At 64.5% G+C, this 57,671-nt stretch carries 45 protein-coding genes (1 of these 45 only partly in view); 19 read left to right on the top strand and 26 right to left on the bottom strand.

The features are described 5' to 3' along the window. Positions 1–99: 99 nt before the first annotated feature. The 3 genes from ACVOLO_RS02860 to mscL all read left to right on the top strand — a co-directional run bounded on the left by ACVOLO_RS02860 (position 100) and on the right by mscL (position 1,736). On the top strand, positions 100–381 hold the full coding sequence (locus ACVOLO_RS02860) for a hypothetical protein (RefSeq protein ID WP_481568766.1): 282 nt from the start codon (positions 100–102) through the stop codon (positions 379–381). A 175-nt stretch (positions 382–556) separates the two neighbouring features. Then, complete coding sequence (locus tag ACVOLO_RS02855) at positions 557–1,261, top strand: fumarylacetoacetate hydrolase family protein (protein ID WP_481568765.1); 705 nt, start codon at positions 557–559, stop codon at positions 1,259–1,261. Positions 1,262–1,319: 58 nt separating this feature from the next. Then, positions 1,320–1,736, top strand: coding sequence for a large-conductance mechanosensitive channel protein MscL (gene mscL / locus ACVOLO_RS02850; protein WP_481568764.1), 417 nt, complete (start codon positions 1,320–1,322; stop codon positions 1,734–1,736). A 66-nt stretch (positions 1,737–1,802) separates the two neighbouring features. Here mscL and ACVOLO_RS02845 read toward each other — a convergent pair whose 3' ends face one another. Further along, on the bottom strand, positions 1,803–2,756 hold the full coding sequence (locus ACVOLO_RS02845; protein WP_481568763.1) for a hypothetical protein: 954 nt from the start codon (positions 2,754–2,756) through the stop codon (positions 1,803–1,805). 313 nt (positions 2,757–3,069) lie between these two features. On the opposite strand from ACVOLO_RS02845, the gene ACVOLO_RS02840 reads away from it, so the two are divergent. Both ACVOLO_RS02840 and ACVOLO_RS02835 read left to right on the top strand, forming a co-directional pair. After that, positions 3,070–4,485 carry a M28 family peptidase gene (locus ACVOLO_RS02840; RefSeq protein WP_481568762.1) on the top strand — a complete coding sequence of 472 codons (1,416 nt, stop codon included), beginning with the start codon at positions 3,070–3,072 and terminating at the stop codon, positions 4,483–4,485. A gap of 434 nt (positions 4,486–4,919) precedes the next feature. After that, positions 4,920–5,756: a DNA-methyltransferase gene (locus ACVOLO_RS02835; protein WP_481568761.1), complete on the top strand. Its 837-nt coding sequence runs from the start codon at positions 4,920–4,922 to the stop codon at positions 5,754–5,756. Here ACVOLO_RS02835 and ACVOLO_RS02830 read toward each other — a convergent pair. The 8 genes from ACVOLO_RS02830 to cysD form a co-directional block, all read right to left on the bottom strand. Further along, positions 5,734–6,909, bottom strand: a complete 1,176-nt coding sequence (locus ACVOLO_RS02830) for a helix-turn-helix domain-containing protein (protein WP_481568760.1) — start codon at positions 6,907–6,909, stop codon at positions 5,734–5,736. The two genes, ACVOLO_RS02835 and ACVOLO_RS02830, sit on opposite strands and share 23 nt — an antisense overlap. Next, positions 6,893–7,126 carry a helix-turn-helix domain-containing protein gene (locus ACVOLO_RS02825; RefSeq protein WP_481568759.1) on the bottom strand — a complete coding sequence of 78 codons (234 nt, stop codon included), beginning with the start codon at positions 7,124–7,126 and terminating at the stop codon, positions 6,893–6,895. Before ACVOLO_RS02825 ends, ACVOLO_RS02830 begins: the two co-directional genes overlap by 17 nt. A gap of 470 nt (positions 7,127–7,596) precedes the next feature. Continuing rightward, on the bottom strand, positions 7,597–8,436 hold the full coding sequence (locus ACVOLO_RS02820; RefSeq protein WP_481568758.1) for a TrmH family RNA methyltransferase: 840 nt from the start codon (positions 8,434–8,436) through the stop codon (positions 7,597–7,599). Between the two features lie 15 nt (positions 8,437–8,451). After that, positions 8,452–9,984, bottom strand: coding sequence for an alanine/glycine:cation symporter family protein (locus ACVOLO_RS02815; RefSeq protein WP_481568757.1), 1,533 nt, complete (start codon positions 9,982–9,984; stop codon positions 8,452–8,454). Between the two features lie 247 nt (positions 9,985–10,231). Then, positions 10,232–13,357 carry an efflux RND transporter permease subunit gene (locus tag ACVOLO_RS02810; protein WP_481568756.1) on the bottom strand — a complete coding sequence of 1,042 codons (3,126 nt, stop codon included), beginning with the start codon at positions 13,355–13,357 and terminating at the stop codon, positions 10,232–10,234. Further along, entirely contained in the window at positions 13,354–14,439 is a 1,086-nt protein-coding gene (locus ACVOLO_RS02805) for an efflux RND transporter periplasmic adaptor subunit (RefSeq protein WP_481568755.1), read from the bottom strand. Before ACVOLO_RS02805 ends, ACVOLO_RS02810 begins: the two co-directional genes overlap by 4 nt. Before the next feature lie 370 nt (positions 14,440–14,809). Next, on the bottom strand, positions 14,810–16,714 hold the full coding sequence (cysN, locus tag ACVOLO_RS02800; RefSeq protein ID WP_481568754.1) for a sulfate adenylyltransferase subunit CysN: 1,905 nt from the start codon (positions 16,712–16,714) through the stop codon (positions 14,810–14,812). A 122-nt stretch (positions 16,715–16,836) separates the two neighbouring features. Beyond that, positions 16,837–17,805, bottom strand: a complete 969-nt coding sequence (gene cysD, locus ACVOLO_RS02795; protein WP_481568843.1) for a sulfate adenylyltransferase subunit CysD — start codon at positions 17,803–17,805, stop codon at positions 16,837–16,839. A 140-nt stretch (positions 17,806–17,945) separates the two neighbouring features. Between cysD and ACVOLO_RS02790 the strand changes: the two genes are divergently transcribed. The 3 genes from ACVOLO_RS02790 to ACVOLO_RS02780 all read left to right on the top strand — a co-directional run bounded on the left by ACVOLO_RS02790 (position 17,946) and on the right by ACVOLO_RS02780 (position 22,296). Beyond that, positions 17,946–19,781: an assimilatory sulfite reductase (NADPH) flavoprotein subunit gene (locus tag ACVOLO_RS02790; protein WP_481568753.1), complete on the top strand. Its 1,836-nt coding sequence runs from the start codon at positions 17,946–17,948 to the stop codon at positions 19,779–19,781. A gap of 80 nt (positions 19,782–19,861) precedes the next feature. Beyond that, positions 19,862–21,568 carry an assimilatory sulfite reductase (NADPH) hemoprotein subunit gene (cysI, locus tag ACVOLO_RS02785; RefSeq protein ID WP_481568752.1) on the top strand — a complete coding sequence of 569 codons (1,707 nt, stop codon included), beginning with the start codon at positions 19,862–19,864 and terminating at the stop codon, positions 21,566–21,568. Continuing rightward, positions 21,565–22,296 (top strand): phosphoadenylyl-sulfate reductase, encoded by a 732-nt coding sequence (locus tag ACVOLO_RS02780; RefSeq protein WP_481568751.1) that lies wholly within the window; start codon positions 21,565–21,567, stop codon positions 22,294–22,296. The genes cysI and ACVOLO_RS02780 overlap by 4 nt, the downstream gene beginning before the upstream one ends. Positions 22,297–22,444: 148 nt before the next feature. Here the strand turns inward: ACVOLO_RS02780 and ACVOLO_RS02775 are convergent, their stop codons facing one another. The 4 genes from ACVOLO_RS02775 to ACVOLO_RS02760 form a co-directional block, all read right to left on the bottom strand. Then, entirely contained in the window at positions 22,445–22,876 is a 432-nt protein-coding gene (locus ACVOLO_RS02775; protein WP_481568750.1) for a BLUF domain-containing protein, read from the bottom strand. An 86-nt stretch (positions 22,877–22,962) separates the two neighbouring features. Next, the gene (locus tag ACVOLO_RS02770; RefSeq protein ID WP_481568749.1) at positions 22,963–25,023 is read right to left on the bottom strand and encodes a TonB-dependent copper receptor; all 2,061 of its coding nucleotides are present in this window, start codon (positions 25,021–25,023) and stop codon (positions 22,963–22,965) included. Positions 25,024–25,095: 72 nt separating this feature from the next. Then, positions 25,096–25,539, bottom strand: coding sequence for a DUF2946 family protein (locus tag ACVOLO_RS02765; RefSeq protein ID WP_481568748.1), 444 nt, complete (start codon positions 25,537–25,539; stop codon positions 25,096–25,098). A gap of 113 nt (positions 25,540–25,652) precedes the next feature. After that, the gene (locus ACVOLO_RS02760) at positions 25,653–26,636 is read right to left on the bottom strand and encodes a LysR family transcriptional regulator (RefSeq protein WP_481568747.1); all 984 of its coding nucleotides are present in this window, start codon (positions 26,634–26,636) and stop codon (positions 25,653–25,655) included. An 88-nt stretch (positions 26,637–26,724) separates the two neighbouring features. On the opposite strand from ACVOLO_RS02760, the gene cysG reads away from it, so the two are divergent. From cysG to ACVOLO_RS02745, 3 genes are all read left to right on the top strand, one after another. Then, on the top strand, positions 26,725–28,266 hold the full coding sequence (gene cysG, locus ACVOLO_RS02755; RefSeq protein WP_481568746.1) for a siroheme synthase CysG: 1,542 nt from the start codon (positions 26,725–26,727) through the stop codon (positions 28,264–28,266). A gap of 21 nt (positions 28,267–28,287) precedes the next feature. Continuing rightward, on the top strand, positions 28,288–29,247 hold the full coding sequence (gene cysK / locus ACVOLO_RS02750) for a cysteine synthase A (protein WP_481568745.1): 960 nt from the start codon (positions 28,288–28,290) through the stop codon (positions 29,245–29,247). Positions 29,248–29,418: 171 nt separating this feature from the next. Further along, positions 29,419–29,994: an O-acetyl-ADP-ribose deacetylase gene (locus tag ACVOLO_RS02745; RefSeq protein WP_481568744.1), complete on the top strand. Its 576-nt coding sequence runs from the start codon at positions 29,419–29,421 to the stop codon at positions 29,992–29,994. Between the two features lie 237 nt (positions 29,995–30,231). Here ACVOLO_RS02745 and ACVOLO_RS02740 read toward each other — a convergent pair whose 3' ends face one another. From ACVOLO_RS02740 to ACVOLO_RS02720, 5 genes are all read right to left on the bottom strand, one after another. Beyond that, positions 30,232–31,560: a M1 family metallopeptidase gene (locus ACVOLO_RS02740; RefSeq protein ID WP_481568743.1), complete on the bottom strand. Its 1,329-nt coding sequence runs from the start codon at positions 31,558–31,560 to the stop codon at positions 30,232–30,234. A gap of 258 nt (positions 31,561–31,818) precedes the next feature. Next, on the bottom strand, positions 31,819–32,823 hold the full coding sequence (locus ACVOLO_RS02735; RefSeq protein ID WP_481568742.1) for a class I fructose-bisphosphate aldolase: 1,005 nt from the start codon (positions 32,821–32,823) through the stop codon (positions 31,819–31,821). A 440-nt stretch (positions 32,824–33,263) separates the two neighbouring features. Then, positions 33,264–34,730 carry a pyruvate kinase gene (gene pyk / locus ACVOLO_RS02730; RefSeq protein ID WP_481568741.1) on the bottom strand — a complete coding sequence of 489 codons (1,467 nt, stop codon included), beginning with the start codon at positions 34,728–34,730 and terminating at the stop codon, positions 33,264–33,266. 360 nt (positions 34,731–35,090) lie between these two features. After that, positions 35,091–35,735: an HAD hydrolase-like protein gene (locus ACVOLO_RS02725; RefSeq protein WP_481568740.1), complete on the bottom strand. Its 645-nt coding sequence runs from the start codon at positions 35,733–35,735 to the stop codon at positions 35,091–35,093. A 142-nt stretch (positions 35,736–35,877) separates the two neighbouring features. Then, on the bottom strand, positions 35,878–37,056 hold the full coding sequence (locus tag ACVOLO_RS02720; RefSeq protein ID WP_481568739.1) for a phosphoglycerate kinase: 1,179 nt from the start codon (positions 37,054–37,056) through the stop codon (positions 35,878–35,880). A gap of 83 nt (positions 37,057–37,139) precedes the next feature. Between ACVOLO_RS02720 and ACVOLO_RS02715 the strand changes: the two genes are divergently transcribed. Beyond that, complete coding sequence (locus tag ACVOLO_RS02715) at positions 37,140–37,697, top strand: GNAT family N-acetyltransferase (protein WP_481568738.1); 558 nt, start codon at positions 37,140–37,142, stop codon at positions 37,695–37,697. Positions 37,698–37,736: 39 nt separating this feature from the next. Here the strand turns inward: ACVOLO_RS02715 and ACVOLO_RS02710 are convergent, their stop codons facing one another. From ACVOLO_RS02710 to gap, 4 genes are all read right to left on the bottom strand, one after another. Next, complete coding sequence (locus tag ACVOLO_RS02710; protein WP_481568737.1) at positions 37,737–38,180, bottom strand: hypothetical protein; 444 nt, start codon at positions 38,178–38,180, stop codon at positions 37,737–37,739. Between the two features lie 136 nt (positions 38,181–38,316). Continuing rightward, on the bottom strand, positions 38,317–39,702 hold the full coding sequence (locus ACVOLO_RS02705; RefSeq protein WP_481568736.1) for a DUF3999 domain-containing protein: 1,386 nt from the start codon (positions 39,700–39,702) through the stop codon (positions 38,317–38,319). Further along, complete coding sequence (locus ACVOLO_RS02700) at positions 39,699–42,419, bottom strand: DUF2339 domain-containing protein (protein WP_481568735.1); 2,721 nt, start codon at positions 42,417–42,419, stop codon at positions 39,699–39,701. The genes ACVOLO_RS02705 and ACVOLO_RS02700 overlap by 4 nt, the downstream gene beginning before the upstream one ends. Positions 42,420–42,715: 296 nt before the next feature. Then, the gene (gene gap, locus ACVOLO_RS02695; RefSeq protein WP_481568734.1) at positions 42,716–43,717 is read right to left on the bottom strand and encodes a type I glyceraldehyde-3-phosphate dehydrogenase; all 1,002 of its coding nucleotides are present in this window, start codon (positions 43,715–43,717) and stop codon (positions 42,716–42,718) included. Positions 43,718–43,924: 207 nt separating this feature from the next. Here gap and ACVOLO_RS02690 point away from each other — a divergent pair, with 207 nt between their 5' ends. Continuing rightward, a complete protein-coding gene (locus ACVOLO_RS02690; protein WP_481568733.1) occupies positions 43,925–44,569 on the top strand; it encodes an OmpW/AlkL family protein in 645 nt (214 codons plus the stop codon). A 114-nt stretch (positions 44,570–44,683) separates the two neighbouring features. Next, positions 44,684–45,511 (top strand): S1/P1 nuclease, encoded by an 828-nt coding sequence (locus ACVOLO_RS02685; protein WP_481568732.1) that lies wholly within the window; start codon positions 44,684–44,686, stop codon positions 45,509–45,511. A 57-nt stretch (positions 45,512–45,568) separates the two neighbouring features. Here ACVOLO_RS02685 and ACVOLO_RS02680 read toward each other — a convergent pair whose 3' ends face one another. The 3 genes from ACVOLO_RS02680 to ACVOLO_RS02670 form a co-directional block, all read right to left on the bottom strand. Further along, a complete protein-coding gene (locus ACVOLO_RS02680; RefSeq protein ID WP_481568731.1) occupies positions 45,569–46,105 on the bottom strand; it encodes an energy transducer TonB in 537 nt (178 codons plus the stop codon). A gap of 80 nt (positions 46,106–46,185) precedes the next feature. Beyond that, positions 46,186–47,763, bottom strand: coding sequence for a TonB family protein (locus tag ACVOLO_RS02675; RefSeq protein WP_481568730.1), 1,578 nt, complete (start codon positions 47,761–47,763; stop codon positions 46,186–46,188). Next, the gene (locus ACVOLO_RS02670; RefSeq protein WP_481568842.1) at positions 47,747–48,118 is read right to left on the bottom strand and encodes a BlaI/MecI/CopY family transcriptional regulator; all 372 of its coding nucleotides are present in this window, start codon (positions 48,116–48,118) and stop codon (positions 47,747–47,749) included. Before ACVOLO_RS02670 ends, ACVOLO_RS02675 begins: the two co-directional genes overlap by 17 nt. A 122-nt stretch (positions 48,119–48,240) precedes the next feature. Between ACVOLO_RS02670 and ACVOLO_RS02665 the strand changes: the two genes are divergently transcribed. The 5 genes from ACVOLO_RS02665 to ACVOLO_RS02645 all read left to right on the top strand — a co-directional run bounded on the left by ACVOLO_RS02665 (position 48,241) and on the right by ACVOLO_RS02645 (position 56,310). After that, the gene (locus ACVOLO_RS02665; RefSeq protein WP_481568841.1) at positions 48,241–50,196 is read left to right on the top strand and encodes an acetyl-CoA hydrolase/transferase C-terminal domain-containing protein; all 1,956 of its coding nucleotides are present in this window, start codon (positions 48,241–48,243) and stop codon (positions 50,194–50,196) included. 24 nt (positions 50,197–50,220) lie between these two features. Then, positions 50,221–50,478: a hypothetical protein gene (locus ACVOLO_RS02660; protein ID WP_481568729.1), complete on the top strand. Its 258-nt coding sequence runs from the start codon at positions 50,221–50,223 to the stop codon at positions 50,476–50,478. Between the two features lie 205 nt (positions 50,479–50,683). Then, on the top strand, positions 50,684–52,414 hold the full coding sequence (locus ACVOLO_RS02655; protein ID WP_481568728.1) for a M10 family metallopeptidase C-terminal domain-containing protein: 1,731 nt from the start codon (positions 50,684–50,686) through the stop codon (positions 52,412–52,414). Between the two features lie 307 nt (positions 52,415–52,721). Then, on the top strand, positions 52,722–54,872 hold the full coding sequence (locus ACVOLO_RS02650) for a type I secretion system permease/ATPase (RefSeq protein WP_481568727.1): 2,151 nt from the start codon (positions 52,722–52,724) through the stop codon (positions 54,870–54,872). A gap of 10 nt (positions 54,873–54,882) precedes the next feature. Beyond that, positions 54,883–56,310 (top strand): HlyD family type I secretion periplasmic adaptor subunit, encoded by a 1,428-nt coding sequence (locus ACVOLO_RS02645; RefSeq protein WP_481568726.1) that lies wholly within the window; start codon positions 54,883–54,885, stop codon positions 56,308–56,310. Positions 56,311–56,450: 140 nt separating this feature from the next. Here ACVOLO_RS02645 and tkt read toward each other — a convergent pair whose 3' ends face one another. After that, positions 56,451–57,671, bottom strand: the 3' portion of a protein-coding gene (gene tkt, locus ACVOLO_RS02640; protein ID WP_481568725.1) for a transketolase. 786 nt of this gene lie beyond the right edge of the window; only the last 1,221 of its 2,007 coding nucleotides appear in the window; its start codon lies beyond the right edge, outside the window; the stop codon is at positions 56,451–56,453.

The following is a 57,671-nucleotide window of genomic DNA, read 5'->3' as shown; positions in this document are numbered from 1 at the left end:
CGCGCTGACCGCTAAGTGGACAAAATTTAACGACAACTTCACGCATGGGACCGCACCGCCACCGATACTCCTTCGCAGACACACTGTCACCCGATCTTCATGCATATCCACTACGCCCAGTTTTCCAAACTCCGCAACCTGTTCGCGCCGCGCAAGCCGCGCAATCCGCTGGTTCGTATTGCCCTTGGCCTGCTCGGCCTGGCGATCCTGGCGGTACTGATCGTGGCAGGCGTGTTTGTCGGCGCGGCCATGATTCTTGTCGGCCTGGGCTGGAAGCTGCTGGCCTCGCGCAAGGCCCGCGCCGTCCGCAAGGCAGATCCGAACATCGTCGATGCCGAATACCGCGTGGTCCGCAAGGCAGCATTGCCGCAGGCGCAGTAAGCACGGCTGTCGAAGCCTCCATCGCCCTGCAGCAGGTGGGGCAACATCCAGATCCCGCCATGTGCGGGATCTTTCGTTTGGGCGCTGCCGTGGCCGCTCGCGTTTCCGTCCGTGTGTCACGGGGCGGATGCACTGATCCGCTAGACTCTTCCGTCGTTTCACTGCGGACACCAACATGACCGATCTGATCCCAGCGTTGCCCCAGCCCCGCGTCCCGGTGGCCGGCGGCGGCACCTTCCCGGTACACCGCATCTACTGCGTGGGCCGCAATTTTGCCGATCATGCCCGCGAGATGGGCGCCTCCGCACCGGCGTCCGCTGCCGAGCGCGGCCAGCCAATGTTCTTCTTGAAGCCCGCCGATGCCGTGGTCATTGGTGATGCAGCCGTACCGTATCCATCCGGGACAGCCGATCTGCACCACGAAGTCGAACTGGTGGTCGCGCTGGGCAAGGATGCACCGGCTGGCGTGCTCGCCACTGAAGATGCGATGGCGCTGGTGCTGGCCTATGGCGTCGGCCTGGACCTGACCCGCCGCGACCTGCAGGCCGCAGCCAAGGCCAAGGGCGGCCCGTGGGATATCGCCAAGGGCTTTGACCACTCTGCCCCGCTCAGCACACTGGTGCCGGCAGACCAGGTGGGCGAGCTGTCGCCGCTGCTGCTGTCGCTGGAGGTCAACGGCCAGCTGCGGCAGCGTGCCACGCTGGACCAGATGATCTGGAACGTGGCCGACATCCTGCACGAGCTGTCCAAGCTGTACACACTGCGCGCCGGCGACCTTGTGTTCATGGGCACGCCGGCAGGCGTGGCCGCGCTGCAACCGGGGGATCGTTTCGATGCACGCCTGGGCGAGCTCGCCCGCTGCACCGGCGTGATCGCCTGATGACACCCACTGGAGTACGCTGCGGCGGCTCACCCACATGCAGACTCAGGAGTAACACATGGGAATGATCAGCGAATTCAAGGAATTCGCCATGCGCGGCAACGTCATCGACCTGGCGGTCGGTGTCGTGATCGGCGGCGCGTTCGGCAAGATTGTCACCTCGCTGGTGGACAAGGTGATCATGCCGCCGATTGGCCTGCTGATCGGCAATGTCGATTTCTCCAGCCTGGCCTGGGAACTCGCACCTGCCCGGCTCGGTGCCGACGGCAAGGAGATCCCGGCGGTAGTGCTGGGTTACGGCGATTTCATCAACACGCTCATCCAGTTCATCATCGTCGCCTTCGCGATCTTCATGCTGATCAAGGTGCTCAACAAGCTCTCGCGCAAGAAGGCCGAGGAGCCGGCAGCACCGGCCGAGCCGAGCGAAGAAGTGCTGTTGCTGCGCGAAATCCGCGACGGCCTCAACAAGCGCTGAGCCACCGGCGCCAACGCAACGGCCAGACGTGCAACGCCTGGCCGTTCTGTTTTCCCGCGCAGACGGTTAAAACAACACCGCCATCGACACCATCGGGCTGACACGGGCGGCACTGTTGCGGCCACCCGGCAGCGATGCCTGCACCCCTGCCAGCACGCCGGCGTTGTCACTGATGATGTACTCCACCGCCGGAGCAATGCTGTAGCTGCGACTGCTCGCCCCCACCTGTTTCAACGTGACCCGCTCCCCATCGGCATCCAGCCCGGTGCCATGGAGCGCAGTGCGGCCGGTGCGGCTGGCGGTCAGGTCAACCGCTGATGCCCACTTGCGATTGATGCTGTACTCCAGCGCCAACTGCGCGCCGTAGCCATCACCCAGCCGCGCCCGGCCCCTGAAGCCGGCGTCGGTGCCGTACACACTGCTGTCGCGGATCGCTACATTGCCGGGCGCTGGCGCCCACCGGGTCTGCCAGCGCCAACGCAGCGGACGACCATTGGGCAGCCACAGCACCTGTTGGCCCAGCAGTGAAATCCCCTGACCATGACTGCCACTGCCACGCCCATTGAGGACATTGTCACCCAGTTGATCATGGCGCCCGGTGGGCAACGACTGGCTCAACATCGTGCTGATCGTCATCTTGCTGCTGAGCGCATCACCGGGCCGCAGTACATATTTCAGCCGCAGCGCGCCATCACCCAGACGCACACCATCGCTATGCGCCCGCCCCACCGATGCATGGCCACCATTGACCGAGAGCTCACCACTCAGGCGCTCACTGATGCCATATCCCAGGATTACGCTCAGCGCTGAATCGCGGCTGCGCACCGCATTGGTGTGCCGATCCCCGCGGTTGTCGTAACTCCCCGAAGTGCGGGTGTGGACCAGATAGGGCTGAATGAACAGCGTCCCTGGTGGCTGCGCGCTGGCGCTGGCGGTAAGCAGCGGCCCGGTAAAACGCAGATCTTCAAGCGACTGTGCCTGCGCCGATACGCCAGCCGACACGGCTGCCATTGCCAACATCGCCCTTGCTGTACGGAACGTCCTTCTCATCATCGAATCCTTCCTTTGCTTGCCACCGGATTGGCAACAACGTCCAGCTACGTGTACCCAAGCGATATCACGCGGCGGAAAGCGCGAAAAATCATGTCCTGATACCGAATTCCGCCGGGTTTCGGGCCGTTTTTCGCACTTGCCGCGCGGTAGCTGCATCCGCCTTCGCGAGCACTGGCCATGTGCCATTTCCATGCAACTTTTCGTTGGCCCATACCAACTGGCACATGGCCAACCCAACAGCCGCTGATAAAGTCGCCTGACCACCACCGGAGTCGATCAGATGCGCCGCACTGCCCTCGCCCTTGCCACCTTGTTGCTCTGCGCTTCGGCCGGTGCAGCCGACACGCGTATCCCCGATACCGCCATGAACACCGCCGCTCAGCTGCGCGAACAGGCGCTGGCCGACAACACCGGCTGGCAGGTGGTGGAATCGTTGACCACCGAAATCGGGCCGCGCATGGCCGGCAGCGAAGCCGACGCACGCGCGGTGGAGTGGGCCAAGGCCAAGTTCAAGGCACTGGGCTTTGACAAGGTATGGACCGAGCCGGTCACCTTTCCGAAGTGGGAGCGCCGCAGCGAGTACGCCGCCGTGCTTGGCGCGCACCCGCAGCCACTGACCATCACCGCGCTGGGCGGCAGCCCCGCAGGCACGGTGGAAGCCGAAGTGGTGCGTTTTGAAGGCCTGGACGCACTGAAGGCGGCGCCGGAAGGCTCGCTGACCGGAAAGATTGCCTACGTCGACTTCACCATGACCCGCAGCCGCAGCGGCGAGGACTACGGCATCGGCGGCACCGTGCGCAGCCGCGGCCCATCCGAAGCGATCCGCAAAGGCGCCATCGGCTACATCATGCGTTCGGCCGGCACCGACTCACACCGCATGCCGCACACCGGCATCACCCGCTTTGATGAAGGCCTGACGCCGGTACCCGCTGCGGCCTTGTCCGGCCCGGATGCCGACCAGCTCAACCGCCTGATCGCACGCGGCAGCACCCGCATCCGCATCGCACTGGACTGCGGCTGGGATGGCAGCTACACCTCGCAGAACGTGATCGGTGAAATCACCGGCCGCAGCCTGCCCCAGGAAGTTGTCGTCATCGGCGGGCATCTGGATTCGTGGGACCTGGGCACTGGCGCCATTGATGACGGTGCAGGTATCGGCATCACCATGGCCGCCGGCCACCTGATCGGCCAGCTCAAGCAGGCCCCCAAGCGCACCATCCGCGTGATCGCCTTCGCCAACGAGGAACAAGGCCTGCACGGCGGCAAGGCCTATGCCGCTGCCCGCGCACAGGCTGGCGAGATCGTGCAGCAGCACATCGCCGCAGAAAGCGACTTCGGTGCCGGGCGCATCTATGCGTTCAACACCGGCTCGGGCAACCCGGATGCATCGCGCCAGGCGACCCGCCAGATCGGCGAAGCGCTGGCGCCGCTGGGCATCGAATACCGTGCCAACGAAGGCGGCCCCGGCCCCGACGTCAGCCCGCTGGCCGCCAAGGGCGGTGCCTGGGCATGGCTGGCACAGGACGGCACCGACTACTTCGACCTGCACCACACCCCGGACGACACCCTGGACAAGATCGACCCCAAGGCGCTGGCGCAGAACGTGGCCGCATACACGGTGTTCGCCTACCTGGCGGCGGAGTCGGAAGGCAGCTTCGGCAGTGAAGCCAAGGATGTGGTGCCGCCGAAGGAGTGATGGCTGCGCGCTGTTCTGCGTGTAACCCGTCCTGCAATAGATTGACACCTGCAGCAGACAACCGGCCGCCCTCAGGCGGCCATGGACGCCCGGTGCACTGCATCGGGCGTTTTCATTTCCAGAAGCAGATGCGGGCGCTCGACGTTATGGGATGCCGCGATCAGGCTGATGGATCAGCTGATGTCGCCCTTTGCAGCCTTTCAGTGCCATCTGCAAGGCCTACGCAACCTGCCTTGTCTACAGCGTTTCATCAACGCTCCAACCCACGATCTTGCGCGACCACGTATCCATGATCAGGCTCGGATGCACAAGCTCCCCCTGGTGCAGCCGTGTTGTCGTTGTCGCAGCCTCGCCCCCCATGTATGATGACTATGAGTTCCATTTTCGAGACTCCCAGAATGACAGTGGGACCATTTCAACTTAACAAAGCTCACATGGGCGATTGCCTTGAGCTGATTCCCCAGCTTCCTGACAATTCAATCGACATCGTGGTAACCAGCCCTCCTTATTGGGGGCAACGGCATTCGCAAGGCACAGGAGTTGAAGAGGACCCACGCGATTACATCCGATTCTTGACTGATGTCTTCATGAGTCTCCTATCGAAACTCAAGCCGGGGGGAATCGTCTGGATCAACATCGGCGACGCCTACAACACGCCCGTGAATTGGCGGGAGGATGACCGGCAGTTCAGCACCCTGGGGCACGAAAAGAACGGATTGGCCGCGCACAACTCCGCGTACACAAAACCTCGTATGAAACGCAAAGCGTTCATCAAGAAGGACACCGCTTGGCTGCAGTACGGCAACTTGCTTGCCCTCCCATATCGACTTCTTTTGGGCCTTTGTGATGGCGGCTATCTATTCCGCGGGGAAGTAGTCTGGCGCAAGAAGAATCCTATGCCTGAGGGAAGGTGCCGCCGCCCTCATCGGTACCACGAGCCGATTTACCTGCTGACCAAGGATGAGAGACACAACTTTCGGGTAACGCCGCCAGTCAAGAGCGTGTGGGAGTTCGCCAACGAAAGGATTGACGGACTCAAGCACTTCTCCCGGTTTCCAGAAGAGTTGCCTTACCGTTGCATTGATGCCTACGGCCTTGCGGGTGAGGACGTGGTTGTCCTGGACCCATTCTCGGGCTCAGGCACTACCGGAATTGCAGCTCTCCGGCTGGGCTGTTCCTACATCGGCTTTGAAATAGACCCTGAACAAGTCCAGGCATCCAACGGGCGTCTCGAAGAAGCCGAAAAGATCAAATCCCTAGCGCTGCCCTGACCCTCTGTCGTTCGGTGACGATGAAGGCCGTAAAGGCATCGTTGGGGTCCTTGAAATTACAAACATGCACACGCGCGCGCGCTTGATAACCAGCAGGCGTGGGCAGCGTGTTCTTGTTGTAAGAAAAGCAGGCAGAAAAGAAGCCGTCATCTTCGATGTCCTTGCGCTTCGCGCTGCGCCGATCGGGAGCCTGGCCGTCGAATGTTGCACCCAGCTCCCCTCGATTGGTGGGGCGGGATGATGGGGCGCTTTTACAGTCCATTGTCCAGAGCGGTGAGATGTAGCCCGCTTTAACAAGAGCTTGGCTCATTGGCACATCATCAGTTCGCCGCTCTGCGAAGCTCGCTTTGACGTGCACAACCCCAATCAATTTCTCGCCTGCGTCAGTGCCGACGGTAAGCAGCACATCCATCTTGTCTGCTTCCAGGCGGTGGCCAACATTCACGCTCTGGAGCAACCGCACCTTTCGTTCACCATCAGCGATTACCAGGTTGATGCCGTGCGCTGCCAGCGCCGGACCGTAGTGCCGCTCAAGGATTCGCTCCAGTGCCCAGCCCCCCGTTCGCTTCCAACTCTGAGTGAAGTCGAGGCGCGAATGCTCAGAGGGATGGTTGTACTGATCGCAATAAGCCCGATAAACGACGAACCACCAGAGGTCCGAAGGATTGGCATCAGGCCATAGCTCGACGGCCTTCAGAAATGCGCTGGCAACGCTTTCTGTCTTGATCGCCTTCTCTTGCTCCTCGCTGACGCTTTGCCTGCTGAGCTGGGCCAAGCCATTCCTCAGCGCCAAGACTACTTCCGTGAATCGATCAGGCGTCGCCTGCGGAAGCCGATACACCGCGTCATGGGCGGCATATGCGAAGTGAATGTCCAAGTCGTCTCCGGCAGCGTGCGCCGAGATTGACCGATTGATGTGAGGCACGCTTCCCGTTGCGCCTTCGGCAAGATCGCTCAGACTCCTGCCGTACACCGACAGCATCGATGCAATCACGTCCAAGCTAGGATGGATGGTCCCGGCTTCGATTGCCGAAATCCAGCCAGGCCCAAGGATCAGGCGCTGCTCTACCTGTGCCGGGGTGAGGTTTGCCTCATCTCGAAAGGCGCTTAGCCGCTGAAGCAGCCGGGTCAGATATTCAGAATTGGAAGTCATCGTCAAAGAGGTCCTTTGCATCGACGCCCAGCGCATCGGCAAGCCTCTTGACGTTCAGAAGGCTCAGATTCCGCTCACCCCGCTCAACTCCACCTATGTAGGTGCGGTCAATGCCGGCGAGCTGGGCGAGTTCTTCTTGCGACAAATCCTTCTGCTGCCGTAGTCCTCGGACTCGGGCACCGAACCATTGCAGGAAGTCATCGTGATGCTTGGGCATGGCCGGCATTGGAGCAGTATGATGACGATAGTTCCACGGACTATAAGTATCACTCCAGGTCGACTGTGAAACAGTGGATCAAGGAAGGGCGCGGCAAGAGACTTTTCCTTTGTGTCTTCCGCCCCCTCTTGGCGAGGTTCGAAAATGGGCATCGAAGCCAGATCAAACCAATAAGCCGCAGGAAGCCCGACGGGCGCGCCGACACCATCCCAAACAAAGTCAGCGCGCCCTCATTCGCCCTTTCGGGGCACCTCGCTTCGCGCGCCACGCATTGCGTACGGGAGGTTCGATCATGCACGCGCCGATGGTGCGTAAGCCGCATGCCTTCATCGCACAAAAGGGAGAAGGCATGGAATCAAGCAGCTCTACCTAGTTGACGGCATCGCAATGCGTCACAGCTGGGGCCGCTCCTATGATGGAAACAACAAAGGCGCCCAAGGCGCCTTTGTTGTTTGATGCATTCGGATCACTCAACGCTTGGCTTGGCGGCTGCACCAACTCGACAGCAACACCGCCGTGGCCGAGGCCACGTTCAAGCTCTCCACAGCGCCGGTGCCGGGAATGGACAGGCGCAGGTCGCAGCTCTGCGCAAACCCGCGGTCCATGCCTTCGCCTTCGGCGCCCATCACGTAGACCATGCGTTCGGGCAAGGCCGTGGTGAACAGGTTGTCGCCCTCTTCCACCAGCGTTGCCGCCAGGCCGAAGCCGGCATCACGCAGTTGCGCGACCGCCTGCGGCAGTGCCGGCAGGCGCACCAGCGGCACCGACTCGGCACCGCCCTCTGCCACACGCGCCGCAGCACCTGACAGCGCCAGTGTCGATTCGGCCGGGAGCAGAATCGCCGAAACACCGAAGTGCGCGGCCGAACGCAGGATTGCACCGAAGTTGTGCGGATTGCCCACGCCATCCAGCCACAGCGCAAGCGCCGGGCCGTCACCGATGCTGGCCAACCACGCCGCCAGGGCCAGCGGCTCCTGCCGCACGACATCGGCCACTACACCTTCGTGGTGCGTGGTGGCGGCGAGCTTATTGAGATCGCCGTCGGCGACCACGCGGTAACCCACCCGGTTGGCCACGCACCATTTCAGCATTGGCTGCAGGCGCGGGATCATGTCCTCGGCCAGGTACAGCTTGCGCAGGGCCTCGGGGCGACGCGCGAACATGGCCTGCACGGCATTGACGCCGTACAGGCGCAGCTCGTCACTGCCACGCACCGGCGGACCACCACCGCTGTCGCGGGGGCTGGCCGGCAGGGGCGTTGCCCGCGGCGGGCGAACGGAGGGACGACGGTTGTTCCAGGGGTTGCTCACTGCTGTTGTGCTCGCTTACTTGTTGCCGCGCCAGAAATCGGCGTTCTTGATGCCCAGCGCATCCGGATTGAAGACCGGGTCCAGGCCCTGCTTCTTTTGTTGTTCGTAATCACGCAGGGCCAGCATGGCCGGCTTCTGCAGGATGAAGATGGCAATCACGTTCAACCAGGCCATCAGACCGACGCCGATGTCACCCAGCGCCCACGCCATTTTGGCATTGTGGAACGCGCCAAACACGACCATGCCCATGATGCCCAGGCGCAGCACCAGGGTCGCCGCCGGGTGGGTGCGGTTGCTGCCGGCCAGATAGGTCAGGTTGGTTTCGGCCATGTAGTAGTAGGCCATGATGGTGGTGAAGGCGAAGAAGAACAGGGCCAGCGCGACAAAGCCCGCGCCCCAGCCCGGCAGCACCGACTCCACCGCCGCCTGGGTGAACAGTGCGCCCTCCGACGGCGCCACGCCCGGCACGCCGGTGACAATGGCTTCCAGCTTCTGCGCGCCATCCACGGTGACCTGGCGGAACACGTTGTACATGCCGGTGGACAGCAGCAGGAACGCGGTGGAGGTGCACACCAGCATGGTGTCGAAATAGATGGCGAACGCCTGCACATAGCCCTGCTTGGCCGGGTGCGAGACCTCGGCGGCGGCCGCGGCGTGCGGGCCGGTGCCCTGGCCGGCTTCGTTGGCGTAGATGCCGCGCTTCACGCCCCAGGCGATGGCCTGGCCAATGATGCCGCCGAAGGCCGCATGCGCACCGAAGGCGCTGGAGAAGATGTCGGCGAACATCGTCGGCACCTTGCTGGCATTGAGCATCATCACCACGATGGCCATCAGGATGAAGGCCAGCGCCATGAACGGCACGATCACTTCGGCGAAGCTGGCAATACGCTTGACGCCACCAAAGATGATGATGCCCAGCAGCGCTGCCACCGCCAGGCCAATCCACAGCTTCATGCTGGACACGCCGCCCACCGAGGCGCAGGCATCGGCGCCGGTGCACAGCACGTTGACCGCGCTATCGGCGATGGCATTGGCCTGCACGCCCGGCAGCAGGAAGCCGGCAGCGATGATGGTGGCCAGGGCGAAGGCCGCGGCGTACCACTTCAGGCCCATGGCCTTTTCGATGTAATACGCCGGGCCGCCACGGTAACGGCCTTCGGCGTCCTTGACCTTGTAGATCTGCGCCAGCGTGGATTCCACATACGAGGTGGAGGCGCCGAGGAAGCCCATCACCCACATCCAGAAGATGGCACCCGGCCCGCCATAGGCGATGGCCGTGGCCACGCCGGCGATGTTGCCGATGCCCATGCGCCCGGCCATCGACATGGCCAGCGCCTGGAAGGAGGACACGCCGGCTTCGGACTTCTGCCCACGCACGGTGAGCCGGCACATTTCAGCAAAGCCGCGGATCTGCATGAAGCGGGTGCGCACGGTGAACCACAGGCCCGCGCCCAGACACATGAAGATGAGTGCGTTGCTCCAGATGATGCCGTTGATGTATTCGACGATGGATTCCACGTAGTTCCCCGGAAAGCTGAAAGTGAGCATGCCCCGGGCCCCGGGACCGATCGATTCTTCCACGATTAAGCCGTGATGTGCAGGGCCCTTGCGGCAATTGCAGGAATGACCCAGGACGGGAGCATGCCGTGCATGCCTGTCCTTCCTGAATCCAATTGGCACTCCCTGCCCTTCGCGGCGCATCCTTTCTCAAGTAACACCCGCCAGTGCCAGCGCGGTTGGCCTTCGACCCGGGCGGCGAGCGAGATCACCCCTGATCTCACTCCCCGCCGCGTGCTCAGGCATGCCCTCCCACGGAGGGCGTCTGCTGTTCGAGCTTCTCCAGCTCGTTGGCCACCGTTTCCGGCGACTGCGTATACGGCGCGAGCAGGGCATAGAACGCAGGCACCACGAACAACGACAGCAGCGTGGAAACGGCAACACCGAAGATCACCACGATGCCGATGGTGCCGCGGCTGGCCGAACCCGGGCCGCCAGCGGCAACCAGCGGAATCGCACCGACCACGGTGGCGATCGAGGTCATCAGGATCGGGCGCAGACGCACCATCGACGACTCGACGATGGCCTGGTGCACATTGCGGCCTTCGTCGCGCAACTGGTTGGCGAACTCGACGATCAGGATGCCGTTCTTGGCGGCCAAACCCACCAGCATGACGATGCCGATCTGGCTGAACAGGTTGAGCGTGCCGCCGCTGATATACAGGCCGACGAACGCACCCAACACGCCCAACGGCACGGTCAGCATGATCACCAGCGGGTGGATGAAGCTCTCGAACTGTGCGGCCAGCACCAGGTACACCACCAGCAAGGCCATTGCGAAGGTCAGCAACACCGCGCTGCCTGCACTCTGGTACTCGCGCGATTCGCCCTTCCAGTCGATCTGCGCGTAATCCGGCAACTCCTCGCGGGCCACGTCCTGCACCCAGGCGATGGTTTCGCCCAGGGTGTGGCCGGGCGCAATGTTGGCACTGATGGTGATCGCGCGCAGGCGGTTGAAGCGGTTGAGGCTGCCGGCCTCGGCCACTTCACTGAGCGTGACCAGGTTGGACAGCGGCACCAGTTCGCCCGAACGCGCACGCACCTGGATGGCCGACAGATCCGCCGGTGAAGCGCGGCCCTCGCGGCCGGCCTGCACCAGCACGTCGTATTCCTCGCCGTTGTCGACGAAGGTGGTGACGCGGCGCGAGCCCATCATGGTTTCCAGCGCGCGGCCGATGTCGGTGACCGAAATGCCCAGGTCGGCCGCACGCTGGCGGTCGATGTTGACCCGCATCTGCGGGCGGGTTTCCTTGTAGTCCGAATCGGCGCCGACCAGGCCCGGGTAGTCGGCCATGCGGGCCAGCAGGCGGTCACGCCACTGTGCGATCTCCGCGTATTCAGGGCCGCCCAGCACGATCTGGAACGGTTGGCCCATGCTGCGCACCAGGCCGCCACCGACCATCGTGCGCACGCGCACGCCACTCAGATCGTTGAGTTCTTTCTGCAGGTCGTTGGCCACGTCGCTGGTGGCCTCGGTGCGGTCGCGCCACGGCTGCAGGAACACGCTGATGCGGCCGGTATGCATTTCCTCACTGTTGCCCCAGCCGCCGGGTACGCGCGGGTTGGCGCGCACGATCGGCTCTTCGGGACCAACGAACTGCGAGACGATCTGCTCCACCTGCTGCACCTGGCCGACGGTGTAGTCGTAACCGGCGCCTTCCGGGCCATCGATCATGATCTGGAATGAGCCACGGTCCTCGGCCGGTGCCAATTCCGAAGGCAGCAGCTTGAGCAGGCCCCAGCTGCTGCCCAGCGCGGCCAGCATCACCAGGGCGAAGATCCAGGTGCGCTGCACGTGTTTGTCCAGCACACGGCCGTAGGCCGCCGACACACGCTCCAGCTGGCGGTTGATGAAGCCATGCAGGCGGCTGGTTTTCTGCTCGCTGTGCGGCTTGAGCAGCTTGGAGGCCATCATCGGGGTCAGCGTCAGCGCGACAAACGCCGACAGCGCCACCGCAGAAGCCAAGGCCACCGCCAGCTCGCGGAACAAACGCCCGGTGTTGCCTTCCAGGAAGCCCACCGGCAGGAACACCGCCACCAGCACCGCCGTGGTGGCGATCACCGCGAAGGCAACCTGGGTGGTGCCGCGCCGTGCAGCGACCAGGGGCGGCTCGCCCAGGTCGATGCGGCGCTGCACGTTTTCCACCACCACGATGGCGTCATCCACCACCAGGCCGATACACAGCACCAATGCCAGCAGGGTGAACAGGTTGATCGAGAAACCAAAGGCGAACAGCGCGATGAAGGCTGCCACCAGACACACCGGCACCGTCACCGCGGGAATCAAGGCCGCACGCAGGCTGCCCAGGAACAGCCAGATCACCACCAGCACCAGCACCATGGCCTCGGCCAGCGTCCAGTACACGCGCTCGACCGCTGCCTCAATGAAGGTGGTGTTGTCGAAGGCGACAAAGATCTGCGTGCCCTTGGGCAGGGTCTGGGCGATGCGCTCGGCTTCGGCGCGGGTGGCACGGGCCACGTCCAGCGCATTGGCGGTGGAGGTCTTGACGATGCCCAGGCCAACGCCCGGCTCGCCATTGCTGCGGTAATAGGCGCGGCGTTCGGCCGAGGCCAGCTCGACCTTGGCCACGTCGCCCAAGCGCACCACGTAGCCATCGTTGCCTTTGCCAAGCGGGATGCTGGCAAAGTCGGCCGGTGCCACGTAGCTGCGCTCCACGCGCAGGGTGAAGTCGCGGTCGGCGGATTCAATGCGGCCGGCCGGCAGCTCCACGTTTTCGTTGCGCAGCGCGGTTTCCACCTCGCCCACGGTCAGGCCGCGTGCGGCCAGCTGGTCGCGGTCCAGCCAGATGCGCATGGCGTAACGCTGGCGGCCACCGATGCGCACCTGCGCCACGCCGTCGATGCTGGAGAAACGGTCCACCACGTAGCGCTCGGCGTAGTCGCTGAGCTCCAGTGTATCCAGCGCCGAGGAGGCCATGTTGAACCAGATGATCGGGTCCGCGTCGCTCTCGACCTTGGCGATTTCCGGTGGGCGTGCCTCTTCCGGCATGCGGTCGGCAACCCGGCTGACCGCATCGCGCACGTCATTGGCCGCGGCTTCGATATCGCGGTTGGCGGTGAACTCGATGCTCACCGACGCGCGGCCGTTGGTGCTGCGGGCGTTGATGGTGTCGATGCCTTCGATGCCGGCCAGCGCATCTTCCAGCACCTGGGTGACGCGGCTTTCGATCACCGCCGCCGAGGCGCCGGTGTAATCCACCGACACCGAGACAATGGGCGGGTCGATGGCCGGCAACTCGCGCAGGGTGAGGCGGCTGAACGACATCACGCCCAGCACCACCAGCAGCAGGCTCATCACCACGGCCAGGACCGGCCGCTTGATCGAGAGATCAGACAGTTTCATCCGGCGCTGCCCTGCGCAACCGGCGCAGCAGCGGGCTTGGCCGTCTTGGCATCCTGGATGCGGATACCCGGGCGCAGCTTGCCGGTGCCATCGACCACGATGCGCTCACCGGCGCTCAGGCCCTGGATGATTTCCACCACGCCGGCGCGGCGCGTGCCGGTACGCACGTCCACGCGCTCGACGCTGGCATCGTCCTTGACCCGATACACAAAGGAATCACGGCCCACCTGCACCACGGCGATTTCCGGGATCACCAGTGCCTGGCGCTCCGGGCGGAACACACGCACATCGAGCAACATGCCCGGGCGCAGCGCGTGGTCGGCATTGGCGAAATCGGCGCGCACGGTGACCGCGCGGCTGCCCGGATCCACCCGCGCATCGACCGTACTGACGTCGCCCTCAAAGCTGCGGCCCGGGTAAGCGATGCTGCTGCCGGTGACCTTGTCGCCGGGCTTGAGCGAGGCCAGCTCGGCCTCGGGCACCTGGAAATCCACATGCACGCGCGAGATGTCATCCAGCGTGGCGATGGCCGTGGTCGGGCTGACCAGCGAGCCGGGGCTGATCTGGCGGATGCCCAGTACGCCGGCGAATGGCGCCCGCACCTGGCGGTCGGTGATATCCGCACGCATCTGCCGCACGCGGGCTTCGGCGGCATCGCGGATCGATTTCTGCGTATCCAGGGTGGAGTGCGCCACCAGCTGTTGCGCGGCCAGCTCACGCTGGCGCAGGTACAGCCGGTCGGCTTCGGCGAACGTGGCCTGCGCCTGTGCCAGCGCCGCCTGCTGCGCGTCACCGCGCAGGGTGACCAGCGGTGAACCGGCGGAAACCTGCTGGCCGCTTTCAAAATGCACCTTGTCGACGATCTCGCTGACCTTGGCGGTGACGATGATCGACTCACGCGCCTTGGCGGTGCCGATGGCCTGCAATGTGTCGTTCCAGGCCGATGCCTGCACCTGCTGCGTGGTGACAAGCACGGCATCGCCCGCGCTACGCGGCGCTTCGGCACCCTTGCGATTGCAACCGGCCAGTGCCAGCGCCAAGACAGTGCCACCGGCCAAGGTGACGACAAAACGCCCCAACATACACAGTCCCGTTTGATACACGATCGAGCACTGTAACGACGGCAGATGACGGCCGAATGTGCCGTTAGGGGGGGTAATGCAAACTTGTGTCTGAATTGGAGTGAGGCGTTTTGGCTTTGGCTTTACTCCCTTCTCCCGTAAACGGGAGAAGGGACGTCAAGAGCGACAGCCCGGCATCCCTTTGAACTCTGCCTCTACTCCCTTCTCCCGTATACGGGAGAAGGTGGTGCGCAGCACCGGATGAACGGAGCTTCTCAAACTTACCGCCTCGATGCCGGCCAACAGCTGCCCTCATACGCCCTGCGGGCACCTTCTCCCGCAGGCGGGAGAAGGCAGACGGGAGAAGGAATTTAAAAAGCGCCAGCCCAGCTCAACTCCGCTCCAGCACCTTCAGCACCTGCTCCACCATCGCCGGCACGCTGTCGCTGTCCGCATGCAGGTGCAGCTCCGGCGCTTCCGGCGCTTCATACGGCGAGTCGATGCCGGTGAAATTGGGGATCTGCCCAGCCCTGGCCTTGCGGTACAGGCCCTTTACGTCGCGGGCTTCGGCAACCTCCAGCGGCACGTCAACAAACACCTCGATGAACTCGCCCTGCTCAAAGCGCTCGCGCGCCATCTGCCGCTCGGCGCGGAACGGGGAAATAAAGCTGACCAGCACGATCAAGCCGGCGTCGGCCATCAACCGTGCCACTTCGGCCACGCGGCGGATGTTCTCCACGCGGTCCTCGTCGGTGAAACCCAGGTCGCGGTTCAAGCCATGGCGAACGTTGTCACCGTCCAACAGGAAGGTGTGCCGCCCCTGTGCGTGCAGGCGTTTTTCCACCTGGTTGGCGACGGTGGATTTGCCGGCGCCGGACAGGCCGGTGAACCACAACACCTTTGCCTGCTGCCCCTTGATGCGGGCGCGCGCGGCCTTGTCCACGTCCAGGTGCTGCCAATGCACGTTGCCGGCGCGGCGCAGGGCAAAGTCCAGCGTGCCGGCGGCAACGGTGGCGTTGGTCTGGCGGTCGATCAGGATGAAGCCACCGAGCGCCCGGTTCCGCGCATATGGAGCAAATGCGACCGGCTCGTCCAGCGACAGATTGCAGTAGCCCACCTCGTTCAACTCCAGGCGCTTGGCCGCCAGCCGCTCCTGTGTGTTCACGTCCACGCGGTGCTTGATCTCGCTGATGCTGGCCGAGACCGTGCGGCTGCCAAGCTGCAGCCAGTACGGGCGGCCCGGCAACAAGGCAGCGTCGTCCATCCACAGCACATGCGCGGCGAACTGGTCGGCCACTTCCGGCGGATCATCGGCGGCGGCAATCACGTCGCCGCGACTGACATCCACTTCATCGGCCAAAGTCAGCGTCACCGCCTGCCCGGCCGACGCCACCTGCAGCGGGCCATCCGGGCCCAGCACCTGCTTGACCGTGGAGCGACGCGCAGACGGCAATACCACCACGCCGTCACCCGGGCGCACCTGCCCACCGGCGATGGTGCCGGCGAAACCACGGAAATCCTGGTTGGGGCGGTTGACGTACTGCACCGGCAGGCGCAGGCCGCTGGCCGCTTCGCGTTCGTCCAGCACCACCGTGTCCAGGTGCTCGATCAGGCTGGGGCCCGGGTACCACGGCGTCAGCGCCGAACGCGTGGACAGGTTCTGCCCCTCCAGCGCCGACAGCGGAATGGCCTGCACGTGGGCGATGCCCAGTTGTTCGGCCAGCGCCTGGTATTCGGTGCGGATCCGCGCGAACACGGCCTCGTCGTAGCCCACCAGGTCCATCTTGTTCACCGCCAGCACCACCTGCCGAATTCCAAGCAGCGAGATGATGTAGCTGTGGCGATGCGTCTGCGGCAGCAGGCCCTTGCGTGCATCCACCAGCACCACCGCCACATCGGCGGTGGACGCGCCCGTGGCCATGTTGCGGGTGTACTGCTCATGCCCGGGGCAGTCGGCGACGATGTACTTGCGGCGGTCGGTATCGAAATAGCGGTAAGCCACGTCGATGGTGATGCCCTGCTCACGCTCGGCAGCCAGGCCATCGAGCAACAGCGCGTAGTCGATGCGCTCGCCCTGCGTGCCATGGCGACGACTGTCCGCTTCCAGCGCGGCCAGTTGGTCATCAAACAGACGCTTGCTTTCGTACAGCAGACGACCAATCAGGGTGCTCTTGCCATCATCGACGCTGCCGCAGGTGATGAAGCGCAGCAGCGGCTTGGATTCATGCTGCTGCAGATAGGCAGCGATATCTGCGGTGGAGCCGGGATTGGGGATTGGGGATTGGGGATTGGTCAACCCCGACTCCGATCCACCGTTCCGCGCATCTGCTCCGGCCTTTGCTTCGGCCTTTGCTTCGGCTTCGGTTTTTGCTTTGGCTTTGTCCAATCCCGAATCCCGATTCCCTACTCCCGGCTTCATCAGAAATACCCCTCGAGCTTTTTCTTTTCCATCGAGGCGGATTGGTCGTGGTCGATCAAGCGGCCCTGTCGTTCCGAACTGGTGGACACCAGCATTTCGGCAATGATTTTTTCCAGCGTGTCGGCTTCCGATTCAATGGCGCCGGTCAGCGGGTAGCAACCCAGCGTGCGGAAGCGCACCTTGCGCAGTTGCGGCACCTCACCCGGCAGCAGTGGCAGGCGCTCGTCATCGACCATGATCAGGCTGCCTTCGCGCTCGACCACCGGCCGTTCGGCGGCAAGGTACAACGGCACCACCGGGATTTTCTCGCGGTAGATGTAGAGCCAGATATCCAGTTCGGTCCAGTTGGACAGCGGGAACACCCGCACGCTCTCGCCCTGGTGGATGCGCGCGTTGTACAGGCTCCACAGCTCCGGGCGCTGGTTCTTGGGGTCCCAGCGGTGGCGGTCATTGCGGAAGGAAAACACGCGTTCCTTGGCGCGCGACTTTTCCTCGTCACGACGCGCGCCACCGATGGCGGCATCGAACTTCCACTTGTCCAGCGCCTGCTTCAGGCCCTGGGTTTTCATCACGTCGGTATGCACGCTGGCACCGTGCGTCACCGGGCCGATGTTCTGAGCGATGCCGTCGGGGTTGATATGGACGCGCAGCTCGGTGCCGGTCTCGGCCACGCGGCGGTCGCGGAAGGCGATCATCTCGCCGAACTTCCAGCGCGTGTCCACATGCAGCAGCGGAATCGGCGGCACGCCGGGGGCGAAGGCCTTCAGCAGCAGGTGCAACAGCACCGAACTGTCCTTGCCCACCGAGTACAGCAGCACCGGGTTGTCAAAGGCCGCGGCGACTTCCCGCAGGATGTGGATGCTTTCGGCTTCCAGCCGGTCGAGGTGGGACAGGTATGCGTTGGCAGTCATTGCGCGGGCAGTTTGAGGCGAAGCCTGAAGATGTAGGGTAACAGCATGGCCGGGCAGTCCCGGGGCAGGACAGCGAGTGTGGGGCGGCAACCCGGGCGGTTGAAATAAACGCAGAGCATGAAGCGATAACCGCTGATCCTTTCCGCTTGCAATGCCCCCTCCCTAGCATCAGTCATCCCAAACCACCCGGACCGGAAATGACCGCCGCCGCCACCATCCCCCCCAGCCCCTTGCCCGAAGACCGCAAGGTCCTGCTGTCGCGACTGGTGGAAGGCCTGGACGGCAACAGTTTGTGGTGGCTGTCCGGCTTTGCCGCCGGGTTGGCCCAGGGAAACCCTCCCCCGTACCTGGCAGTCATCCCCGGCGGCCAGGCCGCGCAGTCAGCACAGTCGCAGTTGACCGTGATCTACGGCAGCCAGACCGGCAATGCCCGCCGCGCCGCCGAGCAACTGGCCGCCGAGGTCGAAGCCGCCGGCCTGCCGGTGCGCGTACTGCGTGCCGATGCCTACCCCACCCGCGAGCTGGCCAACGAGCGCCTGCTGTACATCGTCATCAGCACCCAGGGCGAAGGCGACCCGCCGGATGATGCGATCGGCCTGGTCGAGTTCATCGCCGGCAAGCGCGCGCCCAAGCTGCCGCAGCTCAAGTACGCCGTGCTGGGCCTGGGCGATTCCAGCTACGCCGAGTTCTGCGGCATCGCCCGCAAACTGGACACCCGCCTGGCCGAGCTCGGCGCGACCCGCCTGCAGCCGGCCGGCGAAGCCGACCTGGACATCGACACCGTGGCCGTGCCGTGGCGCGTCCAGGCCCTGGCCGACGCCCGCGCCAACATCAGCGAGGCCGCGAGCCCGGCGCCCAGCAACGTCACCCCGCTGCGTCATGCCAGCGTCTACAGCGCACAACACCCCTTCAATGCCGAGGTGCTGTCGCGGCAGGTCATCAGCGGCCGTGACTTCAAGGGCCCGGCCTATACCCGCTACGGCATTGCCGACAAATCGGTGCACCACCTGGAGCTGTCGCTGGAAGGCAGCGGCCTGCATTACGAGCCAGGCGACGCGCTGGGCATCGTGCACCGCAATCCACAGGCGCTGGTCGAATCGGTGTTGGCAGCCACCGGCTTGAATGGCGACACCGAAGTCAGCCATGACGGTCACGCACGGCCGCTGTCGCAGTGGCTGGCCGAGCACCGCGAGCTCACCCGCATCTCGCGCCCGCTGCTGATCAACGTTGGCGAGCGCAGCAACCATGCCGAACTGGCGCGCCTGCTGGAGCCGGAACACAAGGCCGAACTGACGCGCGTGTTCGACGACCACCAACTGGTTGACGTGCTGCGCCGCTGGCCCGCCGAATGGGATGCAGAGGCGCTGGTGAGCACCCTGCGGCCGGCGGCGCACCGCCTGTACTCCATCGCCTCCAGCCGCAAGCGCGTGGGCGAGGAAGTCCATCTCACCGTGGACGAACTGCGCTACGACGCGCACGGCAGCGCCCACCAGGGTGCCGCCAGCAGTTTCCTCGCCGCACTGGAAGAAGGCCAGCCGCTGCCGGTCTTCATTGAAACCAACGAGCGTTTCCGCGTGCCCGCCGACGGCAGCCGCGACATCATCATGATCGGGCCTGGCACCGGCGTGGCGCCGTTCCGCGGCTTCGTGCAGGAACGTGCTGAGATTGGCGCCAGCGGCCGCAACTGGCTGTTCTTCGGTGCACGCCACTTCAACACCGATTTCCTCTACCAGACCGAGTGGCAGGACGCCCTGCGTCGCAAGGAACTGCATCGCCTGGATCTGGCGTTCTCAAGAGACCAGGCCGACAAGGTCTACGTGCAACAGCGCCTGCGCACGCGTGGCCGCGACCTGTACGACTGGCTGCAGAACGGTGCACACCTGTATGTGTGCGGCGCCATCGGAATGGGCAAGGATGTGCACGCGGCACTGCTGGACGTAGTGCGCGAGCACGGCGGGCTGGATGAAGACGGCGCCCGCGACTACCTGACGCAGCTGCATACGGAGGGGCGTTATGGCCGGGATGTGTACTGACGGTTGAGCCGCCACGCGCGGCGATGCGGCTTCGCGCCTGAAGGCGCTCCTACACACCTGTTCCTGGCATAGCGAAAAACATGAGCACCCATTCCGTTGAATCCATCAAGGCCGAAAGCAACCGCCTGCGCGGCTCCCTGCTGGAAAGCCTGGCCGACCCGGTCACCGGCGCATTGCGCGAAGACGACCAGACCCTGATCAAGTACCACGGCAGCTACCAGCAGGATGACCGTGACGTGCGCGACGAGCGCCGCCGCCAGAAGCTGGAGCCGGCCTATCAGTTCATGATCCGCACGCGCACCCCGGGTGGCGTCATCAGCCCGGCGCAGTGGCTCAAGCTCGACGCCATCGCCACCCGCTTCGGCAATCATTCGCTGCGCGTCACCACCCGCCAGGCGTTCCAGTTCCACGGGGTGATCAAGCGCGAACTCAAGGCCACCATGCAGGCCATCAATGCCGCGTTGATCGACACGCTGGCCGCCTGCGGCGACGTCAACCGCAACGTACTGGTGGCGGCGAACCCGCTGCTGTCCAGCGCGCACGCCACGCTGTACGCCGATGCCGCGCGCACCTCCGAGCACCTGCTGCCCAACACCCGCGCCTACTACGAAATCTGGCTGGACGAAGAACGCGTGGCCGGCAGCGGCAATGAGGAAGAGCCGATCTACGGCGAGCGCTACCTGCCGCGCAAGTTCAAGATTGGTTTCGCGCTGCCGCCGGTCAACGACGTGGATGTGTTCGCCAATGACCTGGGCTTCATCGGCGTGCTGGGCGACACCGGCGAACTGCTGGGCTATGACGTCAGCATCGGCGGCGGCATGGGCGCCACGCACGGCGATGCGGAAACCTATCCGCGCATTGCCAACATCGCCGGCTTCATTCCGCGCGAGGCCTTGCTGGATGTCGCCACCGCCGTGGTCACCACCCAGCGTGACCTAGGCAACCGCGAGCTGCGCAAGCGCGCGCGCTTCAAATACACCATCGACGACCACGGCCTGGAGACGGTGATCGCTGAGATCGAACGCCGCGCCGGCATCGCGTTCGCCCCAAGCCGTTCGCAGCCGTTCGCCCACAACGGCGACCGCTATGGCTGGAACGAAGGCGAAGATGGCCGCTGGCACCTGACCCTGTCGCTGCCCGCCGGGCGCATCGCCGACCTGCCGGGCGCGCCGCACCTGAGCGCATTGCGCGAGATCGCCGGCTTCCACGAAGGCGAGTTCCGCATGACCGGCAACCAGAACCTGGTCATCGCTGGCGTGCCTGCCGACCAGCGCGAGCGCATCAATGCGCTGGTGAAGGCCGCGGGCCTGGATGCCGGCAACCAGGCCCCCACCGCACTGGCCCGTGCGGCAATGGCCTGCGTCGCCTTGCCCACCTGCGGCCTGGCCATGGCCGAGGCCGAGCGTTACCTGCCGGACTTCAGCGCCAAGCTGCAGCCGTTGCTGGAACAGCACGGCCTGGCCGAAGCGCCGATCCTGCTGCGTATTTCCGGTTGCCCGAACGGCTGCTCGCGCCCCTACCTGGGCGAGATTGCCCTCGTCGGCAAGGCGCCCGGCCGCTACAACCTGATGCTCGGTGCCGACCACCGCGGCCAGCGCCTGAACACGCTGTACCGCGAAAACATCACCGAGCCGGACATCCTCACCGCGCTGGAACCGCTGTTCGCACGCTATGCCGGCGAGCGTTCCCACGATGAGGGCTTTGGTGACTTCCTGCACCGCGCCGGCATCGTCAGCCTGCCGCCCTACCCCACCCACCGCCAGATTCCCGTGGAACTGCACGCATGAGCGCCCTGCCCCGATCCTCGAACGATTCCATCACCGTACTGCCGGACGACCTGGGCCCGCTCAACGCCGAACTGGAAACAATGGATGCGCAGGCGCGCGTGCGCTGGGCGCTGGAACACGCACCGGGCGCCCATGTGCTGTCGTCCAGTTTCGGCGCGCAGTCGGCGGTGACCCTGCACCTGCTGGCCAGCCAGCGCCCGGACATTCCGGTGATCCTGGTCGATACCGGCTACCTGTTCCCGGAAACCTATCGCTTCGCCGACGAGCTGACCGAGCGCCTCAAGCTCAACCTCAAGGTCTACCGCCCGCTGGTCAGCCGCGCGTGGATGGAAGCGCGCCACGGCCGCCTGTGGGAACAAGGCGTGGTCGGCATCGAGCAGTACAACAACCTGCGCAAGGTCGAGCCGATGAAGCGCGCACTCGATGAACTGCAGGTCGGCACCTGGTTCACCGGCCTGCGCCGCAGCCAGTCCGCCAGCCGCGCCAACACGCCGGTGCTGCAGCGGCGCGGCGAGCGTTACAAGGTCAACCCGATCGCCGACTGGAACGACCGCGACGTGTGGAAGTACCTGCAGGAACACCAGCTGCCCTACCACCCGCTGTGGGAGCAGGGCTATGTGTCCATCGGTGATTTCCACACCACCCGCCGCTGGGAGCCGGGCATGCGCGAGGAAGACACACGTTTCTTCGGCCTCAAGCGCGAATGCGGGTTGCACGAAGAGATTTGATCGCGCCTCCACGGTGATGCGCGATCCAATCACTGGAATCCCTCATCCCCGCGCAGGCAGGGCTTTCAACCGACGAAGGTCGGGGCATCGCTCCGCGCCACGATCCAAAACTCCTGTAGTCCAGGCAACGCGAACCCCCGTCCGCGGTTCACTGCGCGTGCTGTTCCCAGAACGCCAGCAGCTCCTGCAGCGCGGGTGATGCGGCGTGCTGGGCCACGTCGTCCTGCAGATATTCCACTTCATGCAGCCACTGCTGGGTGCTGATTTTCTGCAGCACGCTGCCATCGGCTTCGACACAGCCCATGTGCCAGTGGCTGAAGTACAGCGTTCCGATCGGGCCACTGTGCAGCTCCTGCAACTGCACATGCATGCGCGAAGCGCGGATGCGCGCATAAATGCGCTCCACGCCCTCTTCGGGCCCTTCGAAATACTGGAAGAAGCGATGCCCGTCATACAGCAGCACGCCGGTAACCCCGGCCATCTGGTTGTGTGCCCGTGCATCCACCAGCAGGTGGTCGATATCAGCCGGGGTCAGGCCGGCCACGGCGGTGCTCAGGTAGGCGACTGCACGGTTGCTCATGCAACGGAATCCTTTGCAGCGACGGAGCCGCGAGCATGCCACAGCCCCCTGCCGGCGGTAAGCCGCAGCAGGGGGCATGCGGGCCATCAGTAGCGGTAGTCCAGCTTCAGCCAGAACGAGCGGCCCGGCTCATTGATCCGCACCGGGTCGGCCGGGAAGCCGAAATCAGCGCTGCCGGCCAGGTTCAGGTGCTCGGCATAGGCGCGATCAAACAGGTTGTCCACGCCAGTACTGACGCGCAATGCATCGCTGATGCGATAGGCGCCATTGAGCGACAAGGTGGCAAAACCCGCAGTCGGCCCGAGATCGCGCGCAACCACATTGCCCTGATCCGGCGCCACGCGGTTCTGCCGGGTTGCTGCACGCAGCAGCGCGCCGGCCGACCAGCGCGCATGCTCGTAGCTTGCACTCAGGCGGGTTTCCAGCGGCGGAATCTGCGGCAACGGCTGCTGCGCATCGCGGTTCTCGCCCCAGGCATAGGCCAGCGTGCCGCCCAGCTTCCAGCCCTGCCACGGCCGCCATTCCACGCCTGCCTCGGCACCGGCAATGCGCGCATCCACATTGCTGGCCTGGGTGGTGCTGCCCATCATGCCGCCGCTGCGGTAGTTGAACAGGATGTAGTCCTGCAACTGACCGGCATAGGCTGACACCCATGCATCCAGCGTCGAACTGCGGAACTGCAGGCCAAGGTCCAGCTGCGTGGTCTTTTCCGGTTTCACCCCGGCAAACGCATTGACGCTGCCAGCCGGGCCGGCGTTGGCGGAGAACAGCTCCCAGTAATCCGGCATGCGTTCGCTGTGGCCAAGCCCGGCGTACCAGGTCCACGCCTGCCCATGGTCGCGCTCGTAGCGCAGGAAACCACTGCCCAGCGTTTCCTGCCGGGTCTGCCCAGCGGTGGGGTTGGGCATGTTCATCATGCCGGTGCGCTGGCGCAGGTCCTTGGCCTTGGCCTTGTCCACGCGCAGACCGCTGAGCCAGCGTTGCGCGGTGCCTTCACCGAAAGTCAGCTCGGCGAACGCGCCCTGCGTAGTGAAGTCGGCATCGCGGCTCCAGGGTTGCTGCTGCCAGGTGCCACGGCCCATGCCGCTGCGCTTTTTGTGGCGGCTGTCCTGCGCGTCGATGCCGGCGACAATCGCAATATCCTGCCAGCGCCACTCCGATGCCACGCGGCCGCCGGTAGTGCGACGTTCCACATTCGACGCCATCGGCATCGGCATGCTGCTGTTCGGGTTGGGCGTGCGCAGCGTGTAGTTGTCCATCACATGGTCGGCGCTGTTGTAGTACAGGTTGGCCTGCAGTTTGTCCCACGCGCCGGGCAGATTGCTCTTTTCAAAGCGCATGCCATAGCTGTTGCGCTTGAACGAGGCCCCGTCCATGCCGCGCCCGGCATAACGCGCCAAGGCATCGCCGGTGCCTGCATTTACTTCGAGCACGGTATCGGCATCGGGCGTCCAGCCGATGGCGGCATCGGTGTTCCACTTGCGCCAGCGTGACGGCACCACATCACCGTTGCCATCGCGGTAATCGTCCGCTTCCGAACGGTTGCCGTTGACCCGCACATAGCCCGGCGTGCTGCCGAAGCTGGCATCGAGCATCTGGTCGTTGCGGTTGTTGGAACCGGCCAGCGCACTGGCCTGGACCTGCATGCCCGGCGCATCGAAACGCGGCGTATCGCGCTCGAAGCGCACCGTGCCGGCCGACGCGCCCGCCCCCCAGCGCACACTCTGCGGCCCCTTGATGATGATCAGCCGGTCATAGGTTTCCGGCGCGATGTAGGACAGCGGATTGTCCATGCGTGACGGGCAGGCACCAATGAGGTTGCCGTCGTTGCTGAGAATGTTCAGCCGCGAACCGGACATGCCGCGCAACACCGGATCACCATTGGTGCCGCCATTGCGGATAGCGGAAAAGCCGGGGACGGTCTTCAGGTAGTCGGCACCATCACTGGCCGGCACCGGCTGCCGCGGCAGGCGCGGATCGGTTTCCCAATGCAGTGGCGAAGAAGGCGCGGCGGCCGTGACCACCACCGTGTCCAGGGTTTGCGGGGAGGCGCCGCCATCGGCGCGGGCCAATGCAGGAAACAGTGCGAGGCAGATACAGGCAGACAGGCACGCCGGCACAGCCGGCACGCGGGAAACAAAGTACATGGGGTTCTCCAATACGACACGGTCACGCCCTGCCAGCAGGCAGCGCGCGACGCAAAGAAAGGTGGGTGTCTTTCAGGAGAACAGCGGCGGGCCGCGTGCCGGATGTGCCGGCCAGCGCAGGCTGCCCGGCAGATGGACCGTGCGCGGCGATTCCGGCGCAAGCCGGTACAACAACGGCGCCAGCACCAACAGCAGCGCCAGCCAAGGCAGCAGGCGCGAGGCCATGGTGCAGTAGTCGCAGGCCTCGCCATGCGCGGCATGCGGGTCGGCCGGCGTTTGCGGCCTGGGAGTTTCAGCAGTTGCACTGCCTGTGGCATACAGCGCATGTTCGCTGGCGCCCATGCCGTGGTGGCTGGCATGCGTGTCCGCTGCAGCACCACGCATCGTTTCCATCATCACAGCGTGCTGCGCATGACTGGCCTGCATCCAGCGGCTGACCACCGGCGCCACCGCCATCAACAACGTGGCGGCGAAGGCCAGCAGCAGAAACCAGGATGTGAAACGGGCTGAACGCATGACCGCGCAATTCTAGCCGCGCACGCCGCAGCCACCTGCGCAACGTGGTGCGACCGTTTGCCGCACTGAAGAACAACCGTGACAGGCAGCGTCGTCGGGATGACGCGCTGTTCTCAACTGGTGATCGTCTGCGTCAACGATTCCCATGTCGGTGGCAGCGGCCAGTTTGCTTCCTGGTTGCCGTCGAGTACGCGGCGCAGGTCGCGCTTGTCGATCTGCGGTGCCAGCACGTGCACCAACTCCAATGCGTAGTCACGCAGCACGCGGTCGCGCGGCAGCACCGCCCAGGCGATGCACTCGGGTATCGCCGCCGGGGCCGGCCAGGCGCGCAGGTCGGTGTCGTTGCCGCTGACCGCCATTTCCGCCAGCAGGCCCACGCCCAGCCCAGCACGTACATAGGTCTTGATCAGATCCGCATCCAGCGCGGTCAGCGCCAGGTCCGGCTCCAGCTCCTGCGAGGCAAAGGCGCGCCGCAACGAGGAGCTGTTGCGCGTGGAGGACTCGTAGCTGATCAGCGGATGCGCGGCCAGCGCGGCCATGTCCGGGGTTTTGCCGGCACGTTCCAGCGGGTGGCCCTTGGGCACCAGCACCAGCCGGCGCCAGCGGTACAACGGCACCGCGATACCCGTGGTCGGCTCGCTACCGGCGGTGCTGATGATGGCGATGTCGGCATCGCCCTGGCTCAGCAGGTCCAATGCGTCGCTTTCCGCGGCCTGCTGCAGATGCACGCTGACCTGCGGATAGGCCTGCTTGATCCGCGCCACCGCCGGCGGCAGCACGAAGCGCGCCTGCGTGTGGGTGGTGGTCAGGATCAACTGGCCGTGGCTCTCGCGGCGCTGGTTGGCTGCATAGGTACGGATGTTGTTGGCTTCAGCCAGTACAGCGCGCGCACGGCTGATGACCTCTTCACCGGCCGGTGTGACCATTTCCAGGCTGCGGCCCTTGCGCACGAACAGCAGGAAGCCCAGTTCATCCTCCAGCTGTTTGAGCTGCTTGGACAACCCCGGCTGGGTGGCATGCACCCGCGTCGCAGCAAGGGTGATGTTGAGCTCGGCGTCGGCAATGGCAACGAGGTAGCGCAGTTGGGTCAGGGTCATTGCGGTGTCATCGGGAAACGTCGAAAGAAGGTGTGAGCTGACTGTAGGTCAAATTGCCACTCGTCCTTATAACCGAACGTTATTTTGCATGCGCCCCAAGTCATTTCCGGGCGTATCCGGCCCGGCGCTACGGTCAGCGGCCTTCCTGTTGAGTCTGCCCATCGCCTTGGACACTGCCTTGTTCCCGCTGTTTGCCGCCCTCAAGGGCCGGGCTGTACTGGTGGTTGGCGGTGGCGCGGTGGCCGAGCGCAAGGTGCTGGCCCTGCTGCACGCCGGCGCCCTGCCCCGGGTGGGCTCGCCGGCCTTGTCACCGGCACTGGCGGAACTCGTTGAGACGCAACGCGTGCAGTGGCTGCCCGGCTGCTTTGACACGCAATGGCTGGCCCACGATGTCTGGCTGGTGATCGCCGCCACCGACGACACCGCCACCAACCGCGCCGTCGCCGAGGCTGCCGAGGCGCAGCGGTTGTTCGTGAACGTGGTGGACGACGCGCAGTTGTCCACCTTCCACGTGCCCGCCGTGGTCGAACGCGGCCCGCTGCAGATCGCCATTTCCAGCGCCGGCGCGGCACCGATGGTCGCGCGCCATGTGCGCCGCCAGTTGGAGCAGTTGTTCGACCAGGCCTGGGGCCAGCTGGTGGAACTGGTCGGTCAGCACCGCGACCGCATCCGCCGCCGCTTCCCGGAACTGGGCCCGCGCCGCCAGTTCTTCGACCGCCTGATCGAAAGCCCGCTGCTGGGCCTGCTGCGTCGCCGCCAGGATGACGCCGCGCAGGCCTTGTTGTCACAGGCCATTGCCGGCCACAGCACGGCCAGCACCGGCTCGGTAGTGTTGGTCGGGGCCGGCTCCGGCGACCCCGGGCTGCTCACCCTCAGCGCCCTGCGCGCGCTCAACCAGGCCGACGTGATTCTCTACGACCGCCTGGTCAGCATCGACGTCCTGCAGCTGGCGCGTCGCGACGCCGAGTACATCGAGGTCGGCAAGTCCGCGCAGGGCCACAGCACCGCGCAGGAACACATCCATGCGTTGATGCTGGAACACACCAGTGCAGGCCGCCGGGTGGTGCGGCTCAAGGGCGGTGATGCCTTCGTGTTTGGCCGTGGCGGCGAGGAATTGCAGTTCCTGCGTGCCCATGACGTGCCGTACGAAGTGGTCCCGGGCATCACCGCCGCCCTGGCCTGTGCGGCCTACGCCGGCATTCCGCTCACCCATCGCGATCACGCCCAGCAACTGCGCCTGGTCACTGCGCACTGCAAGGATTCAATGGACACGCTGGACTGGCCGGAACTGGCCAAGGCCCGGCAGACGCTGGTGTTCTACATGGGCGTGGCCGCGCTGGAGCAGATCCGCGAGCGCCTGACCGCCGCCGGCCTGGCCGCCAGCACACCGTTTGCCCTGGTCGAGAACGGGTCGCGCCGCAATCAGCGCGTGATCACCGGCCAGTTGCACGACCTGCCCGAGACCGCACGCCAGCACCAGGTGCAGTCCCCGGCCCTGCTCATCCTGGGCGACGTCGCGGCGCTGGCCGACGACCTGCACTGGTTCGGCAATGCCCCGCTGCACGCTTTGCCCACCGTTTCCTCACTTCCCGCAAAGACCTCGCCGGCCACACTGGCCGACGCCGCCTGATTGCCTTTCCCGGAGATCCCCATGGCCATTTACAACAGCATCCTGGACACCATCGGCAACACCCCGGTGGTCAAGCTCAACCGTCTGGCCCCGGCGGGCGTGGATGTCTACGTCAAGGTTGAATCGTTCAACCCCGGCGGCTCGGTCAAGGACCGCCTGGCCCTGGCCATCATCCTCGACGCCGAGAAAAAAGGCCTGCTCAAGCCCGGCGACACCATCGTCGAAGCGACCTCCGGCAACACCGGCGTGGCGCTGGCCATGGTCGCGGCCGCACGCGGCTACAAGTTCGTGGCAACCATGGTGGAAACCTTCTCCGTCGAGCGCCGCAAGCTGATGCGCGCCTACGGCGCCAAGGTCATCCTGACCCCCGCCGCCGAACGTGGCAGCGGCATGGTGCGCAAGGCCAAGGAGCTGGCCGAGCAGCATGGCTGGTTCCTGGCCAGCCAATTCGCCAACCCGGCCAACCCCGCCTTCCACCGCCAGACCACCGCGGCGGAAATCCTGCGTGATTTCGCCGGCAAGCGCCTGGACTACTTCGTCAGCGGCTGGGGCACCGGCGGCACCCTCACCGGCGTGGGCGAAGTGCTGAAGCTGGCCCGCCCCGACACCCGCATCATCGCCACCGAACCGGCCGGCGCCGCGCTGCTGGCCGGCAAGGAATTCACCCCGCACAAGATCCAGGGCTGGACCCCGGACTTCGTGCCGGAAGTGCTCAACCGCGAGGTGTATGACGCGCTGTACTCGGTGCAGGATGAGCGCGCCATCGAAACCTCGCGCCGGCTGGCCGCCGAAGAAGGTATTTTCGTCGGCATCTCCGCCGGTGCCACGGTCGCCACCGCACTGGAAGTGGCGGCCAAGGCCGAAGCCGGTTCGGTGATCCTGGCGGTGCTGCCCGACACCGGCGAGCGCTACTTCTCCACCCCGCTGTTTGCCGACATCAATGACGGTTCGGACGACGACTGGCTGGCCGGTCTTCCGTAATCTCAATTACCCATTTAAACCCCGTACAAAGGCCGCCACATGCGGCCTTTGTGCTTTCCTGCGCGTCCAATCGCGTGCCGTGAGACGCCGGGCAACCACACTTGCCCGGCGCCGGGCGCAGGCATGCGTCCGTCACGTTCCTCTCATATACGGCGGCGGAAGATCACACGCATGAACATCGAAGTCTGGCAGGGCGACATCACCCAATTGGCCGTTGACGCCATCGTCAACGCGGCCAATGAAACCCTGCTGGGCGGCGGCGGCGTGGACGGCGCCATTCATCGTGCCGCAGGCCCCGGCCTGCTGGCCGAATGCGAACAATTGCCCGAACTGCGCCCAGGCGTGCGCTGCCCCACCGGCGAAGTCCGCGCTACCGGCGGCCATGCATTGCCCGCGCGCCATGTCTTCCACACCGTGGGCCCGGTCTGGCGCGATGGTCGCCACGACGAGGCCGCACTGTTGGCCAACTGCTATTGGCAATCACTGCGCCTGGCCGAACAGATGGGCCTGGAATCCATTGCCTTTCCTGCGATCAGCAGCGGCGTTTACGGCTACCCGCTGCACCAGGCCGCCGGCATCGCCGTCACCGAAACGCTCACCTGGCAGAAAAGCCACACGCGCCCGCTGCGCATCATTCTGGTGGCCTACAACGCGGCGGCATTCAAGATTTATCAGCAGGCCTTGGCCGATGCGGGCGGGGTACAGAAAAGCCAGTTGCTGGAAGACCTGAAACCGGCGATGGGTTGAGTTGGTTGTTGAGTGAAGACTGCTGCGTTCGGCCTCTCTGCAATTTTGAAGCTACTCCTCCCCAACCCTCCCCTTCGCCTTCGGCGCAAGGGAGGGGGCGGTTGTGCAGGGACTGTCAGATTACAGCGGACACCGCTTCTACGCCCTCCCTTGTGCCGAAGGCGAAGGGGAGGGTTGGGGAGCGGTAGCGTTTCAGCCCAGAAAATCAGCGCACCCAAATCTCAGCACCACTCCCCCTCAAACCTCACCACCAACCCCATACACCCAGCGCTCGAAGAACGGCTGCAACGAACGTCCAGCCGCCGCTTCCATGGATTGCTGGAAATCCCGGGTAACCACCGAGCGGCCATCATGGGCCTGCGTATACGTGCGCAGCCCACGCCAGAACACCTCATCACCCAGTTCCTGACGCAACAGATGCAACACCAGCGCGCCCTTCTGGTAAACCACCGCGCGGTCATCCGCCGTGGGTTTGCTCCAATCCGGGAAAACCAGCGCGCGGTCGGCACCCTTCTCCCGCAGCGCGCGTACACGCGTCTGCCAGCCACTCAGCATCTGCTGGTAAGCCGCCTCACCCTGCGCATGCTGCAACCATGCTGCCGTCATGAAGTTGGCAAACCCTTCGTTGAGCCAGAAATGCTCCCAACCGGCGCAGGTCACCCGGTTGCCCCACCACTGATGCGCGGCCTCATGCGCCATCAGCCCGAGCTGGGTCGGGTCATCCAGCACGCGCTTGCCGTAGGCTTCGGACATCAGCGACAAGCCCGCCATTTCCTGGCCGATGGTGCGTCCCACCAGGGCCTGCCGGTAGTCGCCTTCAAACGGAAGGCCGGCGCGGCGGGCAAAGAAATCCAGCATGTCGCCGGTCACGGAAAACACCTGCCGCAACTCGGCCGGTGAACGATCTACCGCGTAGTAATGCAGTTGTCCATCGCCGTGAGGGACAACCGCGTGCTGATACGGCCCTGCGGCGAAGCCGTAGACATAACCCGGCATTGGTGTGCGCAGATGCCAGCGGTGTTCGATGCGGCCATCTTCCAGTTGCCGCGAAGGCAGTACGTCACCCACTGCGGTTGCCTGCAACTGCGCTGGCAGGCGCAGGGCAAGCTGCAATGTTGCGCGTTCGTCAGGTGCATCCACCGATGGCATCCACTGACTGGTGGAGAAAATCGTGTAGACCTCATTGCGTTCGGCCGAGAATTCCAGACCGTGCGCGGGCTTGCCGTGATAGCGCAGCGTCAGCCAGGTTTCGGCGCTTGGCTGCAGGGGTTCGGCCAGGGTGATCGACAGTTTCCCTTCCACCTGTTCAAAGACGACCGCCTTGCCGTTCTGCGTGGCCGAATCAATCACCAGTTCGCCACTGTCCAGCACAACCTGCAGCAGCGCCGCGTCCTCGGCGGCCACGCGCAACGTTGCTTCACCACGCACTTCGCCCGCAGGAATGTCCACGTCCAGCATGACGGCGTAATGCAGGACATCAAACCCCCGCGTCGATGCTGCAAACGCTGGCGTTGCCAGCAGGAGCGCCACTGCCGTGCACAACCCACGCGCGATTCTGCAATGCATTCGACTGTCCTGAATGGAAACGCCGATTGTAGGCATACCCCTTTCGCAGGCAGAAAGTATTGCGCTCTCGCAGGCCGGGATGAAAATCCCAGCCCCCCGGCCACCCGGCATTTGCCGCAATGACGCAACTTCTTCATTCCAGCCCGACAACGCATGCCAGGCAGACTACTGGCGTCGCGGCTTTATCGCGCCGGCACAACAAAAAACGCCGGCACGAGGCCGGCGTTTTCGGTGTATCACATCACGCAGGAAGGCCTATCAGCCTTCCCACTTGCCCAGTGCAGCCAGGCCGTTTTCCTTGGCACGCTCGTACACGGTCTTCTGTGCGGCGGCGTAGTTGCCCTTGACGTCCTTGGCCCACAGCTTCAGTGCAGCCTGCTGCATGGCGCGGCCGTAGGAGAAGCTCAGCGGCCACGGCAGGTTGCCCAGCTGGTTCATGGCGTTGAGGTGCGCGGTGGACTGCTCGTCGCTCTGGCCACCGGACAGGAACACGATGCCCGGCAGGATGGCCGGCACGGTCGACTTCAGGCACATCACGGTCGATTCGGCCACTTCTTCCACGTCCACCTGCTCGTCGCAGCGCGTGCCCGGGATGACCATCGAAGCCTTGAGGATGGTGCCTTCCAGCACGACGTTCTGCTGGTACAGGGCGTCAAACAGCGAGCGCAGGGTGGCTTCGGTGACTTCGTAGCAGGTCTCGATGTCGTGGTCGCCGTCCATGATCACTTCCGGCTCGACCATCGGCACCAGGCCGCATTCCTGGCACAGGGCCGCATAACGGGCCAGCGCATGCGCGTTGGACTCGATGCAGGTGCCCGACGGGATGCTTTCACCGATGTTGATCACCGCACGCCACTTGGCGAAACGTGCGCCGAGCTTGTAGTACTCCTGCAGGCGCTCGCGCAGGCCGTCCAGGCCTTCGGTCACCAGCTCTTCCGGGCAGCCGGCCAGCGGGTGTGCACCCTTGTCGACCTTGATGCCCGGGATCATGCCGTTGTCGGACATGTACTTGGCGAACGGCACGCCGTCCTTGGTCGACTGGCGGATGGTTTCGTCAAACAGGATCGCGCCGGAGATGTGCTCGTTGAGCTTGGGCGTGGTCAGCAGCAGCTCGCGGTAGGCACGGCGGTTCTCTTCCGTGTTCTCGATGCCGACGCTGGCAAAGCGCTTGGCAATCGTGCCGGTGGATTCGTCAATGGCGATGATGCCCTTGCCCGGGGCGACCATTGCTTGGGCGGTTTCAGCCAGCAGTTCGATGCTCATGAGATTCCTGTAACCAAGGTGCGGGAAAAACGGAAGTATAGCCCGCCTCGCCCACCGGCTGGCTGCCCGCGAGGTCTGGAACCGCTTTCAAGTCTGGGTTGGGACATTTCCTGTCCGCTCCGACCAACTTTTTGACCGAAGCCCGATGGCCGCGTCCTTCTCTGCCGCGAGCCCGCCCTTTCTCTGCCTACAAGCTCGATGACCGCCCCCTCCCTTTGCCGCAGGCAAGGGGAGGGTTGGGGAGGGGTCGCTTCTCGGTGAATGGCCGAGCGTGCCCTCGTTTCCTACGTTGTTGCTGCTGCGGTAGCTCCAGCCGTCAAAGGCATGAAGCGCGGTTTCGTGTCTTCATTGCCTTTGCGGAAAGCTACCCCTCCCCAGCCCTCCCCTCCGCCTTCGGCGCAAGGGAGGGGGTTTGGGAAGCGGTTGCCTGCCTTGCCCGCTCAAAGCTCGCCCAGGCCGCCGGCACGTCCGTCGGCGCCCACTTCCAGCAGGCGCAGGGTGTTGGTGGCGCCATGGGTTTCCATGTGCTCACCGCTGGTGAACACCACACGGTCACCGGCCGCCAGCAACCCGGCCTCGACCAGCAGGCGGATGCTGCCGCGCGCGGCTTCACGCGGGGTGAAACCACGGCTGTCGAAATTGATCGGGAACACATCGCGCATCAGCGCCATCTGCCGACGGGCACCGTCATGGCGGGTCACCGCGAACACCGGCGCCGAGGCGCGGAAGCGCGACAGGTAGCGCGCGGTGCCGCCGGATTCGGTCATTGCCACGATCGCCCGCACACCCACGTGCTGGGACAGGAACATGGTGGCCATGGCGATGGCCTGGTCGGCACGCTCCAGGTTGCGCGGCGAGGCGTTGAAGTCGGTTTCGGTCTGGAACTGGCGCTCGGCGCCCAGGCAGATGCGGGCCATCGCCTCGACTGCCTTGACCGGGTAGGCACCGGCGGCGGTCTCGGCCGACAGCATCACCGCATCGGTGCCGTCGATGACCGAGTTGGCCACGTCCAGCACTTCAGCGCGGGTCGGGATGGGGCTTTCCACCATCGACTGCAGCATCTGCGTGGCGGTGATCACCACCTTGTTCTGCGCCAGCGAGGCCTTGATGATCTTCTTCTGCAGGCCCGGCAGCTCGGCGTCGCCGATTTCCACGCCCAGGTCGCCACGGGCCACCATCACCACGTCGCTGGCCTCGACAATTTCTTCCAGGTTCGCGATGGCTTCGGTGCGCTCGATCTTGGACACCAGCGCCGCGTCGGAGCCATGCTGGCGGGCGATGGCACGGGCATCGTTCATGTCCTGCGCGTTGCGGCAGAACGACACCGCAATGAAATCCACACCGATCTTGGCGACGATGCCGATCAATTCCTTGTCGCGCTCGGTCAGCGCGCCCAGCGACAGCCCACCGCCCTGCTTGTTCAGGCCCTTGCGGTCGGACAACACGCCGTCGTTGAGCACGGTGTTGATGATGCGCTCACCCTGCACTTCAACCACCTGCAGTTGCATCAGGCCGTCGTCGAGCAGCAGCACATCGCCAGGGCCCACGTCCTGCGGCAGGCCCAGATAGCTCACGCCCACCTGGCTGGCAGTGCCCGGGCCAGCCTCGGTGCTGGCAATCAGGTCGAAACGATCACCGGCCTTGAGCTGCACCTTGCCTTCGGCAAAGCGCTCAATGCGGATCTTCGGGCCCGGCAGGTCGGCCAGGATGCCCACTTCCACGCCGACCCGCTGGGCGGCGGCGCGTACATCCGCGGCACGCTTGGCCTGGCCGGACGGATCGCCGTGGGAGAAGTTCAGGCGAACCACATTGACGCCGGCGCGGAACAGTTCATCCAGCACCCCTGGCGCGTCGGTAGCCGGGCCGAGGGTGGCAAGAATCTTGGTGCGTCGCTGGCGTTCGGTCATGGTGCTTGGTCTCCCTATGAAGCCATCGAAATTAGCACATTCACCGCATGACAACGATGTCGTGCACGATTTCATAAAACACTTTATGCAATGTCCCGAAGGCAGGCCGGACAACCTGTCTGCACATGCCATGCGGCATGACAACGCAAGTCCTGCGGGCAGCCTGCGCAGGCCAGGGCAATTCCAGCGACGACGCCAGGACGGCGCCGTGGGTGCCCCGCGATGGCCTGCGCAAGGGCGCAGACAGGAGGCACTTCATCGGGCCTGCACGGAACTGGTCAAGCCAGAACGATGGCCCAAAATGAAAAGGGCCCCGGAAACCGGAGCCCTGCATTCACCTGCACACGATCCCTGCGCGCGTCAGCCCCGCAGCAAGGCCACCAACGCTTCCGGCGCCGCTGCTACGGCCCCGGCACCAGCCGCTTCCAGTTCCTCGCGGCCACCAAAGCCCCACAGCACACCGACGTTGCGCATTGCATGATGGCGCGCGCCTTCGATATCCATGCGCCGGTCGCCGATCATCCAGCACTGCGCCGCTGGCAAGGACAGGCGCTGCAGCGCCTCGGCAATCAGTTCCGGCTTGTCGCTGCGCGAACCATCTTCCGTCGCGCCGATCACATCCTCGAAGCAGTTGCCGAACGGCAGGTGCGCGACGATGCGACGCGCGTGCGGCTCGTTCTTGGCAGTGACCACCGCCAGGCGATGCCCGGCCGCGTGCAGCCCCTGCACGACCTCGCCAATGCCGGCGTAGATGTCGTGCTCCTGCCAGCCAGTCACCTCGAAGCGTTCGCGGTACAGCGCAACCGCCTGCTCCACCCGCTGCGCATCGCCCAACAGCGGCGTGAAGCTGGTGCGCAGCGACGGGCCGATCCACTTGCGCAGTTCGGCCATCGGCGGCACCGGCTGCTGCAGCTTCTCCAATGCATAGGCCACGCAACGGGTGATGCCGACGGCCGAATCAATCAGCGTGCCGTCGAGATCGAAAAAGAAAACATCGCGGCTCATGGAACGTCCTCACGATCCGTCGTGAGCGATGACCTGTGGTCCGTGGTGGAGCGGAGCAAGCGCAACGTATGTGGAATACGTGAGCATTGTGAGCACCACACGCGGGCCACAGGGCGAGCGCAACAGGTTCGCGAGGACGTTCTCACGCGCCGCGAGCCTCCAGCGCGGCCACCGCCGGCAGCGTCTTGCCTTCCAGGAATTCCAGGAACGCGCCACCGCCGGTGGAGATGTAGCTCACTTCCTTGGCGATACCGTATTTGTCCACCGCCGCCAGGGTGTCGCCACCGCCGGCAATGGAGAACGCGCTGGAGCTGGCAATGGCACGCGCCAGTGCTTCGGTGCCCTTGCCGAAGGCGTCGAACTCGAACACGCCGACCGGGCCGTTCCACACCACGGTGCCGGCCTTGGCGATCAGCGCGGCGTACTGGGCAGCGGTCTGCGGGCCGATATCCAGGATCATGTCATCGGCGCCCACCGCATCCACCGCCTTGACCGTGGCAGGTGCGTCGGCAGCGAAGGCCGGGGCCACCACCACGTCCACCGGCAGCGGGATTTCAGCACCGCGTGCCTTGGCGTCGGCGTCGATCTTGCGCGCGGTGTCGAGCAGGTCGTTCTCGACCAGCGACTTGCCCACGCCGTGGCCTTCAGCGGCGATGAAGGTGTTGGCGATGCCGCCGCCAACGATCAGCTGGTCGACCTTGCCGACCAGGCTGGACAGCAGCTCCAGCTTGGTCGAGACCTTGGAGCCGGCAACGATGGCCAGCAACGGACGTGCCGGGTTGGCCAGCGCCTTGTCCAGCGCGTCCAGCTCGGCCATCAGCAGCGGGCCGCCGGCGGCAACCGGGGCGAAGCGGATCACACCGTGGGTGGAGGCCTGCGCGCGGTGCGCGGTGCCGAAGGCATCCATCACGAACACGTCGCACAGCGCGGCGTACTTCTTCGACAGCGCCTCGTCGTCCTTGCCCTCGCCCACGTTCATGCGGCAGTTCTCCAGCAGCACGATCTTGCCCGGGGCCACGTCAACGCCATCCACCCAATCCTTGACCAGCGGCACGTCCACGCCCAGCAGCTCGGACAGACGCTTGGCCACCGGCGCCAGCGAATCGGCCTGGCTCCACACGCCTTCCTTCGGGCGGCCCAGGTGCGAGGTAACCAGCACGGCAGCGCCCTTTTCCAGCGCCAGCTTCAGCGTCGGCAGCGAGGCGGTGATGCGCTGCTCGGAGGTGATCTTGCCGGCCTCGTCGATCGGCACGTTCAGATCCTGGCGGATCAATACACGCTTGCCGGAAAGGTCGAGGTCGGTCATGCGAACGATGGACATGGCAGGATCTGCTCCGCTGGGGATGGGAAACCGCCATTTTCGCCCGCCCCGTCCACCGGGGGCAAACCCAAGGACGCTTTCAGATGCAACCCCGCCTTGCCCAACCTGAACTGCACAGCGCGCGCCTGCAGCTGCGCGAAGTCCGCGTTGACGATGCACCGGCCCTGTTCGCCATCCACTCCGATCCCGGGGTGATGCGCTACTGGAGCTACCCGGCCTGGACCGAACTGGCCCAGGCCGAAGCCAGGATCACCGATATCCAGCGCCAGCGCCGTGAGCAGGACATCCTGGTCTGGGCAATTGCCGACGCCGCCAGCGACCAGTTGATCGGCACCAGTGCGGTATTCGCGCTGGACCAGGCGCAGGGCCGCGCCGAGATCGGCTACAGCCTGCATCCGCACTGGCAACGCCGCGGTCTGGCCAGCGAAGCACTGCGGCTGATACTTGAATATCTGTTCGACACACTGCAGCTGCGCCGCGTGGAAGCCGATGTCGACCCGCGCAACGAGGCATCGTGGCGCCTGCTGGAAAAGCTGGGCTTCGTCCGCGAAGGCCTGCTGCGCGAGCGCTGGCACGTCAATGGCGAAATCTGCGATAGCGCGTTTTATGGCCTGCTGCGGAAAGACTTCAAAGCAGGCTGACGTTGTAGAGCGGAGCCATGCTCCGCTGAGGCGTTAGCGCTACAGCCCCTGCCGTCCGAACAATGGAATCTTCCCAAGCGCACAGAACGTCGCGGTGACGCCCAAGCTGCATAGCCCACCGACGAACAACGCTGACAGCAGGTCATCCAATTCGGTTCGCTCTGCGGACCCGGAAACCGAAAATGCGGCCCACAACCCCGCGCCGATCAGCGTGGTGTAGAAGCACAGGCGTACGGCATTGAGGCGGCGCGCCCATGCCAGCAACGCCATCACGGGAACGCACACAAAAATCAGACCGATATAGCCGAACGCGACGGAAACAATCGCTATCAATGGGGAAAACAAGGCAATTCCATCGCGCTCGAACAACGACGATGACGTGAAGCAAAGGCCGAGCAGCGAGAAAATCGGCGTAAAAAGTGGTGCGGCGAACGCCAGTTCGTCTGCGGAAGGTCCTTCAGGCTTCGGGAATCTTCTGGACATCGTCGATCAAGGCCAACTCGTTTCCAGGGCAGGTGATTTCAGTAGCATGTGACGCCCGTCAGCGGCTGCAGAGCGGGGCCACGTTCTGCTTTGTCTTTGCCAGCGAAGCCATTGCCGAGCATGGCTCGGCACTACCTCAGATATCCTTTTTGTCCGGGCGTTGGCTGCGCAACAGACTGAAAGCAAACCCAGCCACAGCCAGCGCGCCCAGGATCAGTACACCCCACAGCACGACGTTCTTCCAGTCACGCGGCGCCTTGACCGGCTGATAGGCGGCATCGCCCGCGCGCACAACGCCCTCGCCCAAGGTCGCTGCCACCGGCTGCCATTGCGCACCATTGCGCGTACGCAGGGCATCAAGCATCGGATCAAGCGCGGCCTGCATCCCGGCAACATTGGCGCTGCCGGCAACCAGCAGGTACGGCGCGCGCCCTTGCGCCAGAAACACCACGCTGCCCGGCCGGTAGCCCAGGCGCAGCAGCGGCGCTTCCGACGGCACCGACCCCGGCTCGGCCAGCAGGCGCCATTGGCGGTCGGTGATGATGCCCGAGGTCTCCAGTGCGGCCGAACGCTGCTGCTTTCCTGCCGCGTTCAAGCTCCAGGCGTTCCAGCCCTGCGTCAGCATCTGCCAATCCGGCGTTTGGCCATCCGCACCGGGGCGATCCGCGTCGCGACTGAAAACGCTCCAGCTCACCGCGCTGTTGGCCGGCATCACCACGTCCAGGCGCTGGACCGGCAAGCGGCCCTGCAGTGCATACAGGTAACCGTCCCTGGCGTTGCTGCCCGCGCCCGCCGTCAGCTCCTGCCACTGCCAATCACCGCTCTCCACGACATCGGCCATCTCGCCCCGCAGACCGCGCAGTGCCGGCGCGCCGGTGCGCTGCAGTGGCACCAGCCGCAGGTAGCGCAGGCCGGCTTCCACCTTGACGGTGTTGTTGCGAAGCGCCCGCCCCTGATTGTTCAACTGCACCAGCCGCACCTGCGGATCCAGCACCTGCCAGCCACGCAGGTCGTCACTGCCCTCCAGGCGATAGCCCAGATCCAGCGTCGCGTCCGCATCGGCCCAATCCACCGACAACGCGCGCAGCTTGCCGGCGTCATCGCCCAGGTCCACCAGCCACACCGGATCCACCGCCGCTACCGCACCCGCACTGGTCACGGAATTGCGGATCGACAGCACCTTGCCGGTGGTATCACGCTGCACCACCACGCTCAGATCGTCATCGGCCGTCGCGGCGGCGACCGGCAAGGCAAACCACTGCAGATCCACCGTGCGCAACGGGCCGGACAACGGCGTGGCCGCGGCATACACCGCACTGGCCACCGGCTTGCCGTCCGCGTCAATCACCCGCACATCGCGCAGGTCGCGCCAATGCGCGGCGGTGTACACCGCCGCATCCAGCGGCACCCGGTACGCACCGACGTCCGCCTGCGACAACTGCAGCGGCCATTGCCGGGCGAAATCATCGGCGGCCTGTGCACTCAATGGCAGCAGGGCCAGCCACAACAGACGCTTGATCATGCGGGTGTTTCCTCATTGTTGTTCCGAATGGCCACGGCACGGCGCGGCGGTGCCGGCGCCAGCCAGCCGACCAGCGTGCACAGCAGGCCGTAGGCAATGAACGCACCGATGCCCAGCAGATCACCCAGGTTGCTGCGGTCCACCAACAGCAGTTTGGCAAGCACCACGCCCATCAGGATCGCGCCGGCCAGCCACAACCCCCACTGCCCGCGACGCGAGCCCGACACCCAGCCGACCACGCCGAGCAGACTCCACACCACGGTCAGGCTGGTCTGCGCCAATTGCGTGCCAAGCAGGTTTTCGCTCCACGCCTCGCCGCCCCAGTGATGCACCGCGCGCAACGTCATCACCGTGACCAGCACCAGCCCGGCCACGGCCATGCCCACCAGTTGCTGCGGCGGAACACGCCCGCCACGCCCTTCCCACAGGCGCATCGCAGCAAGTACCAGCACCGCCATTTCGGCCAGTTCCAACGGGTTGAACACCACGATCCACGGCAGTGGCGCTGCGCCGCCCGCACTGGCCAGCGACACCAGCCACCACAGCCCCAACACGCCGAACACCGCCAGCTGCAACGCCGGGCGGTAGCGATCAAACGCCGCGCCCAACGGTTGCGACAGCCACGACCAATGCCGCATCGACAGCACCGCCAGCAGCAACCACGGCAAGGCCAGCAGCAGGCCAACCCAGCCGTCGGCAAGCGTGAAGCGGTCACCGATGTACCAGGCCAGCAACGACAGCACGGTCGGCCACAACAGCAACCAGGCCAACTGTGCCAGGCCAGCAACCACGCCGCTGCCGGCGCGCAGGCACAACAGGCTGCGCAGGCCCAGTGCGGCAAACAGCGGCCACGCCCAGACACCGTGGCCCGCGAACGGCTGGCCGTACTCGGCCAACTGCAGGAAGGCCACCGGGAACGCCAGCAGCAGGCAACCGAGCGTGGTCAGGGACAACACCAGCGCCGGTGCGCGGCGTTGCACTTCCGCCGCAAGCCAGCCGGTTACGCCCAGCATCACCAGCACCGCATGCAGGCGACTGCCGACGGCAACAAAGTCGCCGATTTCCATGATCAGATTGCCCAGCCACCAGACCAGGCCCCACACATAGGCCACGGTAGCGACATGCAGTTTCCCAACGCCGCGATACAACCAGGCCGTGGCAAAGCCGGCCAGCGCGATCAGCAGGGCGCCCATGAAGGCGGCATTGGCAATGGCCACCGCTCCGTCATGCAGCCCGCGGATGCTGCCAATCATCAACGCCACTGCAGCGGCCAGTTGCAGGCCGATGCCACTCCAGCGCGCGAGGCGGCGATTCTGCATCAGGCCCAGCCAGACCAGGCCGGCACCTTCCAATGCAAACACCGATGCAGTGGCCCGCGCCGACAACGCCAGCGGCACCGCCAGCGTGGCGAAGCCCACGGCAAGAATGGCGTAGCCACGCGCCAGTACGTCCAGGCGCTCCTTGTTGATCAGTGCACGTGCCAGCACGGCGTACAGCACCGCCACCCCCAGCGCACACAGCGCCAGCGGCATGCGCTCGCCCTGCAACAGCGCTGCCTGCAGGCTGAAGGCAATCAGCGGCGTGCCGAACAGCAGGCAGCCATCAATACGGGCGCTGCCCGGGGTCGCCAGCTTGCGCGCGTACAACAATGGCAACAACAGGTAGAACACGAAGAACAACACCAGGAACGGCTCGGTGCTGCTGAACTTGGCCGGCGAATAGTCCATCACGCCCCATGCCGTGCCAATGCCCCAGGTGAACACGAAGCCGAGCAGGTTAAGGATGCGCCACGGCCGCACCCAGGCAATGGCGAAGATGCCGGCGTTGAGCAGCGCGTAGTACGAGAACAGCCCGACATGATTGCCGCTGTCGCTGGACAGCCAGATCGGCGCCATGAAACCGGCCAGCACACCGAGGATGGCCAGCGTGCGCGATTCCTGCAGTACCGCCATCACCGACATGCCGGCAATCAACACCACGCTGATCAACAGTGCAGGCACGGCATCGATGAGGCCGTAGATCTTGAACGCGGCGAACACCGTCAGCAGCAGCACGCCGATGGCGCCGCCCTGCAACGCCAACGCAAAGGTGCGGTGGCTCTCGCGCTTGCGCCAGGCGAACACCAGCCCGGTCAAGGCCGCCGCGCTGATACCCGCCAGGCGGAATTCAATCGGCATGCTCAGCCAGCCCTGGTCACTGGCGTACTTCAACAACGCCGCCACGCCGGCCAGCAGCACCAGCATGCCCACCTTTACCGGCACGTTGCCGCTGGTGAACCACTGTTTGACGTGCTCGAGGCCACGCTCGATGAAGTTGGGCGCCGCAGGCGCGGGCGGCACCCACTCCTGTTCCTGACGCGGCGCAGGGGCCGGCTCGGCGCGAACACGCACAGGCGGGGCCGGCTCGGGCAATGGCGGAATCGGCGGCACGCTGGCCTCCGGCGCCGGGGGCTGGGCCGGAGCTGGCGCCGCCTGCGTCTCAACCGCTGACGAAGCCGTCTCACTCCCGTCGTGTAGCGCCGGCTCCATCCACGCCTCTGGCAGTGCCGCCGGCGCTGCAGTTGCCGGGCTACGCTGCGCCTGCGCAGCCGCCGCTTCCAGCGCGGCCACGCGGCGCTTCAGCGACGCCACCGAAACCAGCGCCATCACCAGCAACACGGGGACGGCCAATACCACGGCCAGCAATATCAATCCCCAAAACACCAACGTTCCGTCCATTTCCCGTCCTTGTCCCCGTAAGGGTGCCGCACCACCTTATCCACGCGTGATGGAAACGCAAGACAGCCAGCCCCCTTTGGGGCCGCCCCCGCCGGGGCAGATACCTGCCCTGCGGAACCGCATGCCCCGCCCCATCAAGGCGTGCCCGCGTGGCGGGTGCCGAGGGCAGGCCGAAGCAGCGTCTGCATCTACGGGCCCGCTCCATCCGGTTCGCCCCCGCCCGGCAGCGCAATGCCATCGCCCATAAAGAAAGGGCGCCCTCAAGGCGCCCTTTCTTCATTCATGCCGCCGGTGAATCAGGCAGCGACAACACGCACCATTTCCAGGCACTTGTTGGAGTAGCCCCACTCATTGTCGTACCAGCTGACCAGCTTGACGAAGGTGCCGTCCAGGGCGATGCCGGCTTCGGCGTCGAACACCGAGGTGTGGGTCTCGCCACGGAAATCGGTGGCCACCACCTTGTCTTCGGTGTAACCCAGGATGCCCTTCAGCGCGCCTTCGCTCTGTGCCTTCACTTCGGCGCAGATCTCGGCGTAGGTGGCTTCCTTTTCCAGCTCGACGGTCAGATCGACCACCGACACGTCCGAGGTCGGCACGCGGAAGCTCATGCCGGTGAGCTTCTTGTTCAGTTCCGGAATCACCACGCCCACGGCCTTGGCTGCGCCGGTGGAAGACGGAATGATGTTCTCCAGGATGCCGCGGCCGCCGCGCCAATCCTTGTTGGACGGGCCGTCAACGGTCTTCTGGGTGGCGGTGGCCGCATGCACGGTGGTCATCAGGCCGCGCTTGATGCCCCACTTGTCGTTGATGACCTTGGCCAGCGGGGCCAGGCAGTTGGTGGTGCACGAGGCGTTGGAGATGATGGCCTGGCCGGCGTAGGTCTTGTCGTTGACGCCGAACACGAACATCGGCGTGTCGTCCTTGGACGGGGCCGACAGGATCACCTTCTTGGCGCCGGCATCAAGGTGCTTCTGCGCGGTTTCCTTGGTCAGGAACAGGCCGGTGGACTCAATGACCACGTCCACGCCCACATCGCCCCACTTCAGGTTGGCCGGGTCGCGCTCCTGGGTCAGGCGGATCTTCTTGCCGTTGACCAGCAGGTTGTTGCCTTCGACGGCCACGTCGGCCTTGAAGCGGCCATGCACCGAGTCGTACTTGAGCATGTAGGCCAGGTAGTCCGGCTCCAGCAGATCGTTGATGGCCACGATCTCGATGTCGTTGCCGAAGTTCAGCACTGCCGAACGCAGCACGTTGCGCCCGATGCGCCCGAAACCGTTGATGCCGACCTTGATTGCCATGTTCACAAGCTCCTGCGGCCGCAAACCCGTTGCGGCGGGATGGAAAGGGGCCGCCATTCTAACAGCACCACCAGCCACTACTGCCCTTGCCTTCGGCCAGCACTACTGACTGCCGGCTGAGCGCAAACGCTTGTTTGATCAGGATCAAAGCGACAACCGGGCCGGGCCGGGACACTGGCGCCACCTCCACCACGTAACGGAAACAACATGCGCAAGACCTCCGCCCTGCTGCTCTCCGGCCTGGCCGCCGCCATGGCCCTGGCCGCCGCTCCCGCCATGGCTCAGTCCAAGGGCGACTGGACCCTGGGTGTCGGCGTACACGCCGTCGATCCGAAGTCCGATGCCGGTGACCTGAATGGCTCGGCCCTGGGCCTGGGTGCCCTGCCGACCAAGGTCGACAGCAGTGTCCGCCCGACCGTCACCTTTGAATACTTCGTCGCCGACAACGTGGGCATCGAAGTGCTGGGCGCGCTGCCCTTCAAGCACGAAGTCAGCATCAACGGGGTCGGCAAGGTCGGCGAAACCAAGCAGCTGCCGCCGGTGGTCTCGCTGCAGTACCACTTCGCCAACAGCAGCAAGGTCACTCCGTTCGTCGGCCTGGGCGTGAACTACACCAAGTTCTTCAGCACCGACAGCAAGGGCGCGCTGGCCGGCACCAAGCTGAAGCTGGAAGACTCCTGGGGCCTGGCCGCGCATGCGGGCATGGACATCGCACTGAGCGACAAGGGCGCGCTGCGTGTGGATATGCGCTGGGCTGACATCGACACCAAGGTGAAGGTCAACGGCGCCAACCTGGGCACCGCCAAGATCGATCCGCTGGTCTACGGCATGGCATACGTCTTCAAGTTCTGAGCCCTGCGCTAAACCTGCAAGGCAAGCACGCCGCTCCCCCGGGCCTTCCCGGTGGGAGCGGTTTTGCCTTGTGCGGCATGCCAAGGAACACGCCCATGCCGCTAGAATGCGGCGATGAAAACGTTTTCCACCCGCCAATTGCCGCTGCTGCTTGCCGCGTTCGTCATTACTTCGTTGTTGCCCGGCCAAGCCTGGGCGTGGGGTGCGCAAGGCCACCGGCTGGTCGCACGTGTCGCCGAACCCCTGCTGGACCCGCAGGCCAAGGCCGAAGTCCAGCGCCTGCTCGCTGCCGAGCCCGGCGCCACGCTGGACAGCATCGCCCCGTGGGCCGACCAGTTGCGTGCGCAGGACCCCAGCCTGGGCAGGCGCTCGGCGGGCTGGCACTACATCAACATGGGCGAGCAGGACTGCGCCTATGTTCAACCCACGCAATGCCCGGATGGCAAGTGCGTGGTCGAAGCCCTCAAGACGCAGTCCGCCCTGCTGGCCGACCGCAGCAATTCCGATGCCGCCCGTTTGCAGGCACTGAAATTCGTGGTGCACCTGATGGGTGACATCCACCAGCCGATGCATGCCGGCTACGGCCACGACCGGGGAGGCAACACGTACCAGCTGCAGTTCGATGGGCGCGGCACCAACCTGCACTCGTTGTGGGACAGCGGCATGTTCTATGCCCAACAGCGCAACGACGACCAGTTCCTGCAGCAACTGCTCACACTTCCCGCACCCGACGCTGTGCCGGGCCGCCCTGACCTGCAGCACGATGCTCCGCACTGGGCCGTGGAGTCCTGCCATATCGCCATGCGCAAGGACGTCTACCCGACGTCACGGAAAGTGGACGAGCACTACGCCAACACCTGGCGCCCCGTTGCCGAAGCGCAGGTACGCCTGGCCGGTGAGCGCCTGGCCGCACTGTTGAACACGCTGCTGGATCAGCCTTGAGCCGCGCGGGTGGACCGCCGCAGTGCTCCACCCGTTCTGCAGTTGGCAATCGGTGCGTCAGCGCAGGCCGCTCTGGCTGCGCACCTGCGCCTGCCCTTTCACCACCTCGAAGGTGAAGGCATACAGCAGCGTTACCGGCACCTCTTCCACCCGCTGCGCGCCGGTGCAATCACCGGCACTGGCGGCAGTCATTCCGGGTGCGAAATGGCAGATTGCCGCAGGCTGGAACACCCATTGCGTTGCCGCATCCATCGCGGCCTGTAGCAGCGAGGCGTGTTCGGATTCGCGCCCTGCGGCACAGCTGGTGTGCTCCAGCAGGGGCTCCACCCGCTCGACACGGCCATCGGCCGCCACGATCACACGCACGCACAAGGTGGTCAGCGGCAAGGTCTGCCGCGCGTAGTCTTCCGGCATGACCGGCGCGGGTGCATTGCGCGGCTCGGGCATGCGAAAGGTCTCCGTCGCCGCCAGCGTATAGGCCTGGATCGCCCCGGCACTGCCACCATTGCTCTCCGGCGCAAGCAGACGCTGGCCAAGGTTGTAGCGATTGTCCGCAGCCTCCTGCCGCGGTGCCGTGGTTGAACAGGCGCTCACCGCAAGACCCAGCGCGACAACGCATGCTCTCCGCCGGTTTGCCTGTGACCACCACGACAGGCGGCGCGGGAAAGAACCAATCACGAGGTCAGCTCCGAGGTCTGGGTTGTGGTTTCGTCCATCTCAAAGCGCACAGGTACGCGCACCTGCCCGGCAACCGCCTTGCCGTTTCTGCTGCCCGGGTTCAACCGCCAACCACGGGCAGCCTCCACTGCGGCGGCATCCAGATCCGCGTGGCCGGAACTACGGTCAACCACCACCGCCGCCACTGCGCCGTCGGCGGCCACATCAATCTTCAACCACACCTCGCCGGTATGCATGCTCGGCGGATAGCGCGGCGGCGACATCTTCGCAAAGCCCGGAATGCTCGCCGGCGTGGACGCCGGCTCGACGGCCGCGTGCCCGTTGCCTGCGACGGCATCCTGTCGTGCAGATTCCACTGGCGACACCCGCAACAGCACATCGAGCAGCGAGCCGCCTTCAGCGTTGGACACTTTCACCTGGGCAGTTTTCCCGATGGCGATCAGCAGGCGCGGGCGTGATGCCACGACACCATCGGCCTCCAATTCGCCGACCAGGCGCAACTGCCCGGCATCGGCGGCCTCCAGCGTGAACTCCGCATTCCAGGTCACGCCCTTGCCGGACTGCAGCGCGAATGCGAATGGCTTGCCCAGTTGTTCGCGAATCTGGAACTGCTGGCGTTCGCCATCGGCATCCACTTCAAGTGCGATGGCATGCAAAGCACCCTCAGCCGCAGCCTGCTGCGTGGCCGGCTGTGCCGCCCATGCGGCGTAGCCCAATCCGCACGACATCATCAACGACAACGTGCCCATCATCAGCCACTGCTTCCTGCCGGGAACCGGGCGCTTCAACATGGCGATACGCTCCTTCAACGGGTGGTGGTTCTGCCAGTGGCAACCCACCGGCAACGGCGACGATGCCAAGCCGGTCTTGAGCATGGCCTCGCCATAGCTGCGACGCGCGCCGCCCATGCGGGCAACAACGCGCTCATCGCATGACAACTCCTGATCGTCGCGGCAACGGCGCAAGGCCAGAGGCAGCAGGGGATTGAACCAATAAACGCATTGCATCAGTGCCAGCAGCGCGTTGATGACAATGTCGCCACGCTGCACATGCAATTGCTCATGGAGCAACACAAGCTGCTGCTCCTGCGGCGTGTAGCGCTGTTCAAAATCAGCGGGCAGGACGATTCGCGGACGCCATACCCGCATCACTGCAGGAAGGCCCTGCACCACCTGCGCCTGCCAGAGGCCATCCGGCCGTTGCTGCACATTGCCAAGACCGCGCACGAAGCGCCGCTGCTGGCGCATCAATGCCCACGCCGCCAGTACTGCCCCGCATGCCCACACAACCAGCAATGCCACTGGCCACATCGGCAAGGAGTACAGCGGCTCGACAAACACCGCACCAATGCCTGGTGCTGTATCACCGGCCTGCATCGCGGTAGCGACGACACGCGGTGCCGGCAGCAATACCGCCAACGTGGTCACCGGCACTGCCAACCACAGCAGATAGGCTGCACTGGCCCCCAGCCAACGCCGCACCGGCGTTCGCAGCAGGATGACCACCGTCATCGCCGCGCTCGCCGCCAGCGCGGTCATCAGCAACGCGCGGAGCAACTCAGTGCTGCTCATCATCCAGTGCCTCCAGCAGTTTGCGCAGCTCGGCCACATCATCACGGCTCAACTTCTGGTGTTGGCTGAAATGCGCCACCAGCGGCGCAACGCGGCCATCGAACAAGCGTTCAATCAAACTGCTGCTTTCTTCCAGCACCCAGGCATCACGCTGCACCAGCGGCGTATACAGAAAGCGGCGGCCGTCCTTGGTCGCACTGATCGCGGCCTTGTTGAGCAGGCGATTGAGCAGGGTCTTTACCGTGGCTTCGGCCCATTCATTGCCGCCCGGCAGGCGTGCGATCACCTCATCTGCGGACAGCGGATGCGCACGCCACAGCACCTCCATCACCACCGCTTCGGCTTCACTGATCCGGATCATCGTTTACATCCGTAAATTTTCATTGATTACATGAGTAAACGAATCCCGTGTCAAGGCCTCCTCAGGTGATTCAGCAGCCGCATGCTGTAATGCCGGCACCCCCGCAGATTCCGGACACCATGCCCCATCACGTGACCGACCTCGACGCCGCCGTGGACTGGCTGCTGAGCAATACCCAAGGGCCGTTGCGCATCGGCGCACCACTGGCACTGGGCAAACCGCACCGCCTGCTCAATGCCTTGTATGCGCGCATCGAACAGGACCCGACACGGCCGTTGCAGCTGTACACCGCACTGTCACTCAATCCGCCCCAGGCCAAGGGCGATGGCCTGGAAGCACGCTTCATGCGGCCCTTCGTCGAACGCCATTTCGGCACCGACTTCCCGCGCCTGGCCTATGCCGACGCCATTGCCCGTGATGCGCTGCCGGCGCATGTGCAGGTGGAAGAGTTCTACATACAGTCCGGCGCGCTGCTGCGTTCCTCGCAGGCACAGCGCAGTTACACCAGCCTCAACTACACCCACGCCGCCGATGCAGTGGCCCAACGCGCACCACACGCCATCGTGCAGAAGGTGGCCTGCCGCGACGGCAACCCACGCCTGTCGTTGTCGTGCAACAACGACATCACCCAGGACACCCTGGACGCCATGGCCGCACGCGGACTGCCCAAGCCCCTGCTGATTGCCGAGATCGATCCGCAGTTGCCGTGGCTGGGCGGCAGCGCAACGGTTGACCTGGATTTCTTCGATCTGGTCATCAGCCCGCCGGGGCCGTACCCGAAACTGTTCGGTCTGCCCCGGCAGCCGGTCAGTGATGCCGACTATGCAATCGGCCTGTATGCCAGCACCCTGGTGCGCGATGGCGGCACGCTGCAGATCGGCATCGGCACACTGGCCGATGCACTCAGCCACGCGCTGGTGCTGCGGCATACCGACAACGCACGCTACCGGCGGATCCTGCACGCGCTGGACCCGCAACTCGTCGACAACCCGCTGGTGCGTGAAGCCGGCGGCCTGGAACCGTTCGAGATCGGCCTGTACGGCTGCAGCGAAATGCTCAACGAGGGCTTCCGCAAGCTGGTGCAGACCGGCGTGATCTGGCGCAAGGTGCATGACGACCTGGGCTTGATGCAGCGCCTGGCCGACGGCACCGCCAGCAAGGGGGACCACGGCCGTCTCGCACGCGAGGGCGAGTACCTGCATGGCGCCTTCTACCTGGGCTCACCCGAATTCTATGACTGGCTGCGCAACTTGCCCGAGGCCGAATGCAGCGCCATCGGCATGCGCCGCATCAGCGAGATCAACCAGCTATACGGTGGCAACGAGGCACTGGAACGCCTGCAGCGACGCGATGCGCGCTTCTTCAACTCCTGCATGATTGCCAGTGCGCTGGGCGCGGCCACCTCCGATGCGCTGGAGGACGGCCGCGTGGTCTCCGGTGTGGGTGGCCAGTACAACTTCGTGGCGATGGCGCATGCACTGCCGGATGCACGCAGCGTCCTGATGTTCCGCGCCGTGCGCCAGGATGCCGGCAACGCGCAATCCAACGTGCGCTGGAACTATGGCCACACCACCATCCCGCGCCACCTGCGCGATGTTTTCGTCAACGAGTACGGCGTTGCCGACCTGCGTGGCCTGACCGACGAAGACTGCGTTGTTGCCATGGCAGGCATCACGGATACCGCATTCCAGTCACGGCTGCTGGATCAGGCCAAGGCCGCGAAGAAGCTGGACCGTGCATTCGTCGCACCAGAAGCGTGGCAACGCAATCAAGCCGACTTGCTTCGCGCCGCATTGGCGCCCTTCCGCGAGAACGGCAGCCTTCCCGACTATCCCCTGGGCAGCGACTTCACGCCCCTGGAGCAGGAGCTGCTGCGTGCATTGGCGTGGCTGAAGTCCCACACCCACACGCCGGTAGCCAAACTGCGCACGGTGTTGGCCTCGCTACGTTGCCCCGCCGGTGAGAACGAAGCCATGTACCTGCAACGGATGGGCCTTGATTCGCCAACGACGCTCGGCGAACGGCTGCAGGCCCGACTGATGCGCCTTGCACTGGCCCGGACACTGCAGGGCTGAGACAGCAGCAGCCGGAAAGGTTTCATGCCTTTCCGCGGATCAATCACGGCGCGCCGCCATGGAAGCGGCGGGCGCCCGCACGCCATGCCTTTGCATCAACCTTTTCAATTTTTGATCAAAGCCTGCGACGGCATGCCCACCGATCGAAAAGAAAAGGCGTGGTTGCACTGGCATTTTTCACTGCGGCGTGAACTGCATCACGGTGCAATTGCGATACGAAACAGAAACAAAAGAAAAGCACCCACATTTGAGACGTATCCGGTGGCGCCCGGCCATCAATAAGCCGTTCCATGGGACCACGCCTTCCGACACGACATGACGGAAAGCAGAAACAGCTTCGGTGACCCAAAGACGTCATCGCAACGCCATGCAACGCCACCTTTGCGATGTGCTCCATCGCAAAGGCGGAACCACCCACCCCATACCCCAAGTCAAAGGCTGACCTTAAACGATCAACGCCTCCCCTCTTCCTGCAAGGAGAAACACCATGTCCCCTGGAATCGAAAAGACCACGCAATCCGGTATCCATCACATCGACCAGCTGATCTCCTACCGGAAATGGACAGTGGGCGAGGACCGCACCATCACCTGGACCATTACCAAGGAAGATGCGGTTTTTTCTGATGAGCCTTATGGGATCCGGGGGGAACTGCCGTACTTCAAAGCCATTTCCAGTGATACAGACATCGCCAACATTCACAAGGCGATGGATGTCTACAACAGCATCCTCGACATCAACCTCAAGTACATCGACGAAAGGGTCGATGGCGAAGCCACGATTCGTTTCAATGGGCAGGACACCCAATCCGACTGGAGCATGGGCGGCGGCTGGGCCTACGGGGCCTTCGAGCAATCGTTTGGCGGCGACGTATGGGCATCCTGGTACTCCGGTTATGACGTCGCTTTCACCCTGCACGAAGTCGGCCATGCACTGGCGCTGGATCACCCTGGACATGCCACAGGACGTTACGCCCCGGGATTCACCACACTGGAAACGGTCATGTCCTATACAGGTGGCAAGAGCGTGCTGATGGTTGATAAGGACGACAACTACCTCGGCCGTGTGGAAACCGAAAGCCTCGGCATCTACGACATTGCCGCACTTCAGTACTTGTATGGTGCGAACACCAGCCACAACGCTGGCGACACGGTATACAAGTACGATCCAGGCACTGGCTTCTATACCACTATCTGGGACGGTGGCGGAGAAGACACCATTGATCTTTCCAGCTACAAGCATGGCTCCAGCATCAATCTCGCCGAAGGCAGTTACACCTCTATCACCTACGAAATCCCCGAAGGAATCAGTACCCACAACATTTACACCGGCGAGAATGCGATCGGAATCGCCTATGGTGCAGTGATCGAAAACGCAACGGGAACTCAGGGTGACGACCTCATCCAGGGCAATTCCGCAGCCAACAAGCTACTGGGTGGCGCTGGGAATGACCGCCTGTATGGATATGAAGGAAATGATCACCTCGAAGGCGGAATCGGCGATGACATTCTGGACGGCGGCGTCGGCGCGGACACGATGATTGGCGGCGCGGGCAATGACATTTACTACGTCGACAACGCCGCCGATGTAGTAATCGAAACGGCCGGAGGTGGGACCGATACCATTTATCTCTCCATCGATTGCACTGCTTCCAACAAGTACAAAAATGTTGAGAACTTCACGGCCATCGAGGATGGGAACACCCGAAACATCATGGGAAACTCCGAAAACAACCGTATCATCGGAAACTCCAACGCAAACACGCTTCACGGGTGCGATGGTGATGACATCCTCATCGGTGGAAAGGGAGATGATCGCCTGTATGGCGGCAGAGGCGACGACACCTTCATCTTCGACCGGGGTGACGGAAACGACACAATTCACCGTGGCGTAGGAACGCCCGAAGATTTTGACACCCTGTCATTCCGAAATGAAATCAGCAGTGATCAGTTATGGTTCAGCACCGACATCAAGCGCAAGAATTTAATAGTAAGTGTCATCGGCACAAACGATTCGGTCACTGTCGTAGATTTCTTCTCTCAACGTAAAAACATACTCGACGAAATAAACGTCGGTGACAGCAAATCCATGGATACCGACAACATCGACAAGCTGGTCGATGCGATGGCGGCCTTCGCGCCCCCTGCATTGGGCCAGACCAACCTGTCCAATGCCTACCAGCAGGCACTGGCGCCCGTACTCGCAGCAACCTGGGTCTAACAGGAAAGCGAGCCGTTGCAGAACTGACGAAGGGCCGGAGCATTCCGGCCCTTCTTCCTTTTTCAGCTGCTCCATCCTGCGTGCGCGGAGAGCTGGGCAGGTGAGCCCATGTCGCCGTCCAGAAGGCCATCTCCCGCATGCACCACGCTCTTCAATCACGCCCGTACAAGGCGCACTGGATCACCGTTCGCAGCAATTGGGACATATCCCGTGGCGTGTGCAGCGTTTCCTGTTTATCCATGGAGCCCCACTCGAATCAGACAGCCCTTCTCCGTCCCGCTTGATCGAGATGGCCGCTGCATCAGCAATGGAACAGGAAGCAACGGTGACAGCGCAGCAATCTCCGGCCTCAAACCAGGACAGTGGACTTGAGTGCCTTGTCACCCTCGCCAGGTTCCACAACATCGCCGCCAGTGTCGAACAGCTGCGCCACGAATTCGGCGATGGCGCGCATCACTTCAAGGTGGACCAACTGTTGCTCGCCGCACGCAGGCTCGGCTTGCGTGCAAAGCCGATCAACACCCGCCCCGAGCGATTGGCGCGGACACCCCTGCCGGCCATCGGCAAGGACGTGGACGGGAATTTCTTCATCCTTGCCCGCGTCGATCAAGGCAAGGCGCTTGTGCAGATTCCGGGCGAGGACCGCCCCCGGGTCATGGAGCTAGATGCCCTGCTCCAGCAATGGCCCGGGCGATTGATCCTGCTGCGCCCCGACGCGCCCACCACCGGCGATGCAGCCCGCTTCGACTTCACCTGGTTCATCCCCGCCATCGTCAAACACCGCAAGGTATTGACCGAAGTGCTGATCGCTTCGCTGTTCCTGCAGCTGTTCGCGCTGATCACTCCGTTGTTCTTCCAGGTGGTGATGGACAAGGTGCTGGTGCACCGTGGTCTGTCAACGCTGGATGTGCTGATGATCGGCCTGCTGGCGATCATGCTGTTTGAAACCGTGCTGAGCGGGCTGCGCGGTTATGTGTTTGCGCACACAGCCAGCCGTATCGACGTTGAACTTGGCGCGCGTCTCTACCGTCATCTGCTCGCACTGCCATTGGCCTACTTCCAGGCACGCCGCGTGGGTGATTCGGTGGCCCGCGTACGCGAGCTGGAAAACATCCGCAGCTTCCTCACCGGCAATGCCATCACGCTGGTGCTGGACCTGCTGTTCTGCGTGTTGTTCATCGCGTTGATGCTGCTCTACAGCGGATGGCTGACCCTGGTCGTCATCGTATCCCTGCCCCTGTATCTGCTGGTGACGCTGCTGATTACCCCAGTGCTGCGTGCGCGCCTGCAGGAGAGCTTCAACCGTGGCGCGGAGAACCAGGCATTTCTGGTGGAATCCCTGACCGGCATCGACACGCTGAAGGCGCTTGCGGTCGAGCCGCAGTCCTCGCGCCGCTGGGACAACCAGTTGGCAGCCTATGTCGCGGCCAGCTTCCGTACCCAGGTTCTGTCCACGCTGGCCAATGAAGGCGTCGGGCTGATTGGAAAGCTGGTCACACTGGCCACGCTGTGGCTGGGTGCGCGGCTGGTGATCGAAGGGCAGCTGTCGGTTGGCCAGCTGATCGCCTTCAACATGCTCGCTGGCCGCGTCGCCCAGCCCATCATGCGGCTGGCGCAGTTGTGGCCCAACTTCCAGCAGACCAACCTGGCCGTGCAGCGGCTGGGCGATATTCTCAATACGCATACCGAATCCTCCATGGGCAATCGGCACCCGCTGCCACCGTTAAGGGGAGCCGTGGAGTTCGACCACGTACGCTTCCGCTACCGGAACGACGGCCCGGATGTCCTCCAGGACATCACCCTGAAGGTGGCGCCCGGTGAAGTGATCGGGCTGGTCGGGCGCTCGGGCTCCGGCAAGAGCACGCTGACCCGCCTGCTGCAGCGCCTGCACGTTCCCGACAGCGGCCGCATGCTGGTGGACGGTATGGATTTGTCACTGGCCGATGTCAGTTCGCTGCGTCGGCAGATCGGCGTGGTATTGCAGGAAAACATGCTGTTCAACCGCAGCATCCGCGAGAACATCGCACTCACCGATCCGGGCGCGCCACTGGAATCGGTGACGCACGCCGCACAGCTTGCCGGCGCGCATGACTTCATCCTGGAGATGCCCGAAGGCTACGACACCCTCGTTGGCGAACACGGCGCCTCGCTTTCCGGTGGTCAGCGACAGCGCATCGCCATTGCCCGCGCACTGATGCGCAACCCACGCATTCTCATCTTCGACGAGGCCACCAGCGCCCTGGACTACGAGTCCGAGCGGGTGATCCAGCAGAACATGCAGCAGATCTGCCAGGGGCGGACGGTACTGATCATCGCCCATCGCCTGTCTGCCGTACGCCATGCAGATCGCATCATCGTCATCGAGCGCGGCCAGATTGCCGAGCAGGGAAGCCATGCACAACTGCTGGCACAGCCCGCTGGAATCTACGCACGTCTCCATGCGCATCAGCAGGGTTGACGGGGACACCATGACCATTTCCAACGGTGTTGTTCGAGAACTTGTCAGCCGCCACCTGGGCGCCTGGAACAATGCATGGCGCCGTCGTCGCAGCCTCGACGCGCCGCCACTGCAATCACACGAAATGCAGTTCCTGCCCGCCGCGCAGGCACTGCAGGAGACGCCGGTGCATCCCGCGCCGCGCTACATCCAATGGACCATCATCGCCTTTGCCTGCCTGGCTGTGGCCTGGGCCAGCGTCGGCAAGATCGACGTGGTGGCCAGCGCGGAAGGCCGCATCGTTCCCAGTGACCAGAGCAAGATCATCCAGGCGCATGAAGTGGCGGTGGTGAAAGCCATTCACGCCCGCGACGGCCAAACCGTGCGCGCCGGCGATGTCCTGGTTGAACTGGACGCCAGCCTCACCGGCGCGGATCTGGAACGGCTGAACAACGACCTGCTCGCTGCACAGGTGGACACCGCGCGTGCGCAGATCATGCTGGAGGCCATTGATCGCCAGCAGCCACCGTCCGACATCACCTCGCGCTTGCCCGATGCCGACGCCGCACAGCAGCAGGCAGCAAACGCGTGGCTGCAGAGCCAGTACCAGGAACTGCGCAGCAACCTGGCACAAAGCGAGGCGATGATTTCGCGGCGCAACGCGGAGATCCACGCCGCGCAACAATCGGCCTCGGCACTGGCGCAGATGCTGCCACTGACCCAGCGCATCACCTCCGACTACGCCAAGCTCGCCGGCGAAGGTCTTGTCTCCAAACACCACTACCTGACCAAACAACAGGAATTGATGGAGCAGGAACGGCAGCTGGCGGAGCGCCGCAGCCACATCGTCGAACTCAATGCCTCACGCCAGGAGGCTGTCGAACGCAGGGAAGGCACGCTGTCGCAATACCGGCGCACGGTGTTTGACCTGCTTCACCAGAACGAACGCCGCGCCAGCAGCCTGCAGCAGGAGCAGGTCAAGGCCGAACGCCGCGACATGCTTACCCGGCTTGCCGCGCCGGTGGACGGCACCGTACAGCAACTGGCCGTGCATACCGCCGGTGGCGTGGTTACCGCCGCACAACCGTTGATGGTCATCGTCCCCGCCGACCAGGCGCTGGAGATCGAAGCACAGCTGAAAAACAAGGACGTCGGCTTCGTCCGTGCCGGGCAGCCGGTGTCGGTGAAGGTGGAGACCTTCAACTTCACCAAGTACGGAATCCTGCACGGCACCGTCCTGCACGTATCGCAGGATGCCATCCACGACGAACGCCAGGGGCCGCTTTACAGCCTGCGAATCCAGCTACAGGAGAAGCATGTGCGTGTTGGCCGCGAGGATGTTCCGCTGACACCGGGCATGACCGTGCGTGCAGAGATAAGGACAGACCGGCAACGGGTAATCGAGTACTTCCTCAGCCCGTTCAAGAAGTACACCGCTGAAAGTCTGCATGAACGCTAATTTCTCCAGAGAAGAACAGATAGTGCGTCATGCCCGTAGTCCAGGTCTTCCAGACCAATGCACAGCTGAGGGATTGCGATTCGCCACAGAAAAGGCCGGGTTTCCCCGGCCTTTTCGTCAGCTCAAACCGCCGGCTGAATTCAGCCCGGCAGGTTTGCCTTCGCTGCGGCCACCACGGCTTCGGTGGTGATGCCGAAGTGCTGGTACAGCTTGTCGGCCGGGGCCGAAGCACCGAAGGTATCCAGGCCGACCACCGCACCGTCCAGGCCCACGTACTGACGCCAGAAACCCGTGACACCGGCTTCCACTGCAACACGGTTGCGCACCGCGTTGGGCAGCACGGATTCGCGGTAGGCCGCGTCCTGGCGGTCGAACACATCGGTGCACGGCATCGACACCACGCGGGTCTTGATGCCGGCGGCATCAAGTTCCGCCTTGGCGGCCATAGCCAGGCCCACTTCCGAGCCGGTGCCGATCAGGATCACGTCCGGCGTACCGGCGGCATCGGCCAGCACGTAGCCACCGCGTTCGATCTGCTTGACCTGCTCGGCGCTGCGCTGCTGCGGTGCCAGGTTCTGGCGGCTGAAGATCAGGCAGCTCGGGCCATCCTTGCGCACGATCGCTGCCTTCCAGCTGACCGCCGACTCGGCCGCGTCGCACGGGCGCCACACATCGTTGTTGGGGATGTAACGCAGCGAGGACACATGCTCCACCGGCTGGTGGGTCGGGCCGTCTTCGCCCAGACCAATCGAGTCGTGGGTGAACACGTGGATGACGTGTGCCGGAATCAGCGCGCTCATGCGCAGTGCGTTGCGGGCGTAATCACTGAACACCAGGAAGGTGGCGTCGAACGGCAGGAAGCCGCCGTGCAGTGCCAGGCCGTTGGCAATGGCGCTCATGCCGAACTCACGCACGCCGTAGTGCACGTAGTTGGCGTTTGCGTCTTCGCCGACCACGGTCTGCGCGCCCTTCCACAAGGTGAGATTGGAACCAGCCAGGTCGGCCGAGCCACCGATGATTTCCGGCAGCAGCGGTACAAAGGCCTGGATCGCGTTCTGCGATGCCTTGCGCGAAGCGATGTTCGGCGCTTCGGCCTGCACCTGGGCGATGTAGGCATCGGCCTGGGCAATGAAGTCGGCCGGCAGTTCGCCGTGCGAACGGCGGGTCAGTTCTTCAGCCTGCGCCGGGAACTGCGCGGCGTACTTGTCGAACAGCTGCTCCCACTCGGCCTGGCGCAGGGTGCCAGTACCGCCGGCACGCCAACCGGCGTAGATGTCTTCCGGAATCTCGAACGGGCCGTAGGGCCAGTTCAGCGCCTTGCGGGTGGCTTCCAGTTCGTCCTTGCCCAGCGGTGCGCCGTG

It is taken from the genome of Stenotrophomonas sp. STEN056, assembly GCF_056759635.1.
The sequence above is the reverse complement of the archived record's forward strand: the minus strand, read 5'-3'. Positions and strand labels throughout refer to the sequence as shown.

Coding starts and splice junctions, on each gene's coding strand:
- ACVOLO_RS02860 (WP_481568766.1), top strand. CDS start 100: ATGCATATCCACTACGCCCAGTTTTCCAAACTCCGCAACCTGTTCGCG.
- ACVOLO_RS02855 (WP_481568765.1), top strand. CDS start 557: ATGACCGATCTGATCCCAGCGTTGCCCCAGCCCCGCGTCCCGGTGGCC.
- mscL (WP_481568764.1), top strand. CDS start 1,320: ATGGGAATGATCAGCGAATTCAAGGAATTCGCCATGCGCGGCAACGTC.
- ACVOLO_RS02845 (WP_481568763.1), bottom strand. CDS start 2,756: ATGTTGGCAATGGCAGCCGTGTCGGCTGGCGTATCGGCGCAGGCACAG.
- ACVOLO_RS02840 (WP_481568762.1), top strand. CDS start 3,070: ATGCGCCGCACTGCCCTCGCCCTTGCCACCTTGTTGCTCTGCGCTTCG.
- ACVOLO_RS02835 (WP_481568761.1), top strand. CDS start 4,920: ATGGGCGATTGCCTTGAGCTGATTCCCCAGCTTCCTGACAATTCAATC.
- ACVOLO_RS02830 (WP_481568760.1), bottom strand. CDS start 6,909: ATGACTTCCAATTCTGAATATCTGACCCGGCTGCTTCAGCGGCTAAGC.
- ACVOLO_RS02825 (WP_481568759.1), bottom strand. CDS start 7,126: ATGCCCAAGCATCACGATGACTTCCTGCAATGGTTCGGTGCCCGAGTC.
- ACVOLO_RS02815 (WP_481568757.1), bottom strand. CDS start 9,984: ATGCTCACTTTCAGCTTTCCGGGGAACTACGTGGAATCCATCGTCGAA.
- ACVOLO_RS02810 (WP_481568756.1), bottom strand. CDS start 13,357: ATGAAACTGTCTGATCTCTCGATCAAGCGGCCGGTCCTGGCCGTGGTG.
- ACVOLO_RS02805 (WP_481568755.1), bottom strand. CDS start 14,439: ATGTTGGGGCGTTTTGTCGTCACCTTGGCCGGTGGCACTGTCTTGGCG.
- ACVOLO_RS02790 (WP_481568753.1), top strand. CDS start 17,946: ATGACCGCCGCCGCCACCATCCCCCCCAGCCCCTTGCCCGAAGACCGC.
- cysI (WP_481568752.1), top strand. CDS start 19,862: ATGAGCACCCATTCCGTTGAATCCATCAAGGCCGAAAGCAACCGCCTG.
- ACVOLO_RS02780 (WP_481568751.1), top strand. CDS start 21,565: ATGAGCGCCCTGCCCCGATCCTCGAACGATTCCATCACCGTACTGCCG.
- ACVOLO_RS02775 (WP_481568750.1), bottom strand. CDS start 22,876: ATGAGCAACCGTGCAGTCGCCTACCTGAGCACCGCCGTGGCCGGCCTG.
- ACVOLO_RS02770 (WP_481568749.1), bottom strand. CDS start 25,023: ATGTACTTTGTTTCCCGCGTGCCGGCTGTGCCGGCGTGCCTGTCTGCC.
- ACVOLO_RS02765 (WP_481568748.1), bottom strand. CDS start 25,539: ATGCGTTCAGCCCGTTTCACATCCTGGTTTCTGCTGCTGGCCTTCGCC.
- ACVOLO_RS02760 (WP_481568747.1), bottom strand. CDS start 26,636: ATGACCCTGACCCAACTGCGCTACCTCGTTGCCATTGCCGACGCCGAG.
- cysG (WP_481568746.1), top strand. CDS start 26,725: ATGCGCCCCAAGTCATTTCCGGGCGTATCCGGCCCGGCGCTACGGTCA.
- cysK (WP_481568745.1), top strand. CDS start 28,288: ATGGCCATTTACAACAGCATCCTGGACACCATCGGCAACACCCCGGTG.
- ACVOLO_RS02745 (WP_481568744.1), top strand. CDS start 29,419: ATGAACATCGAAGTCTGGCAGGGCGACATCACCCAATTGGCCGTTGAC.
- ACVOLO_RS02740 (WP_481568743.1), bottom strand. CDS start 31,560: ATGCATTGCAGAATCGCGCGTGGGTTGTGCACGGCAGTGGCGCTCCTG.
- ACVOLO_RS02735 (WP_481568742.1), bottom strand. CDS start 32,823: ATGAGCATCGAACTGCTGGCTGAAACCGCCCAAGCAATGGTCGCCCCG.
- pyk (WP_481568741.1), bottom strand. CDS start 34,730: ATGACCGAACGCCAGCGACGCACCAAGATTCTTGCCACCCTCGGCCCG.
- ACVOLO_RS02725 (WP_481568740.1), bottom strand. CDS start 35,735: ATGAGCCGCGATGTTTTCTTTTTCGATCTCGACGGCACGCTGATTGAT.
- ACVOLO_RS02720 (WP_481568739.1), bottom strand. CDS start 37,056: ATGTCCATCGTTCGCATGACCGACCTCGACCTTTCCGGCAAGCGTGTA.
- ACVOLO_RS02715 (WP_481568738.1), top strand. CDS start 37,140: ATGCAACCCCGCCTTGCCCAACCTGAACTGCACAGCGCGCGCCTGCAG.
- ACVOLO_RS02710 (WP_481568737.1), bottom strand. CDS start 38,180: ATGTCCAGAAGATTCCCGAAGCCTGAAGGACCTTCCGCAGACGAACTG.
- ACVOLO_RS02705 (WP_481568736.1), bottom strand. CDS start 39,702: ATGATCAAGCGTCTGTTGTGGCTGGCCCTGCTGCCATTGAGTGCACAG.
- ACVOLO_RS02700 (WP_481568735.1), bottom strand. CDS start 42,419: ATGGACGGAACGTTGGTGTTTTGGGGATTGATATTGCTGGCCGTGGTA.
- gap (WP_481568734.1), bottom strand. CDS start 43,717: ATGGCAATCAAGGTCGGCATCAACGGTTTCGGGCGCATCGGGCGCAAC.
- ACVOLO_RS02690 (WP_481568733.1), top strand. CDS start 43,925: ATGCGCAAGACCTCCGCCCTGCTGCTCTCCGGCCTGGCCGCCGCCATG.
- ACVOLO_RS02685 (WP_481568732.1), top strand. CDS start 44,684: ATGAAAACGTTTTCCACCCGCCAATTGCCGCTGCTGCTTGCCGCGTTC.
- ACVOLO_RS02675 (WP_481568730.1), bottom strand. CDS start 47,763: ATGATGAGCAGCACTGAGTTGCTCCGCGCGTTGCTGATGACCGCGCTG.
- ACVOLO_RS02665 (WP_481568841.1), top strand. CDS start 48,241: ATGCCCCATCACGTGACCGACCTCGACGCCGCCGTGGACTGGCTGCTG.
- ACVOLO_RS02660 (WP_481568729.1), top strand. CDS start 50,221: ATGCCTTTCCGCGGATCAATCACGGCGCGCCGCCATGGAAGCGGCGGG.
- ACVOLO_RS02655 (WP_481568728.1), top strand. CDS start 50,684: ATGTCCCCTGGAATCGAAAAGACCACGCAATCCGGTATCCATCACATC.
- ACVOLO_RS02650 (WP_481568727.1), top strand. CDS start 52,722: ATGGAACAGGAAGCAACGGTGACAGCGCAGCAATCTCCGGCCTCAAAC.
- ACVOLO_RS02645 (WP_481568726.1), top strand. CDS start 54,883: ATGACCATTTCCAACGGTGTTGTTCGAGAACTTGTCAGCCGCCACCTG.